This window comes from Olsenella uli (genome assembly GCF_901212655.1).
Lineage (GTDB): Bacteria > Actinomycetota > Coriobacteriia > Coriobacteriales > Atopobiaceae > Parolsenella > Parolsenella uli_A.
Window position 1 is genome coordinate 1 of sequence record NZ_CAAKON010000051.1, and the last position, 43,149, is coordinate 43,149.

The 43,149-nt window shown below is 68.8% G+C and carries 34 protein-coding genes and 1 riboswitch; of the genes, 29 read left to right on the forward strand and 5 right to left on the reverse strand.

Translation table 11 applies throughout. The annotated features are described in order from the left end of the window. On the reverse strand, window positions 1–2,175 hold a 2,175-nt coding region (locus EFAMC2_RS09280), incomplete at its 3' end, for a transglycosylase domain-containing protein (RefSeq protein ID WP_154028864.1). A gap of 210 nt (window positions 2,176–2,385) precedes the next feature. On the opposite strand from EFAMC2_RS09280, the gene EFAMC2_RS09285 reads away from it, so the two are divergent. The 15 genes from EFAMC2_RS09285 to EFAMC2_RS09355 all read left to right on the forward strand — a co-directional run bounded on the left by EFAMC2_RS09285 (window position 2,386) and on the right by EFAMC2_RS09355 (window position 18,926). Further along, a complete protein-coding gene (locus EFAMC2_RS09285; RefSeq protein ID WP_154028866.1) occupies window positions 2,386–4,005 on the forward strand; it encodes a DUF6056 family protein in 1,620 nt (539 codons plus the stop codon). A gap of 5 nt (window positions 4,006–4,010) precedes the next feature. Further along, window positions 4,011–5,798: a hypothetical protein gene (locus tag EFAMC2_RS09290; RefSeq protein WP_154028868.1), complete on the forward strand. Its 1,788-nt coding sequence runs from the start codon at window positions 4,011–4,013 to the stop codon at window positions 5,796–5,798. 58 nt (window positions 5,799–5,856) lie between these two features. Then, entirely contained in the window at window positions 5,857–6,876 is a 1,020-nt protein-coding gene (locus EFAMC2_RS09295; RefSeq protein ID WP_261980237.1) for a glycosyltransferase family 2 protein, read from the forward strand. Between the two features lie 342 nt (window positions 6,877–7,218). Beyond that, a complete protein-coding gene (tyrS, locus tag EFAMC2_RS09300; protein WP_187325267.1) occupies window positions 7,219–8,433 on the forward strand; it encodes a tyrosine--tRNA ligase in 1,215 nt (404 codons plus the stop codon). 88 nt (window positions 8,434–8,521) lie between these two features. Continuing rightward, the gene (locus EFAMC2_RS09305) at window positions 8,522–11,122 is read left to right on the forward strand and encodes a peptidase U32 family protein (RefSeq protein ID WP_154028870.1); all 2,601 of its coding nucleotides are present in this window, start codon (window positions 8,522–8,524) and stop codon (window positions 11,120–11,122) included. Between the two features lie 230 nt (window positions 11,123–11,352). Next, window positions 11,353–11,694, forward strand: a complete 342-nt coding sequence (locus EFAMC2_RS09310; RefSeq protein WP_154028872.1) for a NifU family protein — start codon at window positions 11,353–11,355, stop codon at window positions 11,692–11,694. A 200-nt stretch (window positions 11,695–11,894) separates the two neighbouring features. Further along, on the forward strand, window positions 11,895–12,128 hold the full coding sequence (locus EFAMC2_RS09315; RefSeq protein ID WP_154028875.1) for a NifU family protein: 234 nt from the start codon (window positions 11,895–11,897) through the stop codon (window positions 12,126–12,128). Window positions 12,129–12,130: 2 nt separating this feature from the next. Beyond that, window positions 12,131–12,688, forward strand: a complete 558-nt coding sequence (gene dcd / locus EFAMC2_RS09320) for a dCTP deaminase (protein ID WP_154028877.1) — start codon at window positions 12,131–12,133, stop codon at window positions 12,686–12,688. 157 nt (window positions 12,689–12,845) lie between these two features. Beyond that, window positions 12,846–13,661 (forward strand): prolipoprotein diacylglyceryl transferase, encoded by an 816-nt coding sequence (gene lgt / locus EFAMC2_RS09325; protein WP_154028879.1) that lies wholly within the window; start codon window positions 12,846–12,848, stop codon window positions 13,659–13,661. Window positions 13,662–13,781: 120 nt separating this feature from the next. Then, the gene (locus tag EFAMC2_RS09330) at window positions 13,782–14,582 is read left to right on the forward strand and encodes a YebC/PmpR family DNA-binding transcriptional regulator (protein ID WP_154028881.1); all 801 of its coding nucleotides are present in this window, start codon (window positions 13,782–13,784) and stop codon (window positions 14,580–14,582) included. Between the two features lie 257 nt (window positions 14,583–14,839). Continuing rightward, complete coding sequence (locus EFAMC2_RS09335) at window positions 14,840–15,547, forward strand: hypothetical protein (protein WP_154028883.1); 708 nt, start codon at window positions 14,840–14,842, stop codon at window positions 15,545–15,547. Between the two features lie 2 nt (window positions 15,548–15,549). Next, window positions 15,550–16,053 carry a DUF2273 domain-containing protein gene (locus EFAMC2_RS09340; RefSeq protein ID WP_154028885.1) on the forward strand — a complete coding sequence of 168 codons (504 nt, stop codon included), beginning with the start codon at window positions 15,550–15,552 and terminating at the stop codon, window positions 16,051–16,053. A gap of 77 nt (window positions 16,054–16,130) precedes the next feature. Then, complete coding sequence (locus EFAMC2_RS09345) at window positions 16,131–16,697, forward strand: Asp23/Gls24 family envelope stress response protein (RefSeq protein WP_154028887.1); 567 nt, start codon at window positions 16,131–16,133, stop codon at window positions 16,695–16,697. Window position 16,698: 1 nt separating this feature from the next. After that, complete coding sequence (locus EFAMC2_RS09350; RefSeq protein WP_187325269.1) at window positions 16,699–18,081, forward strand: MurT ligase domain-containing protein; 1,383 nt, start codon at window positions 16,699–16,701, stop codon at window positions 18,079–18,081. Then, window positions 18,078–18,926, forward strand: coding sequence for a type 1 glutamine amidotransferase (locus EFAMC2_RS09355; protein WP_261980239.1), 849 nt, complete (start codon window positions 18,078–18,080; stop codon window positions 18,924–18,926). Before EFAMC2_RS09350 ends, EFAMC2_RS09355 begins: the two co-directional genes overlap by 4 nt. 194 nt (window positions 18,927–19,120) lie before the next feature. On the opposite strand, the gene EFAMC2_RS09360 is transcribed toward EFAMC2_RS09355, so the two are convergent. Then, window positions 19,121–20,464 (reverse strand): amidohydrolase, encoded by a 1,344-nt coding sequence (locus EFAMC2_RS09360; RefSeq protein ID WP_261980240.1) that lies wholly within the window; start codon window positions 20,462–20,464, stop codon window positions 19,121–19,123. A 331-nt stretch (window positions 20,465–20,795) separates the two neighbouring features. Then, a riboswitch (TPP riboswitch) is annotated at window positions 20,796–20,901 on the forward strand. Window positions 20,902–20,972: 71 nt separating this feature from the next. Here EFAMC2_RS09360 and EFAMC2_RS09365 point away from each other — a divergent pair. The 4 genes from EFAMC2_RS09365 (at window position 20,973) to EFAMC2_RS09380 (ending at window position 24,268) form a co-directional block, all read left to right on the forward strand. Beyond that, the gene (locus EFAMC2_RS09365; RefSeq protein WP_261980241.1) at window positions 20,973–21,329 is read left to right on the forward strand and encodes an MTH1187 family thiamine-binding protein; all 357 of its coding nucleotides are present in this window, start codon (window positions 20,973–20,975) and stop codon (window positions 21,327–21,329) included. A gap of 4 nt (window positions 21,330–21,333) precedes the next feature. Then, window positions 21,334–22,149, forward strand: a complete 816-nt coding sequence (locus tag EFAMC2_RS09370) for an ABC transporter permease (protein WP_154028893.1) — start codon at window positions 21,334–21,336, stop codon at window positions 22,147–22,149. A 176-nt stretch (window positions 22,150–22,325) separates the two neighbouring features. Beyond that, a complete protein-coding gene (locus EFAMC2_RS09375; protein WP_154028895.1) occupies window positions 22,326–23,387 on the forward strand; it encodes an ABC transporter substrate-binding protein in 1,062 nt (353 codons plus the stop codon). A gap of 2 nt (window positions 23,388–23,389) precedes the next feature. After that, window positions 23,390–24,268: an ABC transporter ATP-binding protein gene (locus EFAMC2_RS09380; RefSeq protein WP_261980242.1), complete on the forward strand. Its 879-nt coding sequence runs from the start codon at window positions 23,390–23,392 to the stop codon at window positions 24,266–24,268. A gap of 57 nt (window positions 24,269–24,325) precedes the next feature. On the opposite strand, the gene EFAMC2_RS09385 is transcribed toward EFAMC2_RS09380, so the two are convergent. Then, window positions 24,326–25,711 carry an FAD-dependent oxidoreductase gene (locus tag EFAMC2_RS09385; RefSeq protein ID WP_154028897.1) on the reverse strand — a complete coding sequence of 462 codons (1,386 nt, stop codon included), beginning with the start codon at window positions 25,709–25,711 and terminating at the stop codon, window positions 24,326–24,328. Between the two features lie 374 nt (window positions 25,712–26,085). After that, window positions 26,086–27,330, reverse strand: a complete 1,245-nt coding sequence (locus EFAMC2_RS09390) for a Gfo/Idh/MocA family protein (RefSeq protein WP_154028900.1) — start codon at window positions 27,328–27,330, stop codon at window positions 26,086–26,088. A gap of 423 nt (window positions 27,331–27,753) precedes the next feature. Here EFAMC2_RS09390 and EFAMC2_RS09395 point away from each other — a divergent pair, with 423 nt between their 5' ends. The 6 genes from EFAMC2_RS09395 (at window position 27,754) to EFAMC2_RS09425 (ending at window position 37,336) form a co-directional block, all read left to right on the forward strand. Then, complete coding sequence (locus EFAMC2_RS09395) at window positions 27,754–27,984, forward strand: hypothetical protein (RefSeq protein WP_154028902.1); 231 nt, start codon at window positions 27,754–27,756, stop codon at window positions 27,982–27,984. Then, window positions 27,984–28,100, forward strand: coding sequence for a nitrous oxide-stimulated promoter family protein (locus tag EFAMC2_RS09400; RefSeq protein ID WP_154028904.1), 117 nt, complete (start codon window positions 27,984–27,986; stop codon window positions 28,098–28,100). Before EFAMC2_RS09395 ends, EFAMC2_RS09400 begins: the two co-directional genes overlap by 1 nt. 307 nt (window positions 28,101–28,407) lie before the next feature. Beyond that, entirely contained in the window at window positions 28,408–31,908 is a 3,501-nt protein-coding gene (locus EFAMC2_RS10400; RefSeq protein WP_154028906.1) for an ABC transporter ATP-binding protein/permease, read from the forward strand. Window positions 31,909–32,196: 288 nt separating this feature from the next. Further along, a complete protein-coding gene (gene guaD / locus EFAMC2_RS09415; RefSeq protein WP_154028908.1) occupies window positions 32,197–33,576 on the forward strand; it encodes a guanine deaminase in 1,380 nt (459 codons plus the stop codon). Window positions 33,577–33,753: 177 nt separating this feature from the next. Then, window positions 33,754–35,082, forward strand: a complete 1,329-nt coding sequence (locus EFAMC2_RS09420; protein WP_154028910.1) for a uracil-xanthine permease family protein — start codon at window positions 33,754–33,756, stop codon at window positions 35,080–35,082. 136 nt (window positions 35,083–35,218) lie between these two features. Beyond that, complete coding sequence (locus tag EFAMC2_RS09425; RefSeq protein ID WP_261980244.1) at window positions 35,219–37,336, forward strand: Wadjet anti-phage system protein JetD domain-containing protein; 2,118 nt, start codon at window positions 35,219–35,221, stop codon at window positions 37,334–37,336. A gap of 6 nt (window positions 37,337–37,342) precedes the next feature. On the opposite strand, the gene EFAMC2_RS09430 is transcribed toward EFAMC2_RS09425, so the two are convergent. Next, entirely contained in the window at window positions 37,343–38,383 is a 1,041-nt protein-coding gene (locus EFAMC2_RS09430) for an endonuclease/exonuclease/phosphatase family protein (protein WP_154028912.1), read from the reverse strand. A 241-nt stretch (window positions 38,384–38,624) separates the two neighbouring features. Between EFAMC2_RS09430 and dhaK the strand changes: the two genes are divergently transcribed. The 4 genes from dhaK to EFAMC2_RS09450 all read left to right on the forward strand — a co-directional run bounded on the left by dhaK (window position 38,625) and on the right by EFAMC2_RS09450 (window position 43,123). Beyond that, on the forward strand, window positions 38,625–40,397 hold the full coding sequence (gene dhaK / locus EFAMC2_RS09435) for a dihydroxyacetone kinase subunit DhaK (protein ID WP_187325270.1): 1,773 nt from the start codon (window positions 38,625–38,627) through the stop codon (window positions 40,395–40,397). A gap of 150 nt (window positions 40,398–40,547) precedes the next feature. Continuing rightward, complete coding sequence (dhaM, locus tag EFAMC2_RS09440) at window positions 40,548–40,940, forward strand: dihydroxyacetone kinase phosphoryl donor subunit DhaM (protein ID WP_154028916.1); 393 nt, start codon at window positions 40,548–40,550, stop codon at window positions 40,938–40,940. Window positions 40,941–41,256: 316 nt separating this feature from the next. Further along, complete coding sequence (locus EFAMC2_RS09445; RefSeq protein ID WP_154028918.1) at window positions 41,257–42,090, forward strand: alpha/beta hydrolase; 834 nt, start codon at window positions 41,257–41,259, stop codon at window positions 42,088–42,090. 163 nt (window positions 42,091–42,253) lie between these two features. Beyond that, a complete protein-coding gene (locus tag EFAMC2_RS09450) occupies window positions 42,254–43,123 on the forward strand; it encodes an alpha/beta hydrolase (RefSeq protein WP_154028920.1) in 870 nt (289 codons plus the stop codon). Window positions 43,124–43,149: the final 26 nt, after the last annotated feature.

Consider the following 43,149-nt stretch of genomic DNA (forward strand, 5'->3'; position numbering starts at 1 on the left):
GCCGCCGCCGGTGCCGCCGCTCGAGCCGCCGCCGTTTCCGCCGCCGGAGCCGCCCCCGCTCGGCGTGCTTGCGGCGCCGCCCGTGGTACCGCCGGCGCCGGCGTCCTCGGCGGAGTTGGAGTTGGTCACGGTGTTTCCGGTGGTGGCGTTGTTGGTAGACCCATTGCCCTCGGAGTCGCTCGTGGTCGCGCTCGTCGTGGAGGCGGTGCCGTTGTTGTAGCCCTTGCTGGTGTTGGAGAAGTCCCAGGTGCTGTTCTGCTTGTAGCTGGGGTCGGTCGCGTCTGCCATGGGCCAGTCCGCTCGCTCCACGCCGTCAAGGACGCTGTTCAGGAAGTAGGCGGCCGTGAGGCAGGAGGTGTTGTAGGGGTGGCCCGAGCCGCTGTTGATGCGCACGGCCTTGGAGCCCTCCTTGTAGCCCGTCCACACCGCGATGGAGACCTGTGGGGTATAGCCGCAGAACCAGAGGTTGTCCAGGTACTCGGTGGTGCCCGTCTTGCCGGCGATGGGCTGGTCGATCTTGAGCGTGTTGCGCATCGTCTTGGCGGTGCCCTTGCTGCCGGAGATGACAGTCTCGAGCGCCTCGGTGGCAGCCTTGGCCACGCCTGCGTCCAACGCCTGCTGCGGGTTGTCCTGGTGCTCGTAGACCACGTTGCCGTTGCGGTCCTCGATCTTGGTGATGGCCACGGCGTCACGCTTGAGGCCGCCGCTGGCGAACGTGGCGTAGCTGGCCGCCATGTCCAGTGGCGAGGTGCTCATGGAGCCCAGCACGGTGGAGAGGTAGGGGTCGAGGTTGCCCGTGACGCCCATCTTCTTGGCCGTGGAGACCACGTTGTCGATGCCGATGGCCTCCGCCACCTGCAGGTAGCCAGTATTGGAGGAGATGGCCGTGGCATCGGTGAGGCTCAGATAGCCGTACTGGTCGTTGCCGTAGTTCTGGAACCTCGTGCCGCCGATGGTGATGGGCGAGTTGCAGTTGAGGACGATGTTGGGGTTCATGCCCGCCTGGAGCGCCGCGGCGAGCGTGAAGACCTTGAAGCTCGAGCCCGTCTGGCGCTCGGCCGTGGCGGCGTTCACCTGGGCGGTGGAGGAGCTGCCGTAGTAGTCGCGTCCGCCCACCATCGCCTTGATGTAGCCGGTCGAGGGGTCGATGGCCACGAGTGCCTGCTCCAGCTCGTCGTTGCCGCTGTTGGAGAGGAACTTCTCCACGGCGGCCTGGGCGGCCTCCTGGTAGGTGGGGTCAATCGTGGTGTAGATCTTGAGGCCGCTCTGGACGATGGTGTCGGTGCTGAAGTCGCCCTCCAGCACGCCCTTCACGTAGTTGGTCCAGTAGGGGTAGGTGCCCTCCTGGTCCAGGTTGGTGTCACCAAGGTTGAGCTCGATGGGCTGGGCCTGGGCGGCGTCGTGGTCCTCCTGGGAGATGTGGCCCAGGCGCAGCATGTTGTCCAAGACCTTGTTGCGGCGCTGGAGGCAGGCGCCGGGGTTCACGGTGGGGTCGTAGTAGGAGGGCGAGTTGGGCAGGCCGATGAGCGTGGCGGCCTCGGCCAGCGTGAGGTCGCTCGCGTTCTTGTCGAAGTAGGTCTTGCTTGCGGCCTGGATGCCGTAGGCGCCGTGGCCGTAGTAGATGGTGTTGAGGTACATCATCAGGATCTGGTCCTTGGAGTACATCTTCTCCATCTCGACGGCGATGTAGGCCTCGCGCACCTTGCGCTTGAGGGTCTTGTCGAACTGCTCGTCGGACAGGACGGTGTTGCGCACGAGCTGCTGGGTGATGGTGGAGGCGCCCTCGGAGCGGCCGGCGAGCTGCGAGAACACGGCGCGCACGATGCCTGCCGGGTCGATGCCGTTGTGCTGGTAGAAGCGCTCGTCCTCAACGTCCACGGTGCCCTTGAGCACGTAGTCGGACACATGGTCCTGCGTGACGGACTGGCGGTTCTCCAAGTAGAACGTGGCGATGGTGTTGCCCTGCGCGTCGTAGACCTCGCTCGGCTCGGCCACCAGGTAGGCGTCGGCCGAGGTGTAGTCCGGAAGGTCCTGCAGCCACGACTCGATGAGCGCGCCCAGTGACACCGTGAGCGCGATGGCGAGCATCGTCAGAAAGCCCAGCACGCCAACGGCGGTGAACCCGACGATGTGCGTCTTCGAGTGTGCGCGAGCGCGACGGTTGCGAATACCCATGCATCCTCCAATAAGGTCACAGTTGCTGCCCATTATCCTTCAAAAGGGATGGCTGCGCGAGAGCGCGCCGCTGCGTCAACGCCCCGTCCACAACGCTTGGGGCATCTGGTGGATGGCCCCCTTGGGGCGCCCTTTGGGAGGTGCTCTTCACCTCGCTTTTGGCTCGGTGCCGTAGACTGGTGGCATTCGACTTTCTGGGAGGGCGCGCACATGGGCAAGACGGGTTTTGGGACGAGGGCGGCCGCGGCCGTGCGTGGAGGTGCGGTCGCGGGGCGCAGACCCCGGCCGGCGGAGCCGCTCGGCATCCGGGCGGTGGGCTGGCTGGGCGTGGCCCTGCTGGTTGCCACCCTCGTGCCGCTTCTGCTCATGAGCGCCTACAACCACTCCTATGCCGACGACTGGCACTACGGCGTCTGGGCCCACCTCACGCTGGAGGAGACGGGCAACGTGGGCCTCGCGCTGGTGACGGCGCTCGAGCAGGTGGGCAAGGCCTGGTTCGAGTGGCAGGGCACCTACTCCGCCATCTTCCTCATGGCCGTCCAGCCCGGTGTCTTTGGTGAGCAGGTCTACGTGATTGCCGCTCCGCTCGTGCTGGCCACGCTCGTGGTGGGCACGCTCTTCTTCACGCACGTGGCGCTCGTGGAGCTCCTGGGCGCCGAGCGCGGCGCGTGGCTCGGGGCTACCTGCGCCATGCTCTGTGTGCAACTCCTGCTGCAGCCGAGTCCCGTGGAGGGCATCTTCTGGTTCAACAGCGCCGTCTACTACACCGCCTACCATGCCGCCGCCCTCGCCCTCATGGGCTTCCTCATGCGTATCTGCGACCCGCGCCGCGGCGAGCGACCCGCGGGCTCGGTGGTGGCGTCCGCCGTGCTCGCCGCCTTTGTGGCCGGCGGCAACTTCGTGACGGGCCTCGTGACCGTGGAGGTCATGGTGGCCCTGCTCGTGTGCCTCATCGCATGCCGGCGTCGCTGCGCCACGGACGTGCTGCCGGCATTCTCCCTCATGGCGGTGGGCCTCGCGCTCTCGCTGGCGGCCCCTGGCAACTCGGTGCGCCAAGAGACGCAGTTCCCAGACGACTCCGCCGGCGTGTGGGGCACCATCGCGGGCTCCACGCTCAGCGCCTTCCAGTACCTGCAGGAGTGGGGCGGAGGCCTGGTGCTGTTGCTGGCGGCGCTGTGCGTGCCCCTCGCCATTCGCGTGGGCGAGCGCGCCGCCGCCCGTGGCTGGCGTTTCTCGTTGCCCGGTGTCGTGGCCGTGGGCTCGGTGGCGCTGTTCGCCACGAGCTTCACGCCCACGTTCTGGGCCCAGGGCACGCCGGGGCCGGGTCGCGTGCAGAACTGCAGGTTCGACCTGTTCGTGCTGCTGCTGCTCGTGAACGTCTTCTGGTTCTGCGGATGGGTGGCGGCCCGCCGCCGCGCGGCCGGCATGGGGACGCTCCGCGCCGAGGTGCTCTCCGCCCGCAACGTGGCGTGGGCCACAGGCGTCGTGGCCCTCGTGGCCGTGTGCGTGGTTGGGTCCATGGCCGCCGACGACGACCTGGGCGAGAAGCTCTCCAGCGTCTCCGCTGCCCGCTCGCTGGCCTCTGGCCAGGCCGCGGCCTATGACGCGCAGGTGTGGGACCGCCTCACCACTATCGAGGGCTCGAGCGAGTCGAGCCTCAAGGTGCCCTTCTACACCAACGTTCCCCACGTGCTGCTCATGGGCGACATTCGCGACAACATGGACAACTACATAAACTACCGCCTGTGCCAGTGGTACGGCAAGGACTCCATCATTGGCTATCACGCCGCCACGACTGCGTCCACCGGCACCGCGGGCGGTGGGGCGTGAGGGTGATGCGCGAGGGAAGGCTCGCGCTCTCCCTCCCGCGCAAGAGCGCCGTGGCCGCCACTCCGGCACGGCGCGACAGGTGGCGCCGGGTTGGTGACTTCCTCGCGAGGCTCGGCCTTGCGCTCGCGCTCATCTGCCTGGGCGCCGCCACGCTGGTGGCCACCGTCTCCACGGTGTGGCTCATGACGGACGCCAAGGAGGGCAACCTCACGCAGAGCATGTCCGTCTTCACGCTTGCCTCGCCGGAGAGCTGGGCCGTGCTGGGCGCCGGCGCGGCGGGCGGCGTGGTGGTGCTGGCGGTCTGCTGGCTCGCGTGGCGCTTTGGCGCCGCGCTCGAGGGCAGGCGCGCGAGCGCGGCCCTCGTCTTGGCGGCGCTCGTGGCGCAGCTGGTTGTGGTCCTTGCGCTCCAGACGCGCGACGCCAACTGGGGTGACTCCTGGATGGTGGGCGGCATGGCGGACCGGGCGGTGGCTGCTGGCAGCGTGAGGTCGCTGTTCGAGGGCCCCTATCGCACGCTGTTCTACGACGCGCGTCTCTACTTTGCGTGCTATCCCTTCCAGGCCACCTACTTCTGGCTGCTCTGGGGTCTGCGCCAGGCGTGCGGCGCGTACTCGTACCTCGTGTTCCAGGTCATCTCGTCTGTGGTGACCTCCCTTGCCGCGGCGTCGCTGCTGGACCTTGGGCACACGCTTGCGCCCTCGGCGGGGGCGCGCCGCGTCCTGTGGGTGCTCGTGGCGCTCTGCCTGCCGATGTACTGGCTCTCGACCTTCCTGTACTGCAATGCGATGGGCTTTGGGTTTGCGGCCGCCTTCCTGGCCATGCAGGCCCGCGCGATGCGTGCGGCGGGGGAGCGTGGCCGTGCCGCCCATCCGTCGCTGCGCTCGCTCGCGTGGTGCGCAGCCTCGCTCGTGCCGCTCGCGCTTGCGCTCTGCACCAAGGCCACGTTCGTCCTCTTTGCGCTCGCCGCCGTGCTGGCGTGGGTGGTGCTTGCCGTGCGCGCCCGCGACCCGCGCGGCCTCGCTGCCTGCCTCGCCGTGGTGCTGGCGGCGCGCTCGCTCTCGGGTCTGCCGTTCCAGGCGCTGCGCGAGGCATCCGGCGGCTATGAGTTTGGCGACGCGCTCACCACCCTCAACCACCTCGAGCTTGGCCTGCGCATGGGCCAGGGCGAGTTCTACGTGAGCGTGGACGGCGGCGAGCCCACATTCGCGCCCGGCGGCTGGTCCAACCACGCCAACGCCCTCTGGGACGCCTCGGGCCAGGACGCCTACGTGCAGGACCTCGCCGCCCAGCAGCTCATAGCCGCCCACGTGGTGGAGTTTGCGGGCGACCCGTCCTACGCGGCCCGGTTCTTCTCGGTAAAGCTTGCGAGCGAGTGGGCCGACCCAACCTACCAGGCCCTCTACTACCTGGCCGAGTGCCTGGACGGTGCGGGCGAGCGCGTCTGCAACCCCGCCGACCTCTCGACCCCGGTGGGCCTCGCGTGCACCGTGCTCACCTTCCTGCTCGACGGCTACCAGACGCTGACCCTTGCGGCGGCCCTCGGTGCCCTGGCGCAGGTGCGGCGCAGGTGGGGGATTGACCACGGTTGCGCGGGTTTGGGCGAGGAGGTGGCGCTGCTTCTGGCGGCCACGTTCTTCGTGGGCTTTGGCTGCTACCTGCTGTGGGAGGCTAAGTCCGTCTACCTGCTGCCCTTCGCGTGCGTCCTTCTGCCCCTCTCCGCGGCGGGGCTCGACGCCGCCTTGGCTTGGCTCAAGGCTCGTGTCGCTCGCTTGGTGGCGAGCCGTCGCCCGTAGGGGAGCCGCTTGGCCGGCTATGATGGTGTCTCGTTGGTCTTCGAGCGAGGTGGGCAGGATGGACGAGCTGCGTGAGGACATGGCTGGTGCCGAGGGCACGGGGAAGCCACCCGTGCTGTGGGTCGTGGTGCCCTGCTACAACGAGCAGGAGGTGCTGCCCACCACGGCGGGCGTGCTCGCGGAGAAGCTCGCGTCGCTGAGGGCCCGCGGCATGGTGGCCTCGGCCTCGCGTATCCTGCTCGTGAACGACGGGAGCAAGGACGAGACCTGGCGTCTTGCCCGCGCCCTGCACGACGACCCCGCTTCGCTGGGTCTCCCCAACGCCGTCGGCATGTTCTGCGCCATCAGCTTCGCTCACAACGAGGGGCACCAAAACGCCCTGTTCGCCGGCCTCATGCACGCGCTCGAGCGCGGGTGCGACTGCGCCGTGTCGCTCGACGCAGACCTCCAGGACGACCCGAACGCCATCGACGAGATGCTCCGCGCCCACGCGCAAGGGGCTGAGGTGGTCTACGGCGTGCGCTCGAGCCGCGCGTCTGACTCCGCCTTCAAGCGCGACACGGCGGAGGCCTTCTACGGGCTCATGCGCTGGCTCGGCGTTGAGATGGTGTCGGATTCGGCAGACTACCGCCTCATGGGTAGGCGATCGCTCGAGGCCCTCTCGCGCTACGGCGAGGCAAACCTCTTTCTGCGCGGCATCGTGCCGGCGCTAGGCTTTACCTCGGCCAAGGTTGAGTACGTGCGCGCCCCGCGCGCGGCGGGGGAGTCCAAGTACCCCCTCGGCAAGATGCTCTCCTTTGCGCTCGAGGGCATCACGTCGTTCTCCGTGCGGCCGGTGCGTCTTGTGCTGCTGGCGGGCCTCGTCTTTTTGCTCGTGGCGCTGGTGATGGTGCTCTACGCGCTCGCAAGCCTCGTGGCCGGGCGCGTCGTTGCCGGCTGGACGAGCCTCATGATCTCGGTGTGGTTCGTGGGCGGCGTCACGGTGACCTCGCTCGGCATCGTGGGCGAGTACGTTGGGCGCATCTACCTCGAGAGCAAGCATCGACCCAGGTACATCATCGCCGAGACCCTCGACTAACCCGAGGCCCTGCGGCGCCCCATCTCGACCCTCATTCGTCGCTCGCGTACTTTTGTACGCGTCGCTCCTCTTTCGGGCCGACCTGGGGCGCCGCAGGGCCTCGGGGCGCTTGGGCCGCCCGAGGGCGCCCCCGCTTGCCGCCCGGGCCTTCGCCTGCGCACTTTTGTGCGCGTCGCTCCTCTTTCGGGCCGATCCGGGGCGCCGAGGTGCCCCATCCGCTAAACTCAATAGGTTGCCAGGCCCATCTCGCCCGGCTTTGCCGCCCCAAGTGGCGGCCGAACAGACAACCAAGCACCGCCCGCGAAGGTGGGCGAGGGTGCTACCCGCATCCCAGGAGGAACCGTGCTATCAGTTGACGAGCAGATGAAGGTCATCGCCTCGGGCGTCGCCCAGATCGTGCCGGAGGCGGAGCTTCGCAAGAAGCTCGAGAAGGGCACGCCGCTCAACATCAAGCTGGGCGTGGACCCCACGAGCCCAGACCTGCACCTCGGCCACGCCGTGCCGCTGCGCAAGATGCGCCAGTTCCAGGACCTCGGCCACAAGGTCACGCTCATCATCGGCAACGGCACCGCACTCATCGGCGACCCGTCCGGCAAGAACTCCACGCGCCCGCAGCTCTCTCAGGAACAGGTCGAGGCCAACGCCCAGACCTACGTCAGCCAGGCCATGAAGATCCTCGATCCCGAGAAGACCACCATCGTCCACAACGGCGACTGGATCCTCTCGCTCGACCTCAAGGGCCTGCTGGAGCTCTGCAGCAAGTTCACCGTGGCGCGCATCCTGGAGCGCGACGACTTCACCAAGCGCTACCAGTCCCAGACGCCCATCGCCCTGCACGAGTTCCTCTATCCGGTGATGCAGGCCTACGACTCCGTGGAGATCGGGGCGGACGTGGAGATGGGCGGCACCGACCAGCTCTTCAACCTGCTCGCCGGCCGCGACCTCATGGACAAGATGGGCATGGAGCCGCAGGTGGCACTCACGATGCCGTTGCTCGAGGGCACCGATGGCGTCCGCAAGATGTCCAAGAGCTACGGCAACTACGTTGGCCTCACGGACGCGCCGGCAGACATGTACGGCAAGGTCATGAGCATCCCCGACACCATGATCGGCAAGTACTACCGCCTGGCGTCCACGCTCTCGGTGGAGGAGGTCGACGCCATCGACGAGCAGCTCGCGAGCGGCGAGGCCGATCCCTACAAGCTCAAGCAGGCGCTCGCCCGCAACATCTGCGACCTCTACCACGGCGCCGGTGCCGGCGACGCCGCCCAGGAGGAGTTCCTCCACGTCCACAAGAACCGCGAGATTCCCGAGGACGTGCCCGAGGTGGCCGTGGAGGTCGAGCTCAACGACGAGGGCCTCGTCTACCTGCCGCGCGTGCTGCAGGCGGCCGGCCTCTCCAGCTCCGCCGGCCAGGCCAGGCGCGACATCGACGGCGGCGGCGTGAAGGTGAACGGCGAGGCGCTGCCTCCCAAGAGCTACAACGTTGACCCGGCGCTCCTGGCCAAGGGCAACGTCCTGCAGGTTGGCAAGCGTCACTTCGCCAAGCTGGCCTAGGCAAGCGGCTCCAGCTGGGAGACAGGATCGCGACCGTGCGCGGGTGCCGAGCTATCGGTGCCCGCGCTGCCATGTGAAAGGTGGGCCTGTGGCCATCGAGCTTCTTGCCCCGGCGGGCGGCCCCGAGCCGTTCCGTGCCGCGCTCGCGGCGGGGGCCGACGCCATCTACTGCGGCGTGGGCAACGACTTCAACGCACGCCGCAGCGCGCACAACTTCACCTACGACGACTTCGAGGCCGCCTGCCGCGCCGCGCACCTCGCTGGCACCCGCGTCTACGTGACCATCAACGTGGTGGTGCAGCAGGGCGAGATGGGCCGTGCGCTCGCGCTTGTGCGCTCGGCCGCCCTGCGCGGGGCCGACGCCTTCATCGTGCAGGACTGGGGTCTGTTCGCCGAGATTCGCCGCACCTGGCCCGAGCTTGAGCTGCACGTCTCCACGCAGGCGAACGTGCACGACGCGCGCGGCACCGCCTGGGCCCGTGCCCAGGGGGCGCATCGCGTGACGCTCTCGCGCGAGCTGTCGCTGAAAGAGATTCGCCGCATTGCCGAGGAGGGCGTTGAGTTGGAGGTCTTTGGCCACGGCGCCCTGTGCTTCTGCTACTCCGGCGCGTGCCTCATGTCGAGTATGGCGGGCGGCCGAAGCGCCAACCGCGGGCTTTGCGCGCAGCCCTGCCGCCTGCCGTATGACCTGGTGGACGAGTCTGGCCGCGCCATCGAGGCCGAGGGGCGCACCCGGCCGCTCTGCCCCAAGGACGCCTGCACCGCCCAGGACGTGGGCGCCCTCATGGACGCCGGCGTGGGCTCGCTCAAGGTTGAGGGCCGCATGAAGGCGCCCGACTACGTGTGGAGCGTCGTGGGCGCCTATCGCGAGCAGATCGACGACGTGCTGGCGGCGCAGGGCTCGGGCCCGGTGCCCGCGGGCCTGTCCGAGTTGGGCGCCACGCCGGTGGAGCCGGCCGTGGCCCGCCGGCTCAAGCGCGCTTTCAACCGCGACTTCACCGATGCCTACCTGCGCGGCACCTCGGGCGACGAGATGATGAGCTACGAGCGATCCAACAACCGCGGGCAGCTCGTGGGCGAGGTCATCTCGAGCGAGGGGGCCCAGGTACAGCGACGCGACGGCCGCGGCAACCTGCACCGCGATCCGCGTCAGGGGCGCAGGAGCGCTCGGTGCACGGTGCGGGTGCGCGTGAGCGAGCCGGTGGGGGCCGGCGACCTCCTGGAGCTCCGTCCCGTCGACAACCCCGACGCCTTCCTCACGGCCACCGTGCCTGAGGACGTACCCGCCGGAGGCACGGTGGAGTGTCGCGTGGCGCGCCCGATGCCGGTGGGGTGCCCGGCGCGGCTCATCCGCAGCAGGGCAGCCCACGACGGGTCCGACGCCGCGCTTGCCCGCGAGGTGCCGCGCCGCCGGCCGGTGTGCGTGCGCGTGGTGGCACGCGTGGGCCAACCGTTCTGCGTGGAGCTCGCCTGCGTGGGCGGCCCCGAGCTGTCGGGCGGGGGCCTGCCGCATGCTGCGGCGGAGGGCTTCGTGGTGGAGCCGGCTCGCACGAAGGCCGTGACCCGCGAGGATCTTGTGGCGCACGTGGGCCGCATGGGCGGCTCGGCCTTCGAGCCCGTCTCGTTCGACGTTGAGCTCGACGAGGGCTGCGGCATGGGGTTCTCGGCCGTGCACAAGGTGCGCGCCGCTGCCTGCGAGGCGCTCGAGCGCGCGATTCTGGCGCCGTATGCCGAGCGTGCGACCTCGCTTGCTCCGCAGCCGAGCGAGCTCTCGGCTGCGGGCGCGCGGACTGCTGCCGGCGCGAGGGCTGCGGGCGCGCGGGTGGCCGCGAGCGGCTCCGCTTCTGCCCCGGCTGCCGCCGCCGACCCCTCGTGCGTGGAGGTGTGCGTCATCGCGGCGTCGCCCGAGGTCGCGATCGCGGCGCTTGAGGCGGGCGCCTCGCGCGTCTATGCCTGGGCCGACGATCTCTCCGCCGATGGCTCCGGCGTGCCTGCGGCGAGCTGGCCCGAGGGGGTTACGCCCATCCTGGACGAGGTCTGCCGCGAGCCGGACCACGCCCGCCTCGATGCCTGGGTGCTCCCGGGCGCCCCGGTGGCCGTGGGCAACGTGTCCGAGCTGGCGCTTGCCGCGGAGCGCGGCGCGGCCCCCGAGGTTCGCGGCTGCATCCCAGTGCACAACATGAGCTGCCTTGCGGCCCTGGAGCGCGCCGGCGCCGCGGCCGTGTGGCTCTCGCCCGAGCTCACGCTCGAGGAGATCTCCTCGCTTGCCCCTGCCGCCACGGTGCCCGTGGGCCTCGTGGTCTCCGGCAGGCCGCGCGTGATGACGAGCGAGCACTGCGTGCTGCAGACCGCCGGCGCGTGCATCCACGACTGCGCGCGCTGCCGCCTGCGCCCCCGCCGACTCTCCCTGCGTGACCGCGACGGCAAGCTCCTCCCGGTGCGCACGGACCTGCACGGCCGCTCGCGCATCTACGACGCCTTCCCCCTGGACCTGACGCCGCAGGTGGGAGAGCTTGCGCGCGCGGGCGTCTCGCGCATGGCCGTGGACGCCACGCTGCTGGACGGCTCCGAGGCCGCCTTTGCGGTGACGCGACTCGTGCGCGCCCTCGCGGCAGTCTCCGCCGGCAGGAAGCCCGCACCGCGTGACCGCCACGCAACGAGCGGTCACCTCTTCACTGGCATCGGCTAGTTATTGGGGGCAGGCCCTTTGCAGGTTTCCTGACAGCCTTTTCAGAGAACTTGCAAAGGGGCCTGCCCCCGATTTCGTATGACTTGATATGTGGGCCGGGTGCTGGCATATTCGGAGACTTGGGTATAGCAAAGGAAGTTGTGCGGCAAGGGGCCGCACGGCAAGGAGACGCGGGGCGCAGACCCCGCGCACGTGACTGTTCGCCCGGCGTGCCGGGGGAGAGGATAGACATGGCAGAGACCGAGACCAACAACGAGAACCCCCAGGACACCGCGCGGGCGCAGGACTCCCAGGCTCCGGCGCAGGCCGCCGACAAGCCCGCCGAGGGCGCCCGCCCCAAGGTTGACCAGCAGCTGCTCGAGGACGTCATCGACGCCATCCGCCCGAGCTTCCAGGCAGACGGCGGCGACCTCGAGCTCGTCGGCTGCGACGAGGACGGCGTCGTCACCGTCGAGATGGTGGGAGCCTGCGCCGGCTGCATGTTCGCCGCGAGCGACATCACCGAGGGCATCGACACGATCATCCGCGAGCACGTGCCCGGCGTCACGGCCGTGCGCCCGGTGATGTACTAGGCTATTGTTCGCAGGGGCCCTCGCGCGTGCGCGTGCGACCGCGCAAGCCCGCCGCACGCGCGGGAACGACGCGATGCCCTCGCGCAGGGGCGGGGCCCCGCGGGAAGCAAGGCGGCCAAGGGCCGCAGAAATCGAGGCGCACGCACCGCGGCATAGGCTCGCGGGCGCGCGCCTCGGCATACGAAGGGGAGGTGCCGGCAATGTCGGTTGACAAGGACCTGCTCGCCGCGGTGCTCGACGCGGTCCGCCCGAGCCTGCAGGCAGACGGCGGAGACCTCGAGCTCATCGGCGTGGACGAGAATGGCGTCGTCTCCATCGAGCTCCAGGGCGCGTGCTCGGGCTGCTCGCTGTCGGACATGACCGTCTCGCAGGGCATCGAGCGCGTGCTCATCGAGAACGTGCCGGGCGTCACGCGCGTGCAGGCGGTGGTGTAGCCATGGTGCTCTCGGACAGGGACATCAAGGCAGAGCTCGCCGCCGGCCGCATTGCTATCGAGCCGCTCGACCTTGCGGACGTGCAGCCCGCGTCGGTCGACGTGCGCCTGGGCTCGAGCTTCCGCATCTTCCGCAACTCCACCCACACCTACATCGACCCCACGACGGACCAGCCCGAGCTTACCGAGGAGGTCGTGGTACCCGAGGGCGGCCAGTTTGTCCTGCACCCGGGCCAGTTCGTGCTTGGCACCACGCTCGAGCGCATCGCCGTGCCAGACGACATCCTCGGCAAGCTCGAGGGCAAGTCCACGCTCGGCCGCCTGGGCCTCATGATCCACTCCACCGCCGGCTACGTGGACCCGGGCTGGGACGGCGAGATTACGCTCGAGCTCTCGAACGTGGCCACGCTGCCCATCGTTCTGCACCCAGGCATGCGCATCGGGCAGATGAGCTTCGAGCGCATGACGAGCCCGGCCGAGCGCCCCTACGGATCCACGGGGCTCGGCAGCCACTACCAGGGCCAGCGCGGTGCCGCCGCCGCGTACACGCTCACGCGCTAGCCGGGTCTCGTCGCGGGGTTGCCTCCGTCGGGAGATGTGCCTCGCCTGCCAGAGACTTACCAGTCGCGCGTCGCCCGTCTCATGCGCCACTCGTCTCACTCCTCGGGCGCCTGCCTTCGCGCGGGCGCCCGCTCGTATCAGGAAGGACCAAGCCCACATGCTCAACGAGCTCTACCAAAGCCTGGACCCGGTGGCCATCTCCCTCGGCCCCATCGCCATCCGCTGGTACGCCCTTGCCTACCTCGCCGGCTTCGTGCTCGCGGGCGTGGTCGTCACGCGCGTGGCCTCCCATTGGGAGCTGGGCCTCACGGGCTATGAGGTCTCGAACGTCATCATCGGCATCGCGTGGGGCGTCATCATTGGCGCGCGCCTGTTCTACTGCGTCTTCTACGGCGACGGCTACTACCTGGCGCACCCGCTCGAGGTCTTTGCGCTCTCCGAGGGCGGCATGAGCTTCCACGGCGGCCTGTTTGGCGCGGTGGTGGGAGGGGCGCTCGTGTGCCGTGCCTGCCGCATCTCCATCCCCACGATGTGCGACCTCGGCGTCATCGGGGCGCCCATCGGCCTGTTCTTTGGTCGCTGTGCCAACTTCGTGAACGGTGAGCTTTGGGGCAAGCCCACGGACCTGCCCTGGGGCGTGGTGTTCGAGACGGGCGGCGACGTGGCCCGGCATCCCAGCCAGCTCTACGAGGCGCTGCTCGAGGGCGTCGTGATTTTCTGCGTGCTATTCGCGATGTCGCGCAGGCGTCCGGCGCGTTCGCAGGGCACCTTCATGGGCACGTTCCTCGTGCTCTACGGCGTGTTCCGCTTCCTCATCGAGTTCGTGCGCGTGCCCGACGCCCAGCTTGGCTACCTCTTTGGGCCCGTGACGATGGGCCAGCTGCTGAGCCTGCCGCTCGTGGTGGCCGGCATTGCCGTGCTTGCGTGGGCAAGGCGTACGAAGCGGCAGCAGGTGGGGCACGTCGAGGCCTAGTGGTGCTATCATTCGAAAGGTTGCGCGTGCCCGCCCTCGGGCGTATGCTCGCGCAGAATCGCTCGTAAGTAGTTTGCGCGCGGCTGAGACGCCGAGCGCTGCGGCAAGAAGGAGACGCGCATGTCCGGACACTCCAAGTGGGCAACCACCAAGCATCGTAAGGGCGCGCAGGACGCCAAGCGCTCGGCGCTGTTCTCGAAGCTCTCCCGCAACATCACCGTTGCGGCCAAGCTCGGCGGCGACCCGCTCCCGGAGAACAACGCCTCCCTGGCTGCCGCCGTGGCCAAGGCTCGCATGTCCTCCATGCCCAAGGACCGCATCAAGGCCGCCATCGACAAGGCCTTTGGCGCCGGCGCCGACGCCGCGATCTACTCCGAGGTTGCCTACGAGGGCTACGGCCCCGCTGGCGTCGCCGTCTACGTTGACTGCCTGACGGACAACAAGAACCGTACCGCGGCCGACGTTCGCTCTGCGTTCTCCCACTCCGGCGGCTCCCTCGGCACCTCCGGCTCCGTTGCGTTCCAGTTCGAGCGCAAGGGCTCCCTGGCCGTTGACAAGGTCATCAAGTCCGACGAGAAGAAGGTCCCCGACAAGGAGAACGCCGTCGACGAGGACGAGTTCATGATGGCTGTCGCCGAGGCTGGCGGAGACGACTACGAGGACGCCGGCGACGAGTGGATCGTCTGGACCAAGTACGACAACATGCCGCAGGTCGTGAAGGGCCTCGAGGACCAGGGCATCGAGGTCAAGGGCTCCGAGCTCACCATGGTTCCCACCACCCCGACCGAGGTCTCTCCCGTCGACGCCAAGAAGGTCCAGCGCCTCGTCGACCGCCTCGAGGAGCTTGAGGACGTCCAGAACGTCTATCACACGATGGACATGACGGATGAGGTTCTCGCCGCCCTGGAGGAGGACGAGTAGCCGGTCGTTTCTGGCACCTCGCCTTGACGTTCGATCGTCGCTCACGTGCATAGGCGCGCTTTGCCTCTCTTTCATGTCAATATGGCATGCCAGAAAGCCGCTTTGGTCTTCCTGAGAAGAGGAGCACGAATGAACGGCGGGAGCTCTTCGGGGTATCCTAGTGTGCAGTGCGCGCCCTGGTCGGGAGGCCGGGGCGCGTTTTCGTTATGTGCCCCTTGGGGGCGGAATGGCCGGAGGGCTCCGGCGGGGGAGGATTCATGGGCGGCTTCAGGCGCTTCGTGCTGTTCGTGTTCTCGTTGGCGGGCATCGCTTGCCTGCTGGCGCTGGCGCTACCGTGGTTTGGCCTCTACGGTGACGCCTTTGCCACGCTTGGCGAGTACGAGGCCTACTACGTTGCCGTTGAGGTGTGCCTTGCCATGACGGGCGCCTGGCTCGCGTGGAACCTCCTGCGGTCGCTCTTCAGCCGCCGCCACGACGCCATCTCCGTCATGGTCATCGACGGAGGCCAGATCACGGTCACCAAGAGCGCCGTGGCCTCCCAGGCCTCGCGCATCGTGGAGGAGGGCGGCCTTGGCCTCGCCAAGAGCGTAGACGTCCTTGCCGGCTCTCATGGCCCGGTTCGCGTGAACGTGAAGGTGACGCCCCACCAGTCCGTGGACGTCCAGCATGAGGCCCCGATTTTGCACGAGGCGCTCGTGGCGGGCCTTACTGCCATGTGCGGCGAGCGTCTGGGCGAGGTTGACATCGAGTTCCTCGAGGCGGAGGAGCCTCGCTCCCTTGTCGCGGATGCCGCGTACGAGGAAGAGGCCCGGGAGGGGGGCGGTCCTGCGTCCGCGCCCTCCGCCGGGCCGGCCGCAACGGCCCTTCCCAAACCGGTGCCCGCCGCGGCCGAGGCCCCCATGCCCGCCGATGCCGACACCACGGGCGACATCACCATCCCCATGCGCGGGGAGAGGGAGGAGTAGCGATGGCCCAGGACAAGATTCAGGCGCGCATCGAGCCCGCATCCGCCGACACCAAGTCCGAGGGCACATCGGCCACACCGGCGGCGAAGCGCTCGGACGCCTCCGTGGACGCCGGCGCCCAGGGCGCGCCCTCCGGCAGCGCGCCGCATGCGGCCCCGGCGGCCGGCGTCTCCGGCCAGCAAGCATCCGCGAAGGCTCCCACCACGGGTGCCTCCGCGTCCTCGTCGACCGGCGACGCGGCCACGGCTCCCGGCGCTGTCGAGGTAGCTCCCGCAAACTACCTCGACCGTGCGTGTGCCTGGCTCGCCGAGACATTCCCCAACAGCCGGCATGCCGTCCTCGGCGGCATCTGCGGCCTCATCGTTGCCCTGCTGCTGTTCACCATCGGCGTGCTCGACACCCTCATTGTCGCCGTCTGCATCGCCTGCGGCGTTGCCGTGGGTCAGTACCTTGACGGCGACCCCAAGCTCGCCCGCATCGTCCAGAGCCTTATCAAGAGGCGCTAGCCCTAGATCTGGCCCGGCGTCGGCCTTGCCCGGCGCCGCCCCTTTGCCACGCATCACGTTTTCGGATAGGAGAAAGCATGAGCACCCAGGCCACCAACGACACGACCACCACCAAGGCCGATCAGCGCGCGCCACAGACCGCTGGGGAGGCGCCGGCCGCCGAGGAGACGCAGGACAAGTCCATCGAGCCTGCGGACGCCGCCTCAGGAGACCTCACGCTCTCCGACGCCGACGAGGACCTCGACTCGGAGGACTCGCTCACCTTCTCCAACGGCGTCATCGAGAAGATCGTGGCCATCTCCGTGCGCGACGTGCCGGGCGTGCTTGGCATGAAGGGCGGCTTCCTCAACCGCGTGCAGGAGACCTTTGGCGCCTCCGACCCTACCAAGGGCGTCTCCGTGGAGGTCATGCCGGACAACTCCGTGCGCGTGAACATCTCCGTGCTCATCGAGTACGGTGCCTACGCGCCGCAGGTGTTCGAGGACGTGAAGAAGGTCGTCGTCAAGCAGGTCGTGGGCATGACGGGCCTCGAGGTGGGCGGCGTGAACCTTCGCATCGAGGACGTGCTCACGCCCGAGGAGTTCGAGCACATGAAGGGCACGCGCGATGCCGAGGACGCTCCGTCTGAGGACGAGGCGGAGTAGCGTGGGTCTCAGGGGTTCCGTGGCCCAGGGCCTGGGCCGAGCCACGTCATGGGGCCTGCGGACGGTGCTTGGGCGCTCCGCCTCGCAGCTGCCCGGGCGCGTGGCGCTGACGGTTGACCCGCACCTCATCGGCGAGCTGGCGCACAAGCTGCGTCGCGGCTCGGTGGTGGTGTGCGGCACCAACGGCAAGACCACGACGAACAACGTGCTGGCAAACGCCATCGAGGCGAGCGGCGCCACGGTGCTGTGCAACCGCGCGGGCGCCAACATGGCCCCGGGCGTGGCGGCGGCACTTTTGCCCGGCAGCTCCGCCGACTGGGGCGTCATGGAGGCCGACGAGCTCTCCACCATCAACATCCTGCCCGAGCTTCGTCCGCGCTACCTCGTGCTGCTCAATCTCTTCCGTGACCAGCTTGACCGCGCCGGCGAGATCGACCGCGTGCAGGACGTCATTGTGAGCGCGCTTGCCGCCTCGCCGGAGACGGTGCTCGTTGCCTGCGGAGACGACCCGCTCACCATGGGCGTGGCGCGCCGTGCGGCCGAGGCGGGCACCAAGGTCATGACCTTTGGCATTGCGGAGGACCTGCACCTGCCGGCAGACCGCGTGCCCGAGGCCCGCTTCTGCCAGGTGTGCGGGGCCGAGCTCGGCTACGCCTACCGCAGCTACGCGCAGCTGGGCGCCTTCCTGTGCCCCAACGGGGACTTCTCGCGCCCCAAGCTCACCTGGCGCGCCACGAACGTGGCCGTGGGCCGCACGGGCGTGGGCTTTGACGTGGCGGGCGAGGGCATCGACGGCACGGTGCGCGTGCGCGCGAGCTTCGGCGGCGTGTACATGGTCTACAACCTGCTGGCCGCATTCGTGGCCGCCCAGCTCGCCGGGGTTGACGCCGAGACCTTCCAGCGCGCGTTGGATGGCTACCACCCCGAGAATGGCCGCCTGCAGCACTTCCGTGTGGACGGGCGCGAGGTGGTGCTCAACCTCGCCAAGAACCCCACGGGCTTCAACCAGAACATCTCGCTCATGCTTGCGGACGACCGCAAGAAAGCCGCCTTCTTCGTCATCAACGACGACTACAACGACGGCAAGGACATCTCCTGGATATGGGACGTGGACTTCGAGCGCCTGGCCGTGGGGGCCGAGCGCGTCCACGGCCAGGCGGCGGAGCCCGGTGACCTCACCGTGGTGGCCGGCGGGCACCGTGCCGAGGACGTGCGCGTGCGCATGAAGTACGCCGGCATCCAGGCGCCTGTGGCCCACACCGTGCGCGAGGCGCTGGACGCCGTGAGCGACCTGCCTGTGGAGCAGCCGCTCTACGTGCTCACGAACTACTCGGCGCTCTGGCCGGCCAAGGCCGAGCTGGAGGGAATGGGGGAGCGCCTGTGAGCGACGACATGACTGCGCGGCGCGAGGCGGAGGCCATCACTGCGGCTGTGAATGCTGCCGCCTGGACGGGGCCGGCCGCAGGCGACGGTGCCGGCGGCACGGCGGGCGGCCGCTCCTTGCGCATCGCGCACCTCTACCCGGAGCTCCTGAACCTCTACGGAGACTCGGGCAACATCCTCACGCTGCGCAAGCGCCTCGAGTGGCGCGGCATTGGCTGCAAGGTGGACGAGGTCCACGTGGACGACCGCCCCAGCTTTGTGGGCGTGGACGTCGCCTTCATCGGCGGCGGCTCAGACCGCGAGCAGAAGATCGTCTGCGACCACTTGCTCGCCGAGCAGGCGGAGCTCCGCGCCTTCGTGGAGGACGGAGGCGTGCTGCTCGCCGTCTGTGGTGGCTACCAGCTGCTGGGGCACTCCTACCTCATGGGAGACGAGAAGGTCGAGGGCCTCTCACTCGTGGACCTCTTCACGGACCGCGGCAGCCCCCGCCTGATCGGCAACATCGCGGTGGAGAGCCGCATCTCGCCGCAGCCGATTGTGGGCTACGAGAACCATGGCGGCCGCACGCATCTGGGCCCGGGGGTGGAGCCGCTCGGCAAGGTCGTGCACGGCCATGGCAATGACGGCACTACGGGCGAGGAGGGCTGCCTCTACAAGAACGTGGTGGGCACCTACATCCACGGGCCGCTGCTGCCCAAGAATCCCGGCGTGGCGGACTACGTGCTGGGGTGCGCCCTCGAGCGCAAGTATGGCTCGGGCGCGCTCGAGCCCCTCGATGACGAGGCGGAGCTCGCCGCCAACAAGGCCATGTTCGACCGCCTCGTGAGCGGCGAGGAGAAGGAGTAGCGCCGCTCGGGCGACGGACCACTCGGGGGCGACGAGTTGCCGCTGTCGCGGATGGCGTCGGCGTGAGCGGCGCCCGCCGCCGTTATGGCCGATGCCTGGTTCGAGGCGCCGGCGCCTTGCGAGAGGGGTTTCCGCTATTGGCGTGCGATGCCTGCGTGGATGGGCCCGCCGCGGCCTGAGTGCCGCGGCGGGACCTACTGCGCCAGGAAGTCGTGCGCGTACTGGGCGGCGAGCATGGTGCCACGGATGAAGACCGACTCGTCAGGGTCGTACTTGGGACTGTGCTGCGGCCACACCTTGCCGCTCTTGTCGGCCGTGCCGGAGCCCAGGAACACGAAGACGCCAGGCTTGCGCTTGAGATACTCGGAGAAGTCCTCGCCTGGCATCGAGCCCTGGTAGGTGACGAGCGCGTCTGTGCCCAGCACCTCGGTGGCCGCACGGGCCGCGAGCTCGCTCGCCTCGGGCGTGTTCACGACGGTGGAGTGCGCCACCTCGTACTGCAGCGTGGCGGTGCAGCCGTAGGCCGCCGCGGTGTCCTGTGCCATGCGCTCCATGAGCTGGGGAATCCTTTTGTGCGCGGCCTCGTGGAAGGTGCGCACCGTGCCCTCCATCCAGGCCGTTCCGGCCATGACGTTGCGCGCGGTGCCACCGTGGAACTGGCCCACCGTCACCACCGCGGGCTCGAACGGGCTCATGTTGCGCGCCACGATGGCCTGGAGGCTCTGGACGATGGCGGCGCCCGCGAGCACCGCGTCGGCGCCCTGGTTGGGCATGGCGCCGTGGGCGCCGCGACCGGTCACGTCGATGCGCCACCAGTCGGTTGCCGCCATGCGCGGGCCGGCCTCGCAGCTGATCTTGCCTGCCGGGACGTCGCTCCAGATGTGCTGGCCCCATACACCGTCGACGCCGTCCAGCACGCCGCACTCGATCATGGACTTGGAGCCGTTGCCGCCCTCCTCGGCCGGCTGGAACACGAGGCGAATCTCGCCGTGCAGTTCGTCGGTGAGCTTGGTGAGCATGCGCGCCGCGCCCAGCAGCATGGCGCCGTGGCAGTCGTGCCCGCAGGCATGCATGCAGCCGGGGTTGAGGGACTGGAAGGGCTCGCCGGTCTGCTCGGTCACGGGCAGGGCGTCGATGTCTGCGCGCATCATGAGGCGGCGGCGCGGCTTGCCGTCCTTGTCGTAGGCGTCCGGCGCCGTACCGCGGATGGTGGCCACCACGCCCGTCTCGCGCGGGCGGGTGTAGGGGATGCCGAGGGCGTCGAGCTCTGCGCAGATGTGCTCGGTGGAGGCGAACTCCTTGTAGCCAAGCTCTGGATGAGCGTGGAGCCAGCGGCGCTGGTCGATGACGTAGTCCGAGGTCTCGGGGGCCATCTCGTGAATCTTGTCGGCAGCCCGGGCGCTGTCGTCTGCGTGGGCGAGGCGCTCGTGGGCGTTGCGGGCGATGGCGCCCAGCGCCTCGCGCGCCTGCTCGCGGGCCTCGCGATGCACCTCCCCGCGAGACTTGATGCGTGACGTTGTGCTCGACCTGGCGTCCATGTGAGCTCCCAACCCGCCGCGGCGCTTTGCTGCGGCGTCGGATTCGAACCGGCCGCGATGGCTCGTGCGGCCGCGCTTGCCTATGGGCAGGGTAGCACGCGAGGGGCTTGCGCGGCCAAGGGAGGCGCGGCGCCATGGGGCGAGGCACGCGGCGCATGGGTGCGACTCGGCATCGTGGGGCCACGCGGCACCGTGGCTCCAGGCCACCGCCCAGTCAACGGGGCCGCGTGGCCAAGCGGGGCGTCGCCCGCCTGCGCACCCGGGCTTACGGGGCGCGCGCCCAACCGTGGCTCTTGAATCTGCCATGGCATACGTCGCATTTGGTACACTGCCTGAGGACGAGGGGAGCTGGGGCAAGCCCGGCTGAGAGGGAGGCAATCCTCCGACCCGACCTGATCTGGGTAATGCCAGCGTAGGGACCGACTCGCGCGAAAGCGCACCACGGCCCTTGCCTGTGGCGGGGGGGCGTGCCCTCGCGGAAAGCGAGGTTCTGACTATGGAGTGCAGCGTGGCCATCCAGGTACTGCCAATGGACGCCGCAAGTGACGAGGAGACCGTCCGCGTCGTGGACGCCGTCATCGCCGAAATCGAGAAATACGACGTGAACCCCTACGTGGGGCCGTTCGAGACCACCATCGAGGGCGACTACGACACCTGCATGGACGTGCTCAAGAACTGCCAGCTCGTGGCCGCCAAGGCCGGGTGCGGGCACGTCATGACGTACGTCAAGATCAACTATCGCCCCGGTGGCTCGGTGCTCTCGACCGAGCAGAAGGTGGGCAAGTACCACGCCACGGACTCTGCCTTCGGGGCTACCGGCATCTCCGAGGGCTGCGGCTTCACACGCCCGGGCGAGGGGGCATAGGGCCATGGCCGCCAACGCGAAGGGGCGCGGGGCGGCTGGGGCTGGGGGCACCCGGGAGCGCTTCGACCATAGCCGTTGGCTCGCGCCCGCGCTCACCGTCGTGGGCGTGCTCGTCATCTGGCAGCTCGCGTGCTCCGTGGGCCTCGTGCCAAGCTATCTCCTGCCGAGTCCGGTGCAGGTGGTCGAGGCGCTCGCCACCGACGCCGGTCTGCTGGCGGGGCACGCGGTCGTCACGATTGAGGAGGCGGTGGTTGGCCTCGTGCTCGGCGTGCTCGTGGGCTTTGGGGTTGCCCTGCTCATGGACCGCTTCGAGCTCGTGTACCGCGCGTTGGATCCGCTTATCACCATCTCGCAGACCATTCCCACCGTGGCCATCGCGCCGCTGCTCGTGCTCTGGTTTGGCTACGATTTGCTGCCCAAGGTGCTGCTCGTGGTGCTCACGACGTTCTTTCCGGTTACGGTGGCGCTTGCGAGTGGCTTCAGGAGCGTGGACCCAGACGTCGTCGACCTCATGCGCACGATGAACGCGAGCCGCTGGCAGGTCTTCCGCTTTGCCAAGCTTCCTGCGTCGGCCGGCCAGTTCTTCGCCGGCCTGCGCATCAGCGCCACGTATGCCGTTGTGGGTGCCGTGGTGGCCGAATGGCTCGGCGGCTTTTCCGGCCTGGGCGTGTACATGACGCGCGTGCGCAAGTCGTACTCCTACGACAAGATGTTCGCCGTCATCCTGCTCATCTCGGTGCTGTCGCTGCTGCTCATGGGCCTCGTGGGGCTCATTCAGCGCGGCTGCATGCCGTGGGAGCGCGCGGAGCGCAAGAAGTAGGGCCTAGGGGCGCCCTCGCGTGCCTCGCGGCGCGCCCCGCCTTGGGCGAGGCCGTGGCGCCGGCACGCAACAGCCCCGCGCCTTGCGGTCCGCGGTGGGGTCGCTGCGTGCTTCCGGCATCCGCCGCGTGACTTCGGCATCCAATCTCAGCAACCATTCCTACGAAGGGATCAACCATGAACAATCGCACCATCTCGCGTCGCTGGTTCGTCGGAGCCTCCGGCATCGCCGCCGCCACGGCGGGCCTTGCCCTCGCCGGCTGCGGCCAGAGCGGCAGCAACGGCGGTCAGGCGGCCGCGTCGGGCGCCAGCGCCACCTCCGGCTCCGGTGACGCCACGAAGCTCACCTTCGTCCTCGACTACACGCCCAACACCAACCACACGGGCATCTACGTGGCCATTGCCAAGGGCTACTACGCCGAGGAGGGCCTGGACGTGGAGGTCGTGCAGCCGCCCGAGGACGGCGCCGACGCGCTCGTGGGCACCGGCAAGGCCCAGCTTGGCATGAGCTACCAGGATGTCATGGCCAACTACCTCGGCTCCGACGACCCGCTGCCCGTCACGGCCATCGCCGCCACCATCCAGCACAACACGAGCGGCATCATGAGCCGCCAGGGCGACGGCATCACGCGCCCCAAGGGCATGGAGGGCAAGCGTTACGCCACGTGGGACCAGGACGTCGAGAAGGCCATCGTCAAGAGCGTCGTGGAGACCGACGGCGGCGACTTCTCTAAGGTTCAGCTCATTCCGGCCGGCACCTCCGACGAGGTGAGCGGTCTCAAGGCCAACGAGTTCGACTGCATCTGGGTCTACGAGGCCTGGGCCGTGCAGAACGCGAAGGTCCAGGGCTTCGCCTATGACTACTTCGCCTTCCGCGACATCGACTCGGCGTTCGACTACTACACGCCGGTGGTCATCGCCAACAACGACTTCCTCAAGGACAACCCCGACCAGGCCAAGGCCTTCCTGCGTGCCACCAAGAAGGGCTTCGAGTTTGCCGAGCAGAATGCCGACGAGGCCGCGCAGATCCTTGTTGACGCCGCGCCCGAGGTTGACCCCGAGCTGGCCAAGACGAGCCAGGAGTTCCTTGCGGATCAGTACACCGCCGATGCCTCCAGCTGGGGCGTCATCGACGGTGAGCGCTGGGCGAAGTTCTACACGTGGATGAACGACAACCAGCTCACCCCGGTGGCGCTCGACACCAACGGCGGCTTCTCGATGGACTACCTGGAGGCGTAGTGATGTCTGGTGCGCAGGGGCAGGCGGCTTGGGTCGGGGCCGCCGGTGCGGTGGGGTCGTCTGCCGGCGCGCGCATGGGCGAGGCGGCAGACGCGGGTGCCGGTGCGGCAGCCGGCGTGGGTGCCGATGCGGCGGCGCTCGAGGTCGAGGACCTTTCGCTCTCGTGGGACGGCTCGCCTGTGGTGCGCGGCGTTTCGCTCGCCGTTGCGGCGGGCGAGATGGTGTGCCTGGTGGGACGCTCCGGCTGCGGCAAGACGACGCTCTTCCACGGCCTGGCGGGCCTCTCCGTGCCCGATGCCGGGCGCGTGCTGCTGCATGGCGAGGATGTGACCGGCAAGCCCGGGCGCGTCTCGTACATGCTGCAGAAGGACCTGCTGCTGCCCCAGCGCACCATCATCGACAACGTGTGCCTGCCGCTGCTGCTGGCCGGCGCGGCCAAGCGCGAGGCCCGCGCCAAGGCCGAGCCGCTCTTCGAGCGCTTTGGCCTGGCGGGCACCGAGCGCAGCTACCCGAGTCAGCTCTCCGGCGGCATGCGCCAGCGCGCGGCCCTGCTGCGCACCTACCTCATGGACAACGACGTGGTGCTCATGGACGAGCCGTTCAGCGCGCTCGACGCTCTCACGCGCCGCGACATGCGCGGCTGGTTCCTGTCCATGGTGAGCGACCTTGGCATCTCGTGCGTGCTCATCACGCACGACGTGGACGAGGCCGTGGAGATGGCCGACCGCATCCTCGTGATGCGTGGCCGTCCCAACGAGGGCGAACCGAGCTCGCTCGTGGGCGAGGTGGCCATCGCCGCCCCGCGTGCCGAGCGAGCCGACTGGCTGCTCACGCCCGACTCCCTCGCCGTCAAGCGTCGCGTCCTCGAGCTGCTGGGGTAGGGGCGGGGCGGCGGAGCCTATCAGGCTCTTCGTGGCTTAAGCGCCCGGCCAGGTGGTCTACCTGTCCTGCTCGGCCACGGCCTGCATGGCGAGTGCGCCGATGTAGTTGACGGGCTGCGAGAAGTTGGGCTGGAACAGCAGGTCTACGCCGGCGAGCTGGTCGATGGTGAAGCCGGCCTGGATCGCGATGGACACGGCGTTGGCGGCCTGGCCCACGTCGGGCTGCTTGCTCAGGAACTGGGCGCCCTTGACGATGCGCGTGTGCGGGTCCCACACGAGCGTGGCCGTCACGGGCGTGGTCGTGAGCATGAAGTCGGGGCGGTAGTCCTGCACGAGGGTGGTGGAGCGCAGGTCGAGTCCGCGCGCCTGGGCGCCGCCCAGCGTGAGGCCGGTGGCGGCGAGCGAGAGGTCGTAGAGCTGCACGGCGCTCGTGGCCTGGGTGCCCATGCTGCGCATCACCGGCTCGTTCACGTTAGCGGCCGCCACGATGGCCTGGCGCACGGCGTTGGTGGCCAGCGGGATGTAGTCGAAGGTGCCCGTGGGGTTGTAGCGGATCACGGCCGCGTCGCCGGCAACGAACACGTCGCCCGTGGGCTCCTCGGAGCCGGGCAGGTAGGCGCGCATGTACTCGTCGGTCTTGATGGCGCCGTTCTTGAGCATCTGGAGCTGGCCCGCAAAGAGGTCCGTGCGCGGCAGGAATCCGGCGCCCAGGATGGCAAAGTCCGCGTGGTAGGTGCCCTTGGTGGTCACCACGGTGACGCCCGTGCCGTCCTCTTCGGCCACGAATTCGCTCACGAACTGGTCCATGGCGAGCGTCACGCCGTGGGCCTCGAAGGCGCGCGCGACCTCGCCGCAGATGGGCTCGTCGAAGTTCTTGGCAAGCACGCGGGGCAGGCCGTCGATGAGGACGGAGTGCACGCCGATCTCGCTGAACTGCTCGGCCAACTCGGTGCCGATGTAGCCGGCGCCGATGACCGCGACCTCCTTGGCCGTCTTGGCGCGCTCCTTGATCTCCTTGCCATGGCCCCAGTTCTTGGAGAAGACCACCTGGCCGGCCTCGAGGCACTCGGCGAGTCCCTTGATGGGCGGCTCGACGGGCTTGGAGCCGGTGGTGATGTAGAGCTTGTCGAAGGTGCAGGTGCTTTCCTCGCCCGTCTCGAGGTCGCGGGCCTTGAGGGTCTTGCCGGCAACGTCGACGCTCGTGACGTCGGTGCGCATGTGCATGTGGGCTCCCGCCTCGGCAAGGGCCTCGGGGCTGGAGTAGAACATGCGGGCCGGGTCGCTCACGTGGCCGCCCACCCACAGGGCGATGCCGCATGAGAGGAATGACAGCGAGTCGTTGCGCTCGAAGACGTGGACGGTCCAGTCGGGGTGGGCGGCGAGGAGCTGGGAGGCGGCAAAGGTGCCGGCGTGGGTGCAGCCGATGATGGCGACGGTGGTCATGGATATCCCTTCTGTGGCATGTCAGTGACGGGGCGGCTCGTGCCCGGGGTGGGGGCCGCCGCCCTTGCGGATGTCACGCGCAGCGAGAGCTTGTGCTGCGCGCGCATATGCTACTAAAGAGATAGCATATTGAGGCACGGGAGCGAGACGTCCAATCGGCGTGTGGACGGCTGGCTCTGCGAGCGGCGTCGGTGGCGCTGCCGGATGCCGTTCGGCGTGCGTCGCGCGCCGTCTGCCTTGAGGTGCCCCTTGTTGGCCCCCGGCGTCTCGGGCAAGCGTGCGGCCCGAGCTGCCGGGGGCCGCCGTCGTGGCGGGCAAGCGCACGGACGGCGTTGCCTGCCGGTCACCCCATGACTCCGACCTTTCCTCGGGCCTTATCGGTCCGCCGGGAATACGATGCCCGTCTGCTTGCGAATCTCGTCACAGATTCGAAGCGAGGCGAGCGTCACGTCGCGGAAGCGCGTGGTCGCGGCGCCGGCGGAGAGGCGGCCCCACATCGTGTCGACGTCATCGCCGGCAACAAGGGAGGCAAAGTCGCGCAGCTCGTAGACCATGCTGTTTGAGCAAGGCGTCATGGGGAGCTCCTCCTCGGAGCCGTCCGAGCTCGTGAGCGCGGCGGTGGCGGCGCCTCGCGTGGCGGTGCCGCGCAGGCGGAGCGTGGCGCGCTGCGGCACGTTTACCGAGTCGAGGGCGATGGTGCCCAGCTCGCCCTCAAGCTGGCAGGGGAGGAAGTCCTGGGAGACCTTGGAGTAGGCAAGCTCGGCGATGAACGCACCCCTCCTGCTTGTGACTGCGTCTGTGTCCCTGCCCGCGCCCTTGCCCACGCCAGTACCCGCGCCTGCGGCCGCGCCCGCGCCAATGCCTGCGTCCATGGCCGCGCTGGCATGGGTGCCAGCATGTGTGTTTGCGTCCGCGCCACCCTCCTCGCCATAGCGGCAGAGCACCGAGCCTGCGCCGTCGATGGCGCCGCCGGTGAGCTCGTTGCCCGCCGTGCCGGCGAGCAGGGCAGCCGCCTGAATCGAATCGGGCGCGCCAAAGGCGGCCACCATTGGCTCCACGCAGTAGATGCCCAGGTCCATGAGGGCACCTGAGGCCATGCGGGTATCAAAGATGTTCGTGTGGCGGCCGGCGAGCATGTCGTCGTAGCGCGAGGAGTACTTGCCGTAGCGCAGGCTCACGCGGCACAGGCGTCCCAGGCGTCGCAGCGCCGCGACGACGGTGGCCCAACCGGGGTCATGGACGGGCCGCATGGCCTCCATGGCCACGACCCCGTGGAGGTCTGCGGCGGCAAAGAGCTCCTCCGCCTCGTAGGCGTTGGCGCACAGGGACTTCTCCACCAGCACGTGCTTGCCGCCGCGCATGCAGGCGAGGGCCTGCTCGAGGTGGCAGGCGTTGGGGGTGGCGATGTAGACGGCGTCGACCGAGTCGCTTGCGGCGAGTTCGTCGAGCGAGGTGAAGGGCGTGGTGCCGTCGTGGCGCTCCGTGAAGACACGGGCGGTGTCCGCGTTGCGCGAGAGGGTTCCCACGTAGGAGATGCGCCCGACCGAGGCGGCGGCATCGAGCAGGCTGTCACCGATCGTGCTGGTGCCGATGGTGGCGAGGCGAATCGTGTCGCTCATGGGAACCCCCTAGGCCGAGACCGCGCACGTATGCCGAGGCTGTGCGCGACTGCGCGCGACTGCGCGCTTGTGACCATCGTAGCGCGCCCAAACGGTCGGAAACGATATTCGTGGGGGACGATTCGGCGCCGCGCTCAATTGATAATCCCATGACAGACTCCCTCCCGGAGGGCGAGGGTCGGGCGCCGGCCCTCGCCCATCTTCAGCAATGCCGCATTCGGACATCGTTTTGGTTCCGAGCGGACCCTCTCGCGCGTGCGCGCGATAAATTAGCCATGGGTAACTAGAAGCTTCGCGAGGGAAGGGACCCATGGCTGCCTTCAAGAAGGCTAACGACAGACGCTCCGTTCGATATCAGGCCAGCTGTCCCAAGGGAGGTACCGACGTGCTCTCGAGCTATGCCGTCTTTGATGGCATCTCGTTTTGGATGAGCGATATACGCTCCGAGGCATCGTATCTGGCCGCAAGGGGTCCTACCTGGGCAGTGTTCGCATCGGTGGCGTGGAGCTGCGCGACGCCACGGCCGCCTCGCTCATGCGCGCGGTGGCGCGGCTGCGCGATGCCGGCAAGACCATCGTGCTCGTGAGCCACAGGGCCAGCACCTGCGCGTTTGCGGACAGGTTCTACTCGGTCGAGCGCGGGCGGCTGAGCTAGTGGCTGCCCGCCGCGCCGAGGAGTCCGAGATGGTCTCCGAGATGATTGCCCTGTGGTGCCGCGGGCACCACAGGGGCGTGACGCTCGAGGCCAAGCGCGCCGCCGGGAAGGCCTGAGATGCGGTAGGGTTGCGGCGGGCATATGGCGTGGACTTATTTCTCATGCGGCGTCGTGCTTTGACTGGGGAATGCCTGTTTGGTTGTGGGGTGCTTGCGCGTCGTACGCGGGGTTGGGGACCGCCGGGCACTGCCGCGTTGCGTGCGTGGCCTGGGTATCACGCGTGGGTCATGGCTACGATTTCCGTCTGCGGCGACCAGGCCCCGGGCTCCGCTTGCGGTGCCTCGAGTCATAATTGTCATCAGACGTCCATAGCTGGCCACCTTGCGGCGCCATGGACACAGTCATCCCACCCCAAGGAATTCCATGATTGAAATCAAGGGCATACGCAAGTCGTACAAGACCGGGGACTTTGTCCAGAAGGCCCTCGACGGCGTCTCCATCACGTTTCGCGAGAGCGAGTTCGTAGCCGTGCTGGGCCCGTCCGGCTCCGGCAAGACCACCTTCCTCAACATCCTCGGCGGCTTTGACCACGCAGACTCCGGCGACATCGTCGTGAGCGGCGTCTCCACCAAGGACTACTCCGACAAGGATTGGGACACCTACCGCAACCACCGCATCGGCTTCATCTTCCAGAGCTACAACCTCATCCCGCACCAGACCATCCTGGCAAACGTCGAGCTCGCACTCACCCTCGCGGGCGTCGGCAGCGCCGAGCGCCGCGAGCGTGCCCGTGCCGCGCTCGAGCGCGTAGGCCTGGGCGAGCACGTGAGCAAGCGCCCAGCCCAGCTCTCCGGCGGCCAGATGCAGCGCGTGGCAATCGCCCGCGCGCTCGTGAACGACCCCGAGATCGTGCTGGCCGACGAGCCCACTGGCGCGCTCGATACCGAGACGGGCATCCAGGTCATGAACATCCTGGCCGAGGTGGCCCGCGACCGTCTCGTTATCATGGTCACGCACAACCCGCAGCTCGCGGAGGACTACGCCACGCGCATCGTGCGCATCAAGGACGGCCGCATCGTGGACGACTCGCGCCCCATTGCGCCCGAGGAGGTTGCCGGCGAGCTCGAGCGCGCCAAGGCCTCGGCCGCCCCGCGCAAGCGCTCCTCGATGAGCTTCCTCACGGCGCTCTCGCTCTCGGCGAACAACCTCATGACCAAGAAGGGCCGCACCATCATGACGGCCTTTGCCGGCTCCATCGGCATCATCGGCATCGCGGCGATCCTGGCGCTGTCCAATGGCGTGAACGGCTACATCGCCAAGGTGGAGGAGGACACGCTCTCGAGCTACCCGCTCTCCATCGCGCGGCAGAGCTACGACCTCACAAGCATGCTGACCGGCGACGACGCGGACGGCTCGGATGGCGCGGACGGCTCCGGAGCAGACGCGACGAGCGGCTCGGATGAGTCTGCGACGAGCGGGTCTGCCGCGAACGCATCTACCACCGACGCCGCCGCTGCCGTGGACACCTCCGCCGCCATCCCCGAGGCCACCATGCTCAAGGACATGTTCGCGAGCGTGAAGTCCAATGACATGTCGAGCTTCAAGCAATTTCTCGACGCGGGTGGCGATGGCATATCAGACGAGGTCAACGCCATCCAGTACGACTACGGCGTGACGCCGTTGATCTATCGGCAGACCGGCGGGAACTCGGCGACGGGCGAGGGCACCGGCGGCGACGCGGCGGCGAGCGATAGTGCAACGGAGTCGGGCGAGGGAGACGGCAGCGAAGGTGCTGAAGCGGCCTCGGGCGGTAACGACGCTGGCGCCGACGCCGCCGCAGGCTCCGACGCCCCCGTCAAGCTCAGCCCCAACGCGATGTCGTCGGCCATGAGCGGAGGCGCCTCCAGTGCCGCCACCGCCGGCACGATGATGGGCTCCTCGAGCGCCTTCAACGAGATGATCGACGACCAGGGCCTGCTCTCCTCCCAGTACGACGTGGTGGCCGGCCGCTGGGCCTCCGCCCCGGACGAGGCGGTGCTCGTGCTCTCGCGCAGCGGCAAGGTGAGCGACTACACCCTCTACAGCATCGGCGTGCTGGACATCGATGAGCTCAACCGTCTCGTGAACAGCACCATGAGCGCCGACGGCACGGTGGAGGTGCCCGAGACGGACGTGAGCTTCACCTGCGATGACGCCCTGGGCCTCACGTTCAAGGTCCTGAGCCCGTCCGATACCTACCGCAAGAACGACGAGACCGGCGGCTGGACCGACATGTCTGACGACGCTGACTTCATGCGCGGCGCCGTGGCCGACGGCCTCGATCTCAAGATTGTGGGCGTGGTGAAGCCCAACGGCACCTCTGACGCCAACTCCCTCACGCAGGGCGTGGCCTACACCCACGGGCTCACCGAGGAGCTCATGGCCCGCGCCGCCGCCTCGCCCATCGTGCAGCAGCAGCTCGCCAACCCGGACGTTGACGTCTTCACCGGCAAGACCTTTGACGAGCTCCAGAGCGAGAGCAAGCAGGGCCTGGACCTTTCGAGCCTCTTCTCCGTGGACGAGGACGCCATCCGAGGGGCCTTCAAGTTCGACACCTCCAAGCTGGGCGCCGGGCTCGACCTCTCCGGCTTCGACTTCTCGGGCCTCGACATGGGCAGCATGAGCATCGACCTCTCGGGCGTGGCGGGCGACATCGACCTCTCCCAGGTGGTGTCCGGCGCGCCGAGCCCAGACTTCTCCGGCATCCTCGACGGCCTGGTGCAGGACCCGCCGCTCACGGCCGACGAGACCGAGCAGGTCGTGCGCCTGGGCGGCAACCTCGTGAGCGGCTACCTTCAGTGGCTGCGCACAAACGGGGGAGACCTGAGCCCCCAGGATCCCGAGCTTGGCCAGAAGCTGCTCCAGAAGTTCCAGGTCTACGTGCAGACGGAGGAGGCCCAAGGCATCCTCGCGCAGGTGGTGGCCATCGCTGGCCAGCCCGTGAGTGAGCGCATTCAAGAGATCGCGTCCAACTACGTCTCCAACCAGCTCGCGCCCTACATGCAGCAGACTATGCAGCAGATGATGACTCAGGTGGGCCAGCAGGTGGGCTCGGCCATCTCCTCGCAGATCCAAGGCCAGCTCACGAGCGCCATGACGAGCATGATGGGCCGGCTCTCCAGCCAGCTCTCCTCCCAACTCGCGCAGAACATGCAGGGCGCGTTCTCCGTCGACGCGACGGCCTTTGCCAACGCCATCCACTTCAACATGACGGCCGAGGACCTGAGCTCGCTCATGCAGAGCTACGCCAACGCGAGCCGCCTCACCTACGACAACAACCTCACCACGTTGGGCAACGCGGACGAGGCCAACCCGCAGGCCATCAAGATCTTCCCCAAGGACTTCGCCGCCAAGGAGCGCGTGCTCGAGCACATCGACGCCTACAACCAACAGATGCGCGACGCCGGCACGGACGACAAGGTCATCTCCTACACGGACTACATGGGCGTGATCATGGGCAGCGTCACCGACATCGTGAACATGATCTCGCTCGTGCTCATCGCCTTCGTGTCCATCAGCCTCGTGGTGAGCTCGATCATGATTGGCATCATCACCTACATCAGCGTGCTCGAGCGCAAGAAGGAGATCGGCATCCTGCGCGCGATGGGCGCCTCCAAGCTCAACGTGGCCAACGTCTTCAACGCCGAGACGATCATCGAGGGGCTCATCGCCGGCGTGTTCGCCATCCTCGTGGTGCTCATCGTGTCGGTGCCGGTGAATGCCTGGGCGCTGGCGGCGCACAACGTGCCCAACATCATGATGTTGCCCGTGGGCTCGGCGCTCGCGCTCATTGGCATATCGGTGCTGCTCACGCTGGTGGCCGGCCTCATCCCAAGCGTGGGTGCCAGCCGCCGCGACCCGGTGGAGGCCCTGCGCAGCGAGTAGGGGCGCCCCGCGCGATGGCCCGCACGGCATGCGACGGCCTGTGTGACCTGCCGCGCATGTCTGCCCGAGCGTATCCAACTTCCAGCATATTCAGCCGGGGGAGGCCCGTTTCTCCGCCGCCCATCTCCGCCCGGGGGCACGCGCAGGTCCGCGCCCCCGGGCGGCGCGCCGTTTGGGTGCTACGGCTGTGCTAGACTGCCCCTTTGTCATCGCGCCAGAGATGACGTCAGCCTGCCTGCCGCCAAGCCTCGCGCTCGGTTGGCGCGGCATAACACGGAGGAGGGGCCCATGAGCCTGCCGTCTGCCCGAACGTTCCTTGGGACGTTCTTCCATACCCCGAGCTACGGGAAGGTGGAATGTCTCGCAAACGCACTCGTGGAGACCGACGACAGCGGCACCATCACTTCCGTGACGCTGCCGGCAGACGAGGGCTACGCCGAGCGCGAGTGCGCTGCCCGCGAGGCCGGCACCCTCGTCGAGCTGGGGGAGGGCAAGGTTGTCCTGCCTGGCTTCGTGGACCTGCACGTGCACGCGCCGCAGTGGCCCCAGAGCGGCATCGCGCTCGACGAGCCGCTCAACGTCTGGCTCGACAAGCGCACCTTCCCGCTCGAGTCCAAGTACGCAGACCTCGAGTTTGCCCGGCGCGTGTACGCCGACCTCGTGCACCAGCTGCTTGCCCGCGGCACCACCACCTGTATGTACTTTGGCACCGTGCATGTGGAGCCCACCGTGGAGCTCGCGCGCCAGTGTGCCACCCAGGGCCAGCGCGGCCTCGTGGGCAAGGTCGTCATGGATGACCCTGCCGGCAACCCCAGCTTCTACCGCGACGCCTCCACCGCCTCCGCGCTCGCCGACACCGAGCGCTTCGTGGGCATGGTGGACGCCCTGCGCCCCGGCTGCGCCCAGGGCGTGTGGCCCGTGGTGACCCCGCGCTTCATCCCCAGCTGCACCGACGAGGGCCTGGCGGGCCTTGGCCGCATCGCCAACGAGTCGGGCGCCTTCGTCCAGAGCCACTGCAACGAGGGCCAGTGGGAGCACGACTTCGTCTTCGAACGCTTTGGCAAGAGCGACGCCGAGGCCCTCTATGACTATGGCCTGCTGCGCGAGAAGTCCGTCATGGCGCACTGCACCTTCCTCACCGAGGCCGACGGGCGCCTGTTCGCCGAGAGCGGCGCGGCCGTTGCCCACTGCCCCATCTCGAACGCCTACTTTGCCAACAGCGTGGCGCCGGTACGCCGCCTGCGCGCCCAGGGCGTGCGCATGGGCCTGGCCACCGACATCTCCGGCGGCTTCTCGCCGAGCATGTACGACAACATCCGCCAGGCCGTCATGGTCTCCCGCGTGCGCGAGGACGGGGTCGACGCCCTGGTGGCGCAGGACGAGCGCGGCGCGGGCGAGTCGCGCATCTCGAGCGTGGAGGCCCTGTGGCTCGCCACGGCGGGTGGCGCCGAGGCGCTGCGCCTGCCGGTGGGCTCATTCGAGCCCGGCCGCGCCTTCGACGCCCAGGTAATCGACACGCGCCGCCCCGACGCCGACCTCACCGGCTTTGGCGTCTTCGACGGGCCGCGCGACGTGCTCGACCGCGTGCTTTACCTCTCCGTGCCCGAGAACATCCGCCAGGTGTGGGTGCAGGGCGCGCTCGTGCTCGACAAGGACGAGGCTCGCTAGGCGAAGACGATGCCCACCGGGCGGGGATGAGCCTCGCCGGGCGGGCCCCACGGGCGGCGGCGCGCGATGGCGCGCGGCGCCCGCCCCAAGATTCGGTGACCAAGCAGCACCGCGGCAGCCGGCTCGCAGCGACGCGATGGCCTGCCCGATGCCGCCCATTCCAAGGAAGGAAACCACATGGCAGAAACCAACGGCCTCACCGTAGGACCCGAGGAGGACGTGTCCCTGGGCCAGTCCATCGTCCTGGGTCTCCAGCACGTCATGGCGATGGACGTCTACGTCCCGCCGTTCCTGATCGCCACGGCCTTGGCGCTCGCCCCCGGCGACTCCACGGGCCTCATCCAGTCCACGTTCCTCGGCGCTGGTGTGGCCTCGCTCATCCAGGTGCTCTTCTTCCTGCGCCTGCCGGTGTGCCAGGGCCCGTCGTTCGTGCCCGTGGGCGCCATCGTGGGCCTCTACGCCGGCACGCAGGGCTTCGACACCGTCTTTGGCGCCGTGCTCGTGGGCGCCGCGTGCGTGGTCCTGCTCGGCCTCTCCGGCGCGTACAAGTACATCGTGCGCAACTTCGTGCCTCCCATCGTGAGCGGCGCCATCATCATGATCGTGGGCCTCACCCTTCTGCCGAGCGCCTTCTCGAGCAACATCTTCGTGGAGGGCGGCTCGCTCTCCATGGGGCAGAACGTGCTTCTGGCCTGCATCTCCGCGGCCATCATGATCTTCTTCTCCATGCTTGGCGTCTATCGCCCGAGCCTGGGCAAGGTCTTCCGCATCTGCTCGGTCATCCTGGCGCTGGCCATCGGCTCGGTGGTGGCGTGGGCCATGGGCGGCCTCGACCTCTCCAGCGTGGCCGCCGCCCCGTGGCTGAGCCTGCCGCACGTGGCGTTCGTGAACTACGGCCTCTCCCTTGACCCCTCGGCCATCCTGACGATGCTCGTGATCTACGTGGTGCTCCTGGCCGAGACCACCGGCACCTGGTATGCCGTGAGCTCCGTCATCGACGAGCCCCTCACCGACGAGCAGATCAACCGCGGCGTCATCGGCGAGGGCATCGGCTGCCTTGTGGGCGCCTTCCTCGGCTCCACGCCGGTGACCGGCTACTCCACCAACGCCGGCATCATCTCCATCACGGGCGTGGCCAGCCGCAAGGTCTTCGTGGCCGCCTCTGGCTGGTTCATCCTGCTGTCGTTCGTGGGCAAGCTCTCCGCGCTCATCATGACCATCCCGTCCTCGGTGATCGGCGGCGTGTTCGCGGTGGTCTGCACCATCATCATGCTCAACGGCTTCCGCGCCGTGAAGGACGAGCCGCTGAGCGAGCGTCAGCTCTACATCATCGGCGTCCCCATCGCCGTGGCCATGGGCCTGCTCAACCTCCCTGCCGACCTCTCCTCCGCCGCGCCGCAGTTCGTGCAGTTCCTGCTCGACTCGCCCATCGCGGTGAGCGCGCTGGTGGCCATCGTCCTCAACAAGCTGCTGCCCGAGCGCACCGTGGCCAAGTCACGGGAGTAGACGCCCGGCCCTGAGCTAAACCCGGCAGCCTCTTCGAGCGCGCCGACCCCCATTCGGAGGGGTCGGCGCGCTCTTTTTCTCGAGATGGCGGGGAGGGGGTATGCTTGAGGGCATTGAACTCGAAGAAGGAGTGCCTGTGGGAAAGAAGCTCACGGTTGAGGAGCAGGGGATGGTCGTTCGGCTGGCGAAGGTGCTGGCCAAGATCAGCTACGGTCCCATTCGCAGCAATGCGAGCGGCATCGCGAGCGGGCTCATCCGCCTGCGGAGAGACCCGGTAACGGCCGAGAACATCGACTCTGTGCTGGGCAAGTATGGCTGTGCCGGCGCAACCTCGCGCGACACGCTCGCGCGCGCCGGGGTGATTGTGCCGGCGGAGGCCGAGGGGGAGTATCACCTGGCGCTGCCGATGACGGCGGCGGAGGCTCGGGAGGCGGCAGGGGCCACGGAGCCGGCGGCAGCTGAGCCTGGCCCTGCGGATGACGTCCGTGCCGACGGCGCCGATGCCAAGGTGGCTGCATCCGGCGGCGACGTCTGCTCCCAGGATGGGCAGGACGCCGGCAAGGCCGAGGGCGCGGACGCGCGCCGCCCCGGCAAGGCCAAGGCGGCGGCCGGACGGGCTGGCGGGCGTCGCGGCAAGCACTTCCGCGAGGAGCACCGGCAGGGGGCCGAGGCGGCTGAGGCCGGGCCCGAGGGGCCTGCGGCTGGAAAAGCGGCGCAAGAGGGCGCGCCTGGGCGGCCATCATCCGAGGGCGCCGTGGTCGAGCCGCCACAACCTGCGAGCGTCTCCGGTGACGATGCCGCTGGCGCGGCCCAGAATACGGGCGAGGGCGAACCTCGCGCCGGCAAAGCCCACGAGGGTAAGACGCCTGCCGGCAGGAGGGGCGCTGGCAGGAAGTCCGTGGCGGCGCGGGTTCCCGAGGTGACGGCCAGGGGAGGCGGCTCCGCCAGGGCAGGCTCTGCAAAGGCGGCCGCATCGAGCAAGGCATCCGCCTCCGCAGCGCCCGAGACGGCCTCCGCAAAGCCCTCCGCCCCGGCGCCTGCCAGCCCGCTTGGTGGCCTGCGCGCGCTCGCGAGCCGGTTTGGCATCCTGCGCCCGCGTGGAGAGAGGGCGGTTTCCGAGCCCGGCGCGGCGGCTGTCGAAGCCGACCGTGGCGACGCGCGGGCTGCGGCCTCCGATGGCGCCAAGCCCGCGTCTTCCGCCGCCGACGCCCACACCTCCAGGCGCGGCGGCACCCGCGCGCTCGCGAAGAAGGGACCGGCCGAGCTGAGCCCCGCCGCATCCGTCAGGCAGGCGCCCGCCAAGGCGAAGGCCGCCGGCGATGATGCCGCCCCCGCAAGGCAGTCCGGCCGCGGCAAGAAGGGCCGACCCGCCAGCCGCCTCATCGGCAGCGGGCCGCGCACGCTCGACGGCGTGCGTCCCGAGCCGCTGCACACGCCCGAGGCAACCGAGCTTCGCCGCCAGATCCTCGACCTGGACCCTCGCCTGTGGCTCAACGGCTGGCTGCTCAGCTGCCCCGAGGCCTACGAGCTCTACGGCGCGCGCCTGCGCTCGCTCGACCAGGCGCTTCGCGGCGCCCAGACACTGGGCGATGGCACGCTCACCTGTCGCGAGCTCTCCTACAGGGTGTTCGGCGACGAGAAGTTCCTCGAGCAGAACGGTGACGGTCGCAAGCTCCTGGAGCTCATGGGCCTGGCCGAGATCGTGCGCCATCGCCCGAGCCCGCACCTGGGCATGCTGCACTTCGTGCCGCGCAAGCGCTCGCACATGCGCCTCGTCGTCTCGGAGAACCTCGACCCCTGGTATGGCATGCGCGACCGCATGTACGCGGACGGCCGCAGCCTCATCCTGGGCGAGCACGTGGACGGCGTGGTCTTTGGCAACGGCTACCTCATCGACGACGCGCGCCGCCTGCCGGAGCTGCTTGCCTCGCTGGAGTGCGATGACGCCGAGATTCTGTACTGGGGCGACATTGACCGCGCCGGCCTGCAGATCTATGACCGCCTGCGGCGCGTGGCGGAGGGTCGCTTCGAGCTGCGCCCGTTCGTGGCCGCCTATGCGGCGATGGCGCGGCGTGCGGCGGAGCGCTACCCCAACCCGCTCGACAACGAGGCCAGCGCCCAGGAGGGTGTGCCGTTCGACGGTCTCGACGACTTCTGCGCCGAGCTGCCCGAGGACGTGCGCGGCTACGTGCACGCCGTCATCGAGGGCAAGCGCCTCATCCCGCAGGAGATCGTCACGAGGGTTGACCTGTAGGCGCGCCTACAGGTCCAGCGTGCAGACGAGCGCCGCGTGGTCCGTGCCCTCCACCTCGTACGTCCTGAGGTCGCGCGCGCCCACGCCGTCGCTCGCCACCACGTGGTCGATGCCGCAGAACGGCGGCAACAGCCTGCGGTTCTGGGGCCATGTGAGCGTGATGCCCTCGCCGGCGATGCGTGCCGCGTCGTGGAGCGAGTCGCCGAGCATCGCCCGGAAGGGCGCGTGGTCATAGGTGGCGTTGAAGTCGCCCATGAGGACGTAGCGGCGGGAGGGGTCTGCCTCGGCGCGGTCCCTCACCACGCCAATCTCCAGGATGCTCTTGCGCCACAGGTCGAGGTACTCGTCCACGGGGGCCGTCGTGTGCACGGAGACGAAGCGCACCGGCACGGTGGTGACGCCGTCTGAGGAGGTCACCTGGACGATGCCCGCCGGCATGGCCGAGGCGCTGGAGCCCACGTCGTCCGACTCGACGTCCGAGAGGGGCGTGGCGCTCCACACGCCGTTGCCATAGACGCCGTCCGAGGAGGAGCGCTGCGAGTAGGGGAGCAGATCGGAAATGCCGTTTGCCTCGAGCTGGTCCACGAACTCCGAGGTGGTCTCCTGCAGGGCCAGCACCCGCACGCCCTCCTCGCGCACGAGCTTCACGATACGTGCGGCGTCGGCGTTGCCCTTGTAGACGTTGCAGGTCATGACGCGGAGACTGCCGGCCTTTTGCGTGTCTGTATGGGTGGCCGTGGTGTGGGTGAGCGCCCGGGAGTAGAACGGCAGCTGCCAGGTGGCCTCGAGGGCGAGGCAGACGAGCATGAGCACCGCGACGCCGCGCAGCGGCCTCTTGCCGCCTTGCCCCCGGGTGCCGCCGCCGGCGATGCGGCAGGCGAGGCACAGCGCGAGCGCGAGGGCGCCCGTGAGCGCGTACCACGGCGTTGCCGAGACGATGACGGGCAGCAGCGGCAGGGCCGAGAGGCGTGTGGGTGCCAGGCGAGCGAGGCAGCCAACCAGCGTGATGGCCGCAAGCAGTCGCGCAAGGGCGCGCAGGAATCGCATGGGCAGCCTCCTCGTCCTGTCCTGGCGCCGGGGCCCGCTGTCCCGTCGCGCTGAGGACACCTACTATGCCACGCTCCCGTCTCCCTTCACCTAAAGCCCAATGTGTCATTGGGGGCGGATTAATGGGAACCATGTTGGGGAGGGCGGCGCCAGGACACCAGGTCCGCGCCTGTCCGCGATACCGTGGAACCACATGAGGGAGGGCGGCGCCGTTGGCGTCGCGATGACGGAAGGAGCGTCCGTGAAGAAGTTCATCAACCGGCCGGAAGACGTCGAGCGCGAGGTCGTCGACGGCTACGTGAAGAGCTATCCGCACATCATTCGCAAGGCTGCCGACGACATAGTGGTGCGCGCCCACCCCAAGCACGGCCGGGTGGCGCTCGTCTCCGGCGGCGGCATGGGCCACGAGCCGGCGCATCTCGGTTACGTGGGCGCCGGCATGCTGGATGCGGCCGTGGGCGGGGCCATCTACACGAGCCCTGCCCAGGACCGCATCATCGCCGGCATCGGCGCCGTGGCGCCTGGCACCACCGGCGTGCTGCTCGTGATCAAGAACTACACCGGCGACGTCATCAACTTCAAGATGGCCGAGCAGGCGGCCCGTGACGAGGGCATAGCCTGTGACCACGTGGTGGTGGATGACGACGTGGCTGTGGAGGGGTCCTCGTTCACCGTGGGCCGCCGCGGCGTGGCCGGCACCGTCTTCGTTCACAAGTGCGCGGGCGCCGCGGCCGAGGCGGGGGCATCGCTTCCCGAGGTCAAGCGCGTGGCCGAGAAGGTCATCGCCAACGTGCGCACCATGGGCGCCGCCATCGAGCCCTGCACCGTGCCGGCAGCGGGCAAGCCGGGCTTCACCCTTGCGGACGACGAGGTGGAGATGGGCGTGGGCATTCATGGCGAGCCGGGCGTGCGGCGCGAGAGGATGCAGCCGGTCGACGACATGGTCGACGAAATCCTCGACACGATCCTCGCGGACCTGGACTGCGCGGGGCATGACGTTGCCGTGCTCGTGAACGGGGCGGGCGGCACGCCTCCCTATGAGCTCGCGATCGTCTCCAACCACGTGCATGACGTGCTGGCCGCCCGCGGCGTGCGCGTGTGGCACACCTATATGGGCCCCTACCTCACCTCGCTGGAGATGCGCGGCTTCTCGGTGACGCTGCTGAGGCTCGATGACGAGCTCAAGGGCCTGCTTGCCGCTCCGGCCGAGACGGCTGCCTGGACGCAGGGCGCCGTGGCGGGGGAGGCCGAGGGCGACGCGACGGATGCCGCTACCACGCCGGAGGCCGATGATGCGGATTGCTCGCCTGCCGCCGCTGCGCCAGGCGCCGAGACCGCTCCCCGCGCGGCGGACGCCGAGGCCCCAGGCGCCGCTCCCTCTTCGCCCGACGTCGCGGCCGCCATCAAGGCCATCTCCGCCATCGCCGACGCCATGGACGCCAACAAAGACGAGCTCACCGAGCTCGACCAGCCCATCGGCGACTCCGACCACGGCATCAACATGGCGCGCGGCTTCGATGCCGTGCGCGCCCAGCTGCCCGAACTCGCCGGCCAGGACCTTCCGGGCCTGCTCAAGCGCGCCGGATCCATCATCGTCTCCAAGGTCGGCGGCTCGTCGGGGCCGCTCTACGGAACGCTGTTCCGCAAGGTGGGCGTGGCGCTCAAGGCCGAGGGCAGCCTCACCGTGCGCGCGCTCTCCGCGGGGCTGGGCAAGGCCTTCGTGGCCATCGAGGACCTCGGCGGCGCCAAGCCGGGCGACAAGACCATGCTCGATGCGATACGGCCCGCCCTGGAGGCGCTCGAGCGCGGGCGCGTGAACGAGGTCTCGGTTGCCGAGGCGCTTGCGGATGCGGCCTCCGCTGCCGAGGAGGGTGCCGAGGCAACGGTTCCCCTCGTGGCGCGCAAGGGACGCGCGAGCTACCTCGGCGAGCGCTCCGTGGGCCACAAGGACCCGGGTGCGGCGTCGTTCGCGCTGCTCATGCGCACCCTCGCCACCGTCGCGGCCGGGAAGTGAGCCAGGCTGCCGTGAGTCAGCCTGCCGTCTACTTTGACTCATTTTCCTGACAAATGACCGTGACCGGCGCGGTCGTCCTGTATCTGCGCCATCTCTCCGGCCCGCCGCGCGCGGACCGGCATCCCACACATCTCCAAAGAAAGGAATCCCATGGTTGGCGTCGTGCTTGTCTCGCACTCGAAGCCGCTGGCAGATGCGCTGGCGGACTACACGAAGATGATGGCTCCCAACGCGCGCGTTGCCGCGGCGGGCGGCCTCGAGGACGGCTCCTTTGGCACGAGCTCCGACAAGATAGAGGACGCGATTCGCAAGGTCGCGAGCCCGGATGGCGTCGTCGTGCTCATGGACATGGGCTCCGCCGTCATGACCACGAAGATGGTGGTGAGCGACCTCGAGGACGAGGACTTCGAGGCGCCCGTCAAGCTCGCGGACTGTCCCTTCGTCGAGGGCGCCGTCGAGGCCACGGTGCAGGCCCAGGCAGGCTCCTCCCTCGACAGCATCGTGGGCGACCTCTCCAACATCGCCACCACCCACAAGCTCTAGCAATTTGGCAGCAATTGGGGACAGGTTCTTATACAACTTTTCTGAAAGACGGCCTTAATCGGTTTTAATTTCGTGGCATCGGACAAGCGCTAGACTGGGCGTCACAAGCCTGGGCCACCCGTCCAGGCCGTGCGTCAGCGGAGCGGGCGCGAGCGCCGTGAGGCGCCGGTGGCGCTGGTGCGGCACCATCGCGTCATCGGCTTCTCCCAAGGCTAAGCCCGCGCTTGTGCCCGCACCTCGCGCACGGCCCGCGCGCTCGGCCCCGCTCCCGCACCGTGCGCTTCAAACGGGGCACATATCGGCATCAGGAGGCACGATGGCACTTGTCAGCGTCGACTACTTCTCGGCTGCGCTCATGCGCACCACCACGTTGCAGATCGTTTTGCCCTTCGACACCACCGGTGACGCGTTTGCGGCAGACCGAGCCGTCCGCGACGAGCCCAAGCCCGGGGATGCGTTCCCATACCCGCCCGTCCGCGCGCCCTTCCGTACGCTGTTCCTGTTGCACGGCATCACGGGCAACCACACGGACTGGATCAGCCGCTCGAACATCTGCGAGCTGGCGGAGCGGCACAGCCTCGCCGTCATCATGCCGAGCGGCTACAACGCCTTCTACCTCGACCAGCCCGACTCGCATAACTATTACGGGCGCTTCGTGGGGGAGGAGCTCGTGACGGCCGCCCGCAGGGTGCTGCCGCTCTCCACGCGCCGAGAGGACACCTTCATCGGCGGCATCTCGATGGGAGCGTTCGGGGCTCTCCGCAACGGTCTCAGGTACTGCGAGACGTTCGGCGGCATCGTGGCCCTCTCCTCGGCGATGGTGGCGGGCGGCCTCGAGCAGGTGCTCGCGGAGGAACCCTTCTTCCTGAGCCGACCATTCCTCGAGTCAACCTTTGGTTCGCTCGGCCAGGTGCGCGGCGGCGACAAGGACCCGGTGCGCCTCGCGGCGGACCTCGTCTACTGCGACCGGCCCCGCCCGCGCGTCTACCTCGCCTGCGGCAGCTCTGACCCGCTTGCGCCGGCGAACCGGCAGCTTGCCCAGCAGCTGCACGACACGGGGCTCGACGTTTCGTATCGCGAGGAGGCCGGCGGGCACGACTGGGCTTTCTGGAACGACGCGCTGCCGGCTGCGCTCGACTGGCTGGGCTAGAGCGAAGGTCGCGCGCTGCCGGGCGGACGTCGCCTGCGCTTCGCTCTCCGCGCGCCGACACCAAACTGCTGCCCGTGCCTTGGTCTTCACGTGCTCGAGCGCGACCGAGATGCTCGGAATCGTCGCTTGCCGCCGCCCGGCCCACATGCCAAGGGGGGATTCAATGGCTCTGCTCAGAATCGACTTCTATTCCAACTACCTGCGGCGCAACGTCGTGCTCACGGCGGTGGTGCCGGTGGACAAGATGGCGGGCGACAAGCTCGCCACGCACCGTCGCGGCCCGTACAGGACCGTCTACCTGCTCCACGGCCTCTTTGGCCAGGACGTGGACTGGATTGACAAGACCCACGTGGTGGAGACGGCCGAGGCACGCGACGTCGTGGTGATCATGCCGTCTGGCGAGGACGGCCTCTACCTCAACAAGCCCGAGATAGACGAGTGGCATGGCAAGTTCATCTCCGAGGAGCTGGTGAACTTCACACGGCGCCTGCTTCCCCTCTCGGCCAAGCGCGAGGACACGGCGCTGGCGGGCATCTCCATCGGCGCGTACACCGCTGCCGTGAACGGCCTGGTGCGGCCGGACCGCTTTGGGAGCATCATCTGCCTCTCGGGCGCCTTCATGCGCGACCGCGTGCTCAATGCCGCCGCGAGCGACTCGGCGAGCAAGCGTCGCCGCTACGAGCGCTTCTTTGGGGACCTCAACACCGTCATGGGTACCGAGAAGGACTACGTGGCGCTGGCCGAGCGCTTCCGAGACGCGGAGCCGGGGGAGCGCCCGCGCTTCTACGTGGCCTGCGGCGAGCACGACAACCTCTGCCAGCAGAATCGTGACTTCGTGCATCTGCTCGACGAGAACGGCTTCGACGTCACGTACCACGAGCCGGACATCGGCGCGCACGAGTGGCCTTTCTGGAACGCCTGGATTGGCTGCGCTCTGGACTGGTACGCGCCGGGCGATATGAGGCCGTCGACGGCGCCGGTGGACTACACGGCCCTCACGAGCCTGCGCCCGCCCGGACAGCAGCAGAGCTAGCTGTTGCGTGCCATGACGTTGTTTAC

Coding starts and splice junctions, on each gene's coding strand:
- EFAMC2_RS09430 (WP_154028912.1), bottom strand. CDS start 38,383: ATGCGATTCCTGCGCGCCCTTGCGCGACTGCTTGCGGCCATCACGCTG.
- EFAMC2_RS09290 (WP_154028868.1), top strand. CDS start 4,011: ATGCGCGAGGGAAGGCTCGCGCTCTCCCTCCCGCGCAAGAGCGCCGTG.
- EFAMC2_RS09285 (WP_154028866.1), top strand. CDS start 2,386: ATGGGCAAGACGGGTTTTGGGACGAGGGCGGCCGCGGCCGTGCGTGGA.
- EFAMC2_RS09310 (WP_154028872.1), top strand. CDS start 11,353: ATGGCAGAGACCGAGACCAACAACGAGAACCCCCAGGACACCGCGCGG.
- EFAMC2_RS09340 (WP_154028885.1), top strand. CDS start 15,550: ATGGCCCAGGACAAGATTCAGGCGCGCATCGAGCCCGCATCCGCCGAC.
- guaD (WP_154028908.1), top strand. CDS start 32,197: ATGAGCCTGCCGTCTGCCCGAACGTTCCTTGGGACGTTCTTCCATACC.
- EFAMC2_RS09370 (WP_154028893.1), top strand. CDS start 21,334: ATGGCCGCCAACGCGAAGGGGCGCGGGGCGGCTGGGGCTGGGGGCACC.
- EFAMC2_RS09420 (WP_154028910.1), top strand. CDS start 33,754: ATGGCAGAAACCAACGGCCTCACCGTAGGACCCGAGGAGGACGTGTCC.
- EFAMC2_RS09380 (WP_261980242.1), top strand. CDS start 23,390: ATGTCTGGTGCGCAGGGGCAGGCGGCTTGGGTCGGGGCCGCCGGTGCG.
- EFAMC2_RS09335 (WP_154028883.1), top strand. CDS start 14,840: ATGGGCGGCTTCAGGCGCTTCGTGCTGTTCGTGTTCTCGTTGGCGGGC.
- EFAMC2_RS09445 (WP_154028918.1), top strand. CDS start 41,257: ATGGCACTTGTCAGCGTCGACTACTTCTCGGCTGCGCTCATGCGCACC.
- EFAMC2_RS09385 (WP_154028897.1), bottom strand. CDS start 25,711: ATGACCACCGTCGCCATCATCGGCTGCACCCACGCCGGCACCTTTGCC.
- EFAMC2_RS09295 (WP_261980237.1), top strand. CDS start 5,857: ATGGACGAGCTGCGTGAGGACATGGCTGGTGCCGAGGGCACGGGGAAG.
- dcd (WP_154028877.1), top strand. CDS start 12,131: ATGGTGCTCTCGGACAGGGACATCAAGGCAGAGCTCGCCGCCGGCCGC.
- EFAMC2_RS09360 (WP_261980240.1), bottom strand. CDS start 20,464: ATGGACGCCAGGTCGAGCACAACGTCACGCATCAAGTCTCGCGGGGAG.
- EFAMC2_RS09330 (WP_154028881.1), top strand. CDS start 13,782: ATGTCCGGACACTCCAAGTGGGCAACCACCAAGCATCGTAAGGGCGCG.
- lgt (WP_154028879.1), top strand. CDS start 12,846: ATGCTCAACGAGCTCTACCAAAGCCTGGACCCGGTGGCCATCTCCCTC.
- EFAMC2_RS09375 (WP_154028895.1), top strand. CDS start 22,326: ATGAACAATCGCACCATCTCGCGTCGCTGGTTCGTCGGAGCCTCCGGC.
- EFAMC2_RS09450 (WP_154028920.1), top strand. CDS start 42,254: ATGGCTCTGCTCAGAATCGACTTCTATTCCAACTACCTGCGGCGCAAC.
- EFAMC2_RS09345 (WP_154028887.1), top strand. CDS start 16,131: ATGAGCACCCAGGCCACCAACGACACGACCACCACCAAGGCCGATCAG.
- dhaM (WP_154028916.1), top strand. CDS start 40,548: ATGGTTGGCGTCGTGCTTGTCTCGCACTCGAAGCCGCTGGCAGATGCG.
- EFAMC2_RS09315 (WP_154028875.1), top strand. CDS start 11,895: ATGTCGGTTGACAAGGACCTGCTCGCCGCGGTGCTCGACGCGGTCCGC.
- EFAMC2_RS10400 (WP_154028906.1), top strand. CDS start 28,408: ATGATTGAAATCAAGGGCATACGCAAGTCGTACAAGACCGGGGACTTT.
- EFAMC2_RS09390 (WP_154028900.1), bottom strand. CDS start 27,330: ATGAGCGACACGATTCGCCTCGCCACCATCGGCACCAGCACGATCGGT.